The 57157-nt window shown below is 50.9% G+C and carries 54 protein-coding genes, 1 tRNA gene and 1 pseudogene (2 of these 56 cut by a window edge); 38 read left to right on the plus strand and 18 right to left on the minus strand.

Annotation, left to right across the window (positions count from 1 at the left end):
* The 3 genes from FCL42_RS00860 to FCL42_RS00870 all read left to right on the plus strand — a co-directional run.
* Positions 1 to 267, plus strand: the end of a protein-coding gene (locus FCL42_RS00860) for an NAD(P)H-dependent oxidoreductase (RefSeq protein ID WP_136861479.1). 693 nt of this gene lie to the left of the window's left edge; only the last 267 of its 960 coding nucleotides appear in the window; its start codon lies beyond the left edge, outside the window; its stop codon occupies positions 265 to 267.
* Positions 268 to 328: 61 nt separating this feature from the next.
* Entirely contained in the window at positions 329 to 778 is a 450-nt protein-coding gene (locus FCL42_RS00865; RefSeq protein ID WP_136861480.1) for an ankyrin repeat domain-containing protein, read from the plus strand.
* Positions 779 to 924: 146 nt separating this feature from the next.
* Positions 925 to 1374 (plus strand): tellurite resistance TerB family protein, encoded by a 450-nt coding sequence (locus FCL42_RS00870; RefSeq protein ID WP_136861481.1) that lies wholly within the window; start codon positions 925 to 927, stop codon positions 1372 to 1374.
* A 34-nt stretch (positions 1375 to 1408) separates the two neighbouring features.
* Here FCL42_RS00870 and FCL42_RS00875 read toward each other — a convergent pair whose 3' ends face one another.
* Together FCL42_RS00875 and FCL42_RS00880 are read right to left on the minus strand one after the other, a co-directional pair.
* Positions 1409 to 2455, minus strand: coding sequence for a M48 family metallopeptidase (locus tag FCL42_RS00875; protein WP_136861482.1), 1047 nt, complete (start codon positions 2453 to 2455; stop codon positions 1409 to 1411).
* Positions 2456 to 2463: 8 nt separating this feature from the next.
* Positions 2464 to 3516 (minus strand): YjgN family protein, encoded by a 1053-nt coding sequence (locus tag FCL42_RS00880; RefSeq protein WP_136861483.1) that lies wholly within the window; start codon positions 3514 to 3516, stop codon positions 2464 to 2466.
* Between the two features lie 217 nt (positions 3517 to 3733).
* Here FCL42_RS00880 and ppk2 point away from each other — a divergent pair, with 217 nt between their 5' ends.
* The 5 genes from ppk2 (at position 3734) to FCL42_RS00905 (ending at position 8088) form a co-directional block, all read left to right on the plus strand.
* Positions 3734 to 4519 (plus strand): polyphosphate kinase 2, encoded by a 786-nt coding sequence (gene ppk2, locus FCL42_RS00885; protein ID WP_136861484.1) that lies wholly within the window; start codon positions 3734 to 3736, stop codon positions 4517 to 4519.
* Between the two features lie 279 nt (positions 4520 to 4798).
* The gene (locus FCL42_RS00890; protein WP_136861485.1) at positions 4799 to 5260 is read left to right on the plus strand and encodes an ATP-dependent zinc protease family protein; all 462 of its coding nucleotides are present in this window, start codon (positions 4799 to 4801) and stop codon (positions 5258 to 5260) included.
* Positions 5261 to 6157, plus strand: coding sequence for a 30S ribosomal protein S6--L-glutamate ligase (gene rimK / locus FCL42_RS00895; protein ID WP_136861486.1), 897 nt, complete (start codon positions 5261 to 5263; stop codon positions 6155 to 6157).
* Positions 6147 to 7226, plus strand: a complete 1080-nt coding sequence (locus FCL42_RS00900; protein WP_136861487.1) for a succinylglutamate desuccinylase/aspartoacylase family protein — start codon at positions 6147 to 6149, stop codon at positions 7224 to 7226. Before rimK ends, FCL42_RS00900 begins: the two co-directional genes overlap by 11 nt.
* Before the next feature lie 187 nt (positions 7227 to 7413).
* The gene (locus FCL42_RS00905; RefSeq protein ID WP_136861488.1) at positions 7414 to 8088 is read left to right on the plus strand and encodes a YoaK family protein; all 675 of its coding nucleotides are present in this window, start codon (positions 7414 to 7416) and stop codon (positions 8086 to 8088) included.
* A 6-nt stretch (positions 8089 to 8094) separates the two neighbouring features.
* Here the strand turns inward: FCL42_RS00905 and FCL42_RS00910 are convergent, their stop codons facing one another.
* The 3 genes from FCL42_RS00910 to FCL42_RS00920 form a co-directional block, all read right to left on the minus strand.
* Entirely contained in the window at positions 8095 to 9747 is a 1653-nt protein-coding gene (locus FCL42_RS00910; RefSeq protein WP_136861489.1) for an asparagine synthase-related protein, read from the minus strand.
* A gap of 176 nt (positions 9748 to 9923) precedes the next feature.
* Positions 9924 to 10646 carry a nucleoside phosphorylase gene (locus tag FCL42_RS00915; protein WP_136861490.1) on the minus strand — a complete coding sequence of 241 codons (723 nt, stop codon included), beginning with the start codon at positions 10644 to 10646 and terminating at the stop codon, positions 9924 to 9926.
* A 700-nt stretch (positions 10647 to 11346) separates the two neighbouring features.
* On the minus strand, positions 11347 to 12498 hold the full coding sequence (locus FCL42_RS00920) for a chemotaxis protein (protein ID WP_136861491.1): 1152 nt from the start codon (positions 12496 to 12498) through the stop codon (positions 11347 to 11349).
* 257 nt (positions 12499 to 12755) lie between these two features.
* Here FCL42_RS00920 and FCL42_RS00925 point away from each other — a divergent pair, with 257 nt between their 5' ends.
* From FCL42_RS00925 to FCL42_RS00935, 3 genes are all read left to right on the plus strand, one after another.
* Positions 12756 to 14780, plus strand: a complete 2025-nt coding sequence (locus FCL42_RS00925; RefSeq protein WP_136861492.1) for a S9 family peptidase — start codon at positions 12756 to 12758, stop codon at positions 14778 to 14780.
* Positions 14781 to 14966: 186 nt separating this feature from the next.
* Positions 14967 to 16679, plus strand: a complete 1713-nt coding sequence (locus tag FCL42_RS00930) for a DUF3859 domain-containing protein (RefSeq protein ID WP_169308238.1) — start codon at positions 14967 to 14969, stop codon at positions 16677 to 16679.
* 462 nt (positions 16680 to 17141) lie between these two features.
* Positions 17142 to 18101, plus strand: coding sequence for a TerC family protein (locus FCL42_RS00935; protein ID WP_169308239.1), 960 nt, complete (start codon positions 17142 to 17144; stop codon positions 18099 to 18101).
* 883 nt (positions 18102 to 18984) lie between these two features.
* Here FCL42_RS00935 and FCL42_RS00940 read toward each other — a convergent pair.
* Together FCL42_RS00940 and FCL42_RS00945 are read right to left on the minus strand one after the other, a co-directional pair.
* Positions 18985 to 20790, minus strand: coding sequence for an AMP-dependent synthetase/ligase (locus FCL42_RS00940; RefSeq protein ID WP_136861494.1), 1806 nt, complete (start codon positions 20788 to 20790; stop codon positions 18985 to 18987).
* A 200-nt stretch (positions 20791 to 20990) separates the two neighbouring features.
* The gene (locus tag FCL42_RS00945) at positions 20991 to 21608 is read right to left on the minus strand and encodes a MarC family protein (protein WP_136861495.1); all 618 of its coding nucleotides are present in this window, start codon (positions 21606 to 21608) and stop codon (positions 20991 to 20993) included.
* A gap of 274 nt (positions 21609 to 21882) precedes the next feature.
* Here FCL42_RS00945 and FCL42_RS00950 point away from each other — a divergent pair, with 274 nt between their 5' ends.
* Complete coding sequence (locus FCL42_RS00950; protein WP_136861496.1) at positions 21883 to 22494, plus strand: hypothetical protein; 612 nt, start codon at positions 21883 to 21885, stop codon at positions 22492 to 22494.
* Between the two features lie 82 nt (positions 22495 to 22576).
* Here FCL42_RS00950 and FCL42_RS00955 read toward each other — a convergent pair whose 3' ends face one another.
* Positions 22577 to 22798, minus strand: a complete 222-nt coding sequence (locus tag FCL42_RS00955; RefSeq protein ID WP_136861497.1) for a DUF6289 family protein — start codon at positions 22796 to 22798, stop codon at positions 22577 to 22579.
* 549 nt (positions 22799 to 23347) lie between these two features.
* Here FCL42_RS00955 and FCL42_RS00960 point away from each other — a divergent pair.
* The gene (locus FCL42_RS00960; RefSeq protein ID WP_136861498.1) at positions 23348 to 23743 is read left to right on the plus strand and encodes a universal stress protein; all 396 of its coding nucleotides are present in this window, start codon (positions 23348 to 23350) and stop codon (positions 23741 to 23743) included.
* 149 nt (positions 23744 to 23892) lie between these two features.
* On the plus strand, positions 23893 to 24426 hold the full coding sequence (locus FCL42_RS00965; RefSeq protein ID WP_136861499.1) for a class I SAM-dependent methyltransferase: 534 nt from the start codon (positions 23893 to 23895) through the stop codon (positions 24424 to 24426).
* 67 nt (positions 24427 to 24493) lie between these two features.
* Here the strand turns inward: FCL42_RS00965 and FCL42_RS00970 are convergent, their stop codons facing one another.
* The gene (locus FCL42_RS00970) at positions 24494 to 25063 is read right to left on the minus strand and encodes a hypothetical protein (protein ID WP_136861500.1); all 570 of its coding nucleotides are present in this window, start codon (positions 25061 to 25063) and stop codon (positions 24494 to 24496) included.
* Positions 25064 to 25706: 643 nt separating this feature from the next.
* Here FCL42_RS00970 and FCL42_RS00975 point away from each other — a divergent pair.
* Complete coding sequence (locus FCL42_RS00975) at positions 25707 to 26882, plus strand: DUF3103 family protein (protein ID WP_136861501.1); 1176 nt, start codon at positions 25707 to 25709, stop codon at positions 26880 to 26882.
* Positions 26883 to 27091: 209 nt separating this feature from the next.
* On the opposite strand, the gene FCL42_RS00980 is transcribed toward FCL42_RS00975, so the two are convergent.
* The 6 genes and pseudogenes from FCL42_RS00980 to FCL42_RS01005 form a co-directional block, all read right to left on the minus strand.
* A complete protein-coding gene (locus FCL42_RS00980; protein WP_136861502.1) occupies positions 27092 to 27406 on the minus strand; it encodes a DUF3135 domain-containing protein in 315 nt (104 codons plus the stop codon).
* Between the two features lie 182 nt (positions 27407 to 27588).
* Positions 27589 to 27770 (minus strand): annotated as a pseudogene (locus tag FCL42_RS21860) (transposase); the annotation flags it as partial.
* Between the two features lie 87 nt (positions 27771 to 27857).
* The gene (locus FCL42_RS22070; protein ID WP_136861503.1) at positions 27858 to 28220 is read right to left on the minus strand and encodes a response regulator transcription factor; all 363 of its coding nucleotides are present in this window, start codon (positions 28218 to 28220) and stop codon (positions 27858 to 27860) included.
* A gap of 195 nt (positions 28221 to 28415) precedes the next feature.
* Positions 28416 to 29393 carry a transposase gene (locus FCL42_RS00995; RefSeq protein WP_136861504.1) on the minus strand — a complete coding sequence of 326 codons (978 nt, stop codon included), beginning with the start codon at positions 29391 to 29393 and terminating at the stop codon, positions 28416 to 28418.
* A 193-nt stretch (positions 29394 to 29586) separates the two neighbouring features.
* Positions 29587 to 29805, minus strand: a complete 219-nt coding sequence (locus FCL42_RS01000; protein WP_136861505.1) for a hypothetical protein — start codon at positions 29803 to 29805, stop codon at positions 29587 to 29589.
* Positions 29802 to 30815, minus strand: a complete 1014-nt coding sequence (locus FCL42_RS01005) for a hypothetical protein (protein WP_136861506.1) — start codon at positions 30813 to 30815, stop codon at positions 29802 to 29804. The genes FCL42_RS01000 and FCL42_RS01005 overlap by 4 nt, the downstream gene beginning before the upstream one ends.
* A 506-nt stretch (positions 30816 to 31321) precedes the next feature.
* On the opposite strand from FCL42_RS01005, the gene FCL42_RS01010 reads away from it, so the two are divergent.
* From FCL42_RS01010 to FCL42_RS01055, 10 genes are all read left to right on the plus strand, one after another.
* Complete coding sequence (locus tag FCL42_RS01010; protein ID WP_136861507.1) at positions 31322 to 32650, plus strand: tyrosine-type recombinase/integrase; 1329 nt, start codon at positions 31322 to 31324, stop codon at positions 32648 to 32650.
* Positions 32651 to 32678: 28 nt separating this feature from the next.
* On the plus strand, positions 32679 to 33467 hold the full coding sequence (locus tag FCL42_RS01015; RefSeq protein ID WP_136861508.1) for a hypothetical protein: 789 nt from the start codon (positions 32679 to 32681) through the stop codon (positions 33465 to 33467).
* A gap of 72 nt (positions 33468 to 33539) precedes the next feature.
* A complete protein-coding gene (locus tag FCL42_RS01020) occupies positions 33540 to 33752 on the plus strand; it encodes a helix-turn-helix domain-containing protein (RefSeq protein WP_136861509.1) in 213 nt (70 codons plus the stop codon).
* A 3-nt stretch (positions 33753 to 33755) separates the two neighbouring features.
* Positions 33756 to 34040, plus strand: coding sequence for a primase-helicase zinc-binding domain-containing protein (locus tag FCL42_RS01025; RefSeq protein ID WP_136861510.1), 285 nt, complete (start codon positions 33756 to 33758; stop codon positions 34038 to 34040).
* A 66-nt stretch (positions 34041 to 34106) separates the two neighbouring features.
* Positions 34107 to 35723: an AAA family ATPase gene (locus tag FCL42_RS01030; RefSeq protein ID WP_136861511.1), complete on the plus strand. Its 1617-nt coding sequence runs from the start codon at positions 34107 to 34109 to the stop codon at positions 35721 to 35723.
* A 205-nt stretch (positions 35724 to 35928) separates the two neighbouring features.
* Entirely contained in the window at positions 35929 to 37515 is a 1587-nt protein-coding gene (locus FCL42_RS01035; RefSeq protein WP_136861512.1) for a class I SAM-dependent DNA methyltransferase, read from the plus strand.
* Positions 37505 to 38953 (plus strand): restriction endonuclease subunit S, encoded by a 1449-nt coding sequence (locus tag FCL42_RS01040; RefSeq protein WP_136861513.1) that lies wholly within the window; start codon positions 37505 to 37507, stop codon positions 38951 to 38953. The genes FCL42_RS01035 and FCL42_RS01040 overlap by 11 nt, the downstream gene beginning before the upstream one ends.
* The gene (locus FCL42_RS01045) at positions 38946 to 40139 is read left to right on the plus strand and encodes an ankyrin repeat domain-containing protein (protein ID WP_136861514.1); all 1194 of its coding nucleotides are present in this window, start codon (positions 38946 to 38948) and stop codon (positions 40137 to 40139) included. Before FCL42_RS01040 ends, FCL42_RS01045 begins: the two co-directional genes overlap by 8 nt.
* Positions 40132 to 40719 (plus strand): hypothetical protein, encoded by a 588-nt coding sequence (locus tag FCL42_RS01050; RefSeq protein ID WP_229359742.1) that lies wholly within the window; start codon positions 40132 to 40134, stop codon positions 40717 to 40719. Before FCL42_RS01045 ends, FCL42_RS01050 begins: the two co-directional genes overlap by 8 nt.
* 88 nt (positions 40720 to 40807) lie before the next feature.
* Positions 40808 to 44047, plus strand: a complete 3240-nt coding sequence (locus FCL42_RS01055) for a type I restriction endonuclease subunit R (protein WP_136861516.1) — start codon at positions 40808 to 40810, stop codon at positions 44045 to 44047.
* 184 nt (positions 44048 to 44231) lie between these two features.
* Here FCL42_RS01055 and FCL42_RS01060 read toward each other — a convergent pair whose 3' ends face one another.
* The 3 genes from FCL42_RS01060 to FCL42_RS01070 form a co-directional block, all read right to left on the minus strand.
* On the minus strand, positions 44232 to 44462 hold the full coding sequence (locus FCL42_RS01060) for a hypothetical protein (RefSeq protein ID WP_136861517.1): 231 nt from the start codon (positions 44460 to 44462) through the stop codon (positions 44232 to 44234).
* A complete protein-coding gene (locus FCL42_RS01065) occupies positions 44459 to 44878 on the minus strand; it encodes a hypothetical protein (protein ID WP_136861518.1) in 420 nt (139 codons plus the stop codon). Before FCL42_RS01065 ends, FCL42_RS01060 begins: the two co-directional genes overlap by 4 nt.
* A gap of 159 nt (positions 44879 to 45037) precedes the next feature.
* Positions 45038 to 45113: transfer RNA gene (locus FCL42_RS01070), tRNA-Arg, on the minus strand.
* 208 nt (positions 45114 to 45321) lie between these two features.
* Between FCL42_RS01070 and FCL42_RS01075 the strand changes: the two genes are divergently transcribed.
* From FCL42_RS01075 to FCL42_RS01135, 13 genes are all read left to right on the plus strand, one after another.
* The gene (locus FCL42_RS01075) at positions 45322 to 45903 is read left to right on the plus strand and encodes a hypothetical protein (protein ID WP_136861519.1); all 582 of its coding nucleotides are present in this window, start codon (positions 45322 to 45324) and stop codon (positions 45901 to 45903) included.
* Positions 45904 to 46330: 427 nt separating this feature from the next.
* Positions 46331 to 46669 carry a hydrogenase maturation nickel metallochaperone HypA gene (gene hypA, locus FCL42_RS01080; RefSeq protein WP_136861520.1) on the plus strand — a complete coding sequence of 113 codons (339 nt, stop codon included), beginning with the start codon at positions 46331 to 46333 and terminating at the stop codon, positions 46667 to 46669.
* A gap of 14 nt (positions 46670 to 46683) precedes the next feature.
* Positions 46684 to 47259, plus strand: coding sequence for a 4Fe-4S dicluster domain-containing protein (locus FCL42_RS01085; protein WP_136861521.1), 576 nt, complete (start codon positions 46684 to 46686; stop codon positions 47257 to 47259).
* Positions 47259 to 49169, plus strand: a complete 1911-nt coding sequence (gene cooS / locus FCL42_RS01090; RefSeq protein WP_136861522.1) for an anaerobic carbon-monoxide dehydrogenase catalytic subunit — start codon at positions 47259 to 47261, stop codon at positions 49167 to 49169. Before FCL42_RS01085 ends, cooS begins: the two co-directional genes overlap by 1 nt.
* Before the next feature lie 42 nt (positions 49170 to 49211).
* Positions 49212 to 49988, plus strand: a complete 777-nt coding sequence (locus tag FCL42_RS01095) for an ATP-binding protein (protein ID WP_136861523.1) — start codon at positions 49212 to 49214, stop codon at positions 49986 to 49988.
* Positions 49981 to 50178, plus strand: coding sequence for a CooT family nickel-binding protein (locus FCL42_RS01100; protein WP_136861524.1), 198 nt, complete (start codon positions 49981 to 49983; stop codon positions 50176 to 50178). Before FCL42_RS01095 ends, FCL42_RS01100 begins: the two co-directional genes overlap by 8 nt.
* On the plus strand, positions 50175 to 50405 hold the full coding sequence (locus FCL42_RS01105; RefSeq protein ID WP_136861525.1) for a hypothetical protein: 231 nt from the start codon (positions 50175 to 50177) through the stop codon (positions 50403 to 50405). The genes FCL42_RS01100 and FCL42_RS01105 overlap by 4 nt, the downstream gene beginning before the upstream one ends.
* Positions 50406 to 50415: 10 nt before the next feature.
* The gene (gene hypB / locus FCL42_RS01110; protein ID WP_136861526.1) at positions 50416 to 51162 is read left to right on the plus strand and encodes a hydrogenase nickel incorporation protein HypB; all 747 of its coding nucleotides are present in this window, start codon (positions 50416 to 50418) and stop codon (positions 51160 to 51162) included.
* 111 nt (positions 51163 to 51273) lie between these two features.
* Positions 51274 to 55017 (plus strand): proton-conducting transporter transmembrane domain-containing protein, encoded by a 3744-nt coding sequence (locus tag FCL42_RS01115; RefSeq protein WP_136861527.1) that lies wholly within the window; start codon positions 51274 to 51276, stop codon positions 55015 to 55017.
* Positions 55014 to 55982, plus strand: a complete 969-nt coding sequence (locus FCL42_RS01120; protein WP_136861528.1) for a respiratory chain complex I subunit 1 family protein — start codon at positions 55014 to 55016, stop codon at positions 55980 to 55982. The genes FCL42_RS01115 and FCL42_RS01120 overlap by 4 nt, the downstream gene beginning before the upstream one ends.
* 2 nt (positions 55983 to 55984) lie before the next feature.
* Complete coding sequence (locus FCL42_RS01125) at positions 55985 to 56422, plus strand: NADH-quinone oxidoreductase subunit B family protein (RefSeq protein ID WP_136861529.1); 438 nt, start codon at positions 55985 to 55987, stop codon at positions 56420 to 56422.
* Entirely contained in the window at positions 56422 to 56934 is a 513-nt protein-coding gene (locus FCL42_RS01130; protein WP_136861530.1) for a 4Fe-4S ferredoxin, read from the plus strand. Before FCL42_RS01125 ends, FCL42_RS01130 begins: the two co-directional genes overlap by 1 nt.
* Positions 56931 to 57157 carry the start of an NADH-quinone oxidoreductase subunit C gene (locus FCL42_RS01135; RefSeq protein WP_136861531.1) on the plus strand. The gene runs 286 nt beyond the window's last position, so only the first 227 of its 513 coding nucleotides appear in the window; the start codon lies at positions 56931 to 56933; the stop codon falls past the right edge of the window. Before FCL42_RS01130 ends, FCL42_RS01135 begins: the two co-directional genes overlap by 4 nt.

The raw sequence follows: 57157 nt of genomic DNA on the forward strand, positions 1-57157 counted from the left end.
GGCCATGAAGGCTTTAGAGATTGGTACGCCTTTGCCCGTCGCACCTTTAAACCAGGTTGCGAACACAAGGTTGAGCAGACCTTAGTGACTGAAAAGGAGGGCGGTTATCAGGTGGACCTGCGCATCCGCTTAGACGCGGAAACCTTCCCTGAGTCAGAGCCAAAGGGCGAGACCATTAGCTTGCTGGTGAATGAAACCTGGCAGGTGACTATCGACGAGACCGGCCATGTGACCATTCACGATTATCAAGTAACGCCAGTTGCGTAAACCACAGCCCAAGGAGGCAGTCGAGCGGCTGCCTTTTATTTGCAAGATAAAGGTCCACAACATGAAACTGACACCTCGAGGTTCGCTACTCACATTGGTGCTGTCATTGCTTATCTCATTTTGGGCGTTCAGCGATGATAGCTTGCATGGCGCCGCTTATCACGGTGATGAGGCGCTGGTCATCAAGCTGCTGGCAACCAACCCGGATCCCGATGCCCGCGACAGCTTTGGCGGTACGGCGCTTCACGGTGCCATGTTTCAGGACAACCTCAATATTGTGCGTCTGCTGATTGATGCCGGCTTCGATGTGAACGCCATCGGGCCACGTAATGGCTATACGCCGCTGCACGATGCGGTATGGGCCAATAACTTGGAGGCGGCGAAGCTGTTGGTTGAAAACGGCAGTCGTGTGGATATTCGCAGCCGAGATGGTCAAACACCGCTGGATAAAGCGAGAGCAGAAGCTAAGTTTGAGATGGTGAAGTATCTGGAATCCGTTAGTGCTAAGTGAGCCACATAGAAAAGAGCGAAGCCAGCATATTGCTGGCTTCTTTGTTTTTGGAGCTTTGCTAGACAGAGGCAAATGATGAAAACTCTTAGGGAACTGGGTTCAATAATCTTTGTCCACTCTAGTAACAACCCATCTCTGTGAGGTCGATGCCGATGATAAGTCGCCTGAAATCCCTGTTCGAACACCATGATGATCATGCCAATGAGCTTAATGTCGAGCTTGCCACTACGGCACTGTTACTTGAGGTTGCACGAGCGGACTCTCACATCTCCCATCAGGAGAAAGAAGCGGTGTGGCATCTGATTAAGGGGCTACATCAGTTGTCGGATCGGGAAGCTAGGGATCTGATTGAGGAGGCATTAACCCAAACCGAAGAGGCCAACTCAGTACATAACTTTACTAACGTGGTAAAGAAAAATCTAATTCTGAATCAAAAGCTTAAATTGCTAGAAGGGCTATGGCGTGTGGCTTATGAGGACGACGTGCTAGAGCCTCATGAGGAGGCGATGATCCGTAAAGTCAGCGATCTGCTGTATCTGCGCCACAGTGAGTTTATTCAGGCAAAATTGGCGGTGACCGAATCCAAAGGTAAATAATGCCGAGCGCGTTACGCTCGGCATTGGATACTCCCTAATCGCGGGGCTGCTGATCAGCCTGTTTTGAGTTTTCAATCCGATCTAAGGTTTTCGGATGGGAGCTGAAATACTGGTAGAAGTTTTCAAACTCTCTGGCATCGCCTTCATCGATGTGAGTGATGGTTGCCAGAGCTCGCCCAAGAGCCTCTGTTTCGATGCCAAGACGTTTGAGGTAGCGAAGCGCAAACGTGTCGGCCTGCGTCTCCATCTCTCTTGAAAAGGCACTTTGCAGCAAGCTTGTGGCGGTTCCTATGATGGTCTCTCCGGCGCCTTCAATATCACCTAAAACTAGGGCGAACATGACACCAGCCGCGGTGGCTCGTGTGGCCAGTTTTAGGCTGTGTTGATGCTTTACGTGGCCAATTTCATGGAGCATTACCGCGATGATCCCCTCGGGATCATCTTTTAACTCGTTAACGAAGTCATCGGTCAACACCACGGTACCATCCGGCAACGCAAAGGCGTTCGCACCTAAGCTGAAATCACGAAACAGTAGCGTGTACTGGCTTTGATCCAAGGTGGAGTTATCGAATATGTGCTGCCACAGCTGCCGCACCTGTTGCTGTTCGCTTTCACTCAATTGGGTTGAGGAGAGAGCGGTTTTGTCCAATACGGTTAAGGTTTGCTCGCTCATCTGCACCGATACCCAATCGGGTAGGTATGGCGCGGTTAAGTCTGCTGCTTGAGGAAGGACTCGGTAGGCCAACACCCAAAGCACCAGTGGCAGCACCACCGTGGCCACGACCACGCTGAGCCAGCGAGTTTCTAAACCATGCAGTAACGATTGGCTTGCTGACTGCTTTGGCCATCGATATTTCGCATCGTCTGGAGTAAACCTGCTGCCATCAAAAAACAGCAGGTCAACTTCCAGCCCAGGTAAAACGTCTCCGTAGGAGACCTGCTCAGGGCTCGCCTGCTGTATGGTCTCTCCGGTGTCTTTATGGCGAACAACAAAGTCACCATCAGCTCGTATCTCTACTTTCGCTGGAGTGATTTCGGAGCCTAGACTGCTAACGAAGCTTCCAGATACAGAGTGCGTCATGGGCGTTCCTAGGTTAAAGAGAGATCGATATCGAAGGCGTTGGCGGCTTCGTCGGCAAAGGCCGATTGATCACCGTGGACGGTGTTTGCCAGTGTGTGCGCCTTAGGTTCGAGCTCAAGATCGATGTTGGAGTACAGGAACTTGGAGCGGCGAATCACAATCAGTGGGTAGGCTAACCCTAAGGTGCCCATCAACAGCAGGGTGTTGCTTAGGTTTAACCAAAGCAGCTGCCCTAGCTTGATTCTTGGGCGGAAGCGGAAGATCTCTGGCAACTTAATGGATTCCAGTATATGCACCAGAATCAAAGAGGCATACAGCGCTTTGCCAATGAACATTGAGAAGAACATCGCAACATAGACGGTAGCCAAAAACATCAAAGACGGTGTGTCGTCTGGATTCGTTATGCCGCCAAACCCTAGGGCGATGGAGATGCCTAAAAAGATCAAGATAATGGACGCTAATCCACTTAAAAGCACTGCGATAAAGTAGCGCTTGGCTTTTAACTCTGAGGCATCCATCTGTTGGCCGCCTAGCTGGATGTTGCTATAGATGAATTGATCCATCTTTTTTACTACCAGAGGCATGGCTAAGAATAGGGTTAAGATTGATAACATCGGGTAGACAACAAACGCCAGCAGCGCCCCGATATAGTTGCCCGTAAAGGAGAAGCGCACATTACGATAGCTGGTCATCTTAAGTGAGAACTTCAGTCCCTGAACAATCATCCATGGCGATACCGCCATGAGCACCAAGGCCGAAACCATAGCAATGATGGGATCCACTTGGACTGCTATAGAGTAAAGCAGCATTAAGACTAACGCTAAGATTCGACCTTTCAGAATCTGCATCGGTTTCGCGAGATAGCGGAAGCCCTGATTTAGGATTTTGGTGTGGCCATAGAGGTAGTTGAGATTTCTGACTTTGGCCCATGGACCATAGATGCCTAAGGTAATAATGGTGAGAAGCAGGTTTACGCTCCACAGCTTGAAGTATTCAAAGTAGCTTCCGCTGAACTCAATGGGGGTGACCTGTTTATCTTCCTGATTTAATTCGTTTTCCATGGTGATATTGAGAACTATTACTAACAAGGGGTGAAGTTAATCACATGTAAACAGAAGATGAAAGTGGCGAGTTATTTTCAGATGTGATTTTGAGAACTTTGTTGCATCTTATTGATCTATATTAAATAAAAATTGCTATTAATGGGTGTAACTTAAGCCTGCATCAGGCTTATTGGCGCACCTTGAGTTCACCATCTGGTGATAAGGAAGGGCGAACATGGACAAAAAACTCTACGAATCTGAGCTTAAAAAGTTGCAGATAGAGTTGGTGACGATGCAGCAATGGATCAAGGAGCAAGGGCTCAAGGTCGTGGTGCTGTTCGAAGGCCGAGACGCTGCCGGAAAAGGGGGCGTGATCAAGCGCATCACTGAGAAGCTAAACCCCCGTTTGTGCCGCATCGCCGCGTTGCCTGCTCCCTCCGATCGAGAGAAAACCCAGTGGTATTTTCAGCGCTATGTTGCTCAACTTCCCGCCGCCGGAGAGATGGTGCTGTTTGATCGCAGCTGGTATAACCGAGCTGGGGTCGAGCACGTCATGGAGTTTTGCACTCAAGATGAGTACGAGGAGTTTTTGCGCTCCTGTCCTGAGTTTGAGCGGATGTTGATTCGTTCGGGCATCATCTTAATCAAGTACTGGTTTTCGGTTTCCGATGACGTACAGGAAAAGCGCTTTAAAGAGCGACTCACCGATCCGCTAAAGCGTTGGAAATTTAGCCCCATGGATCTCGAGTCTCGGTCTCGATGGCAGCTGTATTCAGAAGCCAAGGACCGGATGTTTTCCCATACCGATACCCGCCAGAGCCCTTGGTTTGTGGTGGATGCGGACAACAAAAAGAAAGCGCGACTCAATTGCATTCACCACCTGCTTAAACAAATTTCCTATCAAGAAGTTGAATATCCAGAAATTTGCTTGCCAGAACTGGATAATCGCGGGTATATTCGCTCGCCCATTGATCAGCAACACTGGATTGAAGATCACTATCCCTTTGAAAAGGCTAGATAGTTTCATATTTGCGGGTATCCAGAAGGTGATTTTGGGGAGTTGATGTCGCCACTGCGAATCACAGCCTTGGTGAGGACGCCAAGCGCGGTCTAACAGCTCGTAGCCTCGACCATTCGAGAAGCACGATGAAGACCAAGAATAGGGACAACGTTGGGTGAGTTGATTCACTGCTGAGCGCGAACGCAGGCAGAAAAATCAACAGAGCCCCAAACGAGCGATGCTGTAAACCTAGCGCAAGGCTATGGTTATACCCATCTGCTTTGGCATTTTGGAGTCACCATGGATACTCAAAAAAGTTCACAAAATCAGGTCGAAGACCATCAGATTGCAGGTTGGCGCGAGTGGGTTGCCCTACCTGAGCTCGGCGTCAGTCGTATTAAAGCCAAAATGGATACTGGAGCTCGTACCTCCTGCATCCACGCCATTGCCAGTGAGCGCTTCGAGCGCGATGGCAAACCTTGGCTGCGTTTTACCGTACAACCTCAGCAAGACAGTGATGACACTCAAGTCTGTGAGGCTCCCATTATTGATGAGCGGACCGTGCGGGACTCCGGCGGTCACGAGCAGTTGCGCCCCGTGGTTTTGACCAGCCTAACGATGGGCAAGCGCACTTGGCCCGTTGAGATGACCATCACCAATCGCGAGCGTATGAAGTTTCGCATGCTAGTTGGCCGTACTGCCATGGAGAATCAACTGCTGATTTGTCCAGAAGATTCATTTTTATTGTCCTTGGAGGATTAAATGAAAATCGGAATTTTATCTCGAAATGCCAATCTCTACTCCACTCGGCGCTTAATGGAAGCCTGTCGAGAGCGGGACCATGAGCCCGAAGTGATCGACGTGCTGCGTTGTTATATGAACATCAACACCTTAAAGCCATCGATTCACTCCAAGGGTGAGATTCTAGAGGGTCACGATGCGGTGATTCCTCGTATCGGTGCTTCGGTGACCTTCTATGGCTGTGCGGTGCTGCGTCAGTTTGAAACCATGGGCGTGTATGCGGTCAACGGCTCTGATGCCATCAATCGCTCTCGAGATAAATTGCGGTCGCTGCAGCTATTGTCCGGTCGCCAAATTGGCATGCCGATTACCGGGTTTGCCAGTAAGCCTGATGACATTAAAGATCTGCTGGACATGGTTGGTGGTGCGCCAGTGGTGATCAAACTGCTGGAGGGTACACAAGGTATTGGTGTGGTGCTGGCGGAAACCCGAAAGGCCGCCGAAAGCGTGATTGAAGCGTTTTTGGGTCTGAAAGCCAACATCATGGTGCAGGAGTTTATTGAAGAGGCTGGTGGTGCCGACATTCGCTGTTTTGTGATTGGCGATCAGGTGATTGCCGCCATGAAACGCCAAGCGGCGGAAGGGGAGTTTCGCTCTAACCTTCACCGTGGCGGCAGCGCAACCTTGGTTGAGCTTACCGAAGAGGAGCGCTTAACGGCGGTTAACGCTGCCGCAGCCATGGGGCTGCATGTGGCAGGGGTGGATCTGCTGCGCTCCAAGCGAGGCCCGTTGGTGATGGAGGTGAACTCCTCCCCAGGTCTGGAAGGCATTGAAACCGCTACGGGCAAAGACGTGGCTGGGATGATTATTGATTACATCGAGCAACAAGTGAAATCTGGTGGAGATCATGACCGCTGAAAAAAGTCGGGCGACGGCCAAGGCAGTTCAGTTTGAACTGGCTGGGCAAGAGATCGCTCCTGGTGATCGTGCAACAATTGATTTGGAAGTGGCCCAGCTGTATACCCATGCGCCGCTGAGTATTCCAGTACAGGTGATTCATGGGCGTAAGCCCGGACCAGTACTGCTTATCTCTGCGGCCATTCATGGGGATGAGCTCAACGGGGTAGAGGCGGTGCGACAACTGCTGGCGTTAGTGGATGCCAAAAAGTTGCGCGGCACGTTGGTTGCCGTTCCCGTGGTTAACGTGTTTGGTTTCAACAATAAGAGCCGCTATTTGCCGGATCGCCGTGACCTTAATCGCTGCTTCCCCGGCTCTGAGCGCGGCTCCATTGCGGGACGTTTAGCGCATCAGTTCTTCACCCAGGTGGTGCAGCGCTGCAGCCATATTATCGACCTACATACCGGTGCGGTGCACCGGACTAACCTGCCACAGCTGCGGGTGAATATGCAGGATCCAGAAAGTGCGTCAATGGCCCAAGCCTTTGATGTGCCAGTGGTGGTTAACGCGGTGACTCGAGACGGCTCATTGCGAGCTGTGGCTCAGGAAAGTGGCATTCCGGTAATCACCTATGAGGGGGGGGAAGCGCTGCGCTATGACCCAGGCGCCATCAAGATGGCGGTTCAGGGATGCCTGCGGGTGATGCGTCACCTTGGCATGCTGCGCTCCCAGCGAAAAGTGACCAAACCCATGGTCATTGCTCGCAGCACCTCCTGGGTTCGCGCCGAGCAAAACGGCACTTTCAGAAGCCTTGTTGGCCTAGGGGAGTGGGTTAGCAAAGGTCAGGCACTGGCGAAAATCAGTGCGCCGCTGGGCACGGTGGAGGGGCAAATCTACGCACCGAAAGATGGCATTGTCATTGGTCATCAAACTTTGCCGCTGGCTAATGAAGGCGATGCCCTGTTTCATCTGGCCTATTTTAAAGAGGACAGTGCGGACGAGGCTCAGCAGCAGGTTGATGATTTCTTGGAAGACGTCAGTGAGATGCAGCTCGTCGAAGACGTGGAGTTTCCCCCTCAATCGGAGTAAGTAACTCTGGATTGAGACCAACCTGATTGAGCAGGTCATCGTGACAAGGTATCTCGTCAGGTTGGTAGAGTTTGTGCGGCCGGTGATTTCAATCCCCGGCCGTTTTTGTATCACGAAAACTGTTCACTGGATCCCGTTTTCAGTGTGAGCTCACCCCCTATAATTCGCGCCTGCTTGGGAGAAGATTGTGATTTCTAGATTACCTAAATGGGTTGAGTTTGGTGCTTTCCTGCTGGCGCAGCTAGCAGGAGTGGTGAATGCTATTGGATTACTGGGGTTCTCCCACCAAGCGGTGTCGCACATCTCGGGAACGGTGACGTTACTCGGTGCCAGTTTGGGCACGCTCAATGGCCAAGCGATGCACATGGCTTTGGTGGTATTGAGCTTTCTGCTTGGCGCCATGCTCAGCGGGCTGTTTATTGAAAGCACCGCGTTAAAGCTGGGGCGCCGTTATGGGGTGGCGTTGTGTTTGGAAGCAGGGCTGTTGTTTTTGAGCTACCTAGCGCTGAAAAACGGTGATCTTAGCGGCCAGTACTTTGCGTCGGCAGCCTGTGGCCTGCAAAATGCCATGATCTCCACCTTCAGTGGAGCGGTCGTACGAACCACCCACATGACCGGCATCGTCACCGACTTAGGCATTATGATCGGCGCTCGCCTTCGGGGAGAGCACTTCGATTTCCGCAAGGCCAAGCTGTTCCTTTTTATTTTGTTTGGGTTTCTCTCCGGCGGCGTTATCGGGGCCAAACTCTACGTCGAGCATGGTTTGTCGACTCTGCTGCTGCCCATCGGTTACGCCTTGGCGCTAGCCTGCGCTTATTGGAGCTATCTGTACTGGGTGTCGCGTTCAAAATCGACTCCTTAGTCCTATTTACCGCCAGCGCTGGTACTGTGCCACGAATTTTAGATGGGCACTGGCATCACGAATGCCAAGCTGATCCGCCAGTAAGCGGGCGGCGATGGCGGCGCGTTTTAGGGGCGGTTTGCCATTAAGACAGCTTTGCCACCCTTGATGTTGCAGGGCGCGACGAGTGCCTTTGGGCAGCGCTAACTGCCACTGATGCTGCAAATTGGCTGGCTTGGGGAGCGGGCAGGGCAGGTGTTCTGGGTAGGTCTGCCACGGAGTTGTTAGCATTTGGGGATAGTGGCGCTGAGTCCATTCCATGTAGATGCCGTGTCGAGTCGCCGCTTCCATCGGCATCGACATCATCGCGTCGAGTACGCCCTTGGAGTAGAACGGCAGATAGAAATCCAGTTGAAATTGATCCATCTCCTCAAAAGGAATGGCCACGTGCTGATGCTGATCGTTCTCCCACAAAAATAGCTGCCACGCTTTGCTCATCGGTAGTGTTGAGTATTTTGCCAGCGCCGCCATCAGCCGCTCTTTAAAACGCAGCTGTTGGTTGCTGCCATCGTCAATCAGCGCGGCGGGAACTATCGCCTGTTGCTGGGCAATGTAGGCATCGATAACCTGTTCCGTATCGCCAGTTTTGATGGCGTCCAGCAGTGGTGCTGAGGTGTAGATCTGACCGACGCAAACGCTGCCGCCATTGCCTGACCACACCAACTGTGGCCGCTCCACGTCGTGGTAGTTGGCAAAGTTCTCAGAGTTCCAGTGTTGGCCAAGACGCTGCTCACAGGTTTTGGCTTGGGTATCGTCGACGGCAATGACTTCAAGCGAAATTCCCTGTGAATCCGCAAATTGCTGAGCGCACCAGAGATCTTGGGTCAGGCTGCGTGAAAAGTTAAGGCTTTGAATCTGTTTGCCCTGCCTACGCAGTTCGCTGGCGATGAGCCGCGAGTCAAGGCCGCCACTGAGAGTGGAGACAAAGTGGTGATCATCGGCACAGTATCGCGCTACCGCCTGTTTAAAGGCACTGTCCAGTTGCTCAATGCCCGCATCCAGATTTTCCCCCGGTTTCGAGGCCAGATGGTGCCATGAATGATGTCGGCTGAAACGCTGGCTCTGTCCGGTCAATGTAAGTACTTCGCCGGGTAGGCTGGCGCGCAGCCGCTGATATGGAGTGTGCTCACCCAGGGTATAACCCAGTAAGGCGTATTCTAACTGGGCGTCAACGTTGCGTTTGGTCAGTGGCGCATACTCGACTAGGGGCTTCATGCGGTTGGCGAACAGGGTGCCGCCGGCGAATTCTGTAGTGTAGAACGGCCGAATGGCCAGCGGATCGGCGCAAAGGGTCAGCTGCTTCGAGCGGGTATTGTAGTGGGTCAGCAGGTAGCTGCCTTGAGCGTCTTCCAGTGCCTGTACATTTAGCTGAGCTTGGTTAAGCTGCTTGAGATCTTGGCTGCGATTTTGCGACAGCAGCGGGTGGCCGAAGCAGAGCAAAATACTCTCTGGTGTTTGGTGCCAGTCATTGGACTGCCAACTGCCATGACTGTGATTGAGCAAAAAGCAGTGCTCATCCTGATAATGGTCGGCGTTGGGGTACTTTTTTAGCAGCAGCTGCACCAGGCTGTGGTGAGGGGCTTGCCATTTTTCGGTGTAAAAACCAATTTGAAAGCTCATGGTTGCCTCGATAATCAAAGGGAATATCAAGTCACAGCAAAAAGCGTGCACAAACTTATCTTATTATTTTTAATTGATTTTTTTGCTTCTAGTGGCGGTGGGTTGCAAATTGCAATCTGCGATTACGATTTTAGGAGAGTCTCTCCCTGACTGAATATCAGGGAGAATTACTTAATCTAAGAGGTCAATCCATGAAGTGCACAACGGATCGCCATCTTCTCACCTCGCATCAATGCGTCGTCAGAACACACATAATCGTTGATTCCCTCCTGTACGTCATTTCCGTAAAGCACCACATTGTTTAGGACTGCACCAACTTTCAACCCTTTAATGCGACCTAGGGTCATCAGGGCGGCAGTTTCCATATCGGCTCCTAATACTCCCATGTGGTGCCAGCGCTTGCAGACCTCCATCTCATCGTCTCGGTAGAAGCTGTCGTGAGACCGGACGATACCTGAGTGAAAAGTGACGTTGTGCTCCGTTAGGTAGGTTTCCATCGCACAGGTTAGGTGTCTATCAGCAATGGCTGGGTAGGCCAGAGGCGCATGGCTACTGGAGCCGCCGTCATCTCGTACAGCCCCATCTACCAGGATGAGTTCTCCCAGTGCTATCTTCGGTTGCAGTGCTCCGGCTGAGCCGATGCGGATAAACTGAGTCGCGCCGCATTGTCGAAGTTCTTCAAGGGCGATGATTGCTGAAGGGGCGCCAATTCCGGTGCTGCAAACGGTGATGGTTTTACCTGCAAAGCTACCGGACATGGAGCGAAATTCTCGATTGTCTGCCAGTAGAGTTGCGTTTTCTAAATGGGCGGAGATTCGGTCTACTCGGGCAGGCTCACCACAGAGAACAACCAACTCACTGACTTGGTCTGAAGATAAGAGAATATGAGGTTGCTGCATTGGGATACTCCATATCAAAGGCCGCCTCTCTTGCAGTTAAAGAGGTTAAATTTGAGGGCAGTATACGGGGAAGGAGTTAGGCGTTTCCGCGAGCAGATTCTAAGATATGAAGTGAGAGTTTTCGCCGTTGTGATTAAAGGGGCGGCTTGTCTTCATTGATTTAGTTTTCACATGCAAAAGCCACTGGCCCCTGACGTGCGTCAGGGAATAAGTTGGAGGGTACTCAGGTAGCTGGCTGCCCCAACTTTACCACTTCACTCTCCAACGCTTTGCCGGCGAATGCCGGTAGCCCGTGTCTTTGGTTTTGAGTGCAGCTCTAAATGCTCAATAAAGGCCACTGGGCCCTGACGTGCGTCAGAGAATAAGTTGGAGGGTACGCAGGTAGCTGGCTTCCCCAACTTTACCACTTCACTCTCTAACGCTTTGCCGGCGAATGCCGGTAGCCTGTGTCTTTGGTTTTGAGTGCAGCCTCACACGCCCCCGAAAGGCCACTGGGCCCTGACGTGCGTCAGGGAATAAGTTGGAGGGTACGCAGGTAGCTGGCTGCCCCAACTTTACCACTTCACTCTCCAACGCTTTGCCGGCGAATGCCGGTAGCCAGTGTCTTTGGTTTTGAGTGCAGTTTCATACGCCCTGAAAGGTCACTGGGCCCTGACGTGCGTCAGGGAACATAATCCAAGAGCCACTCTCCAAGATTGATTCAATCGCGGTTATTTTTTGTCTGCATGCGTTTTCCCAACCAAACGCCAAGACCGAGTGGGGCAAAAAACACCACCAGCAAAAACAGTACGATGTAGAGGATTAGCCCCTGCAGAACCTGAGTTAGCTGCTCGAACGCTTGGTCGACGGTACGCGCGACCAAGGCATCGGCATCTTTAACTAGCGCTTGGCGTTCACGCTCTACTAACTGCGCTAGTGCCAAGCGCTCCCGTTCAACCAGCAGCTCCAACGCTTGGCGCTCTACCGACAACTGGGCCATATTGCGTTCGGCGCTGGCATCCAGCTGCTCCAGCAAAGGGGTCAACTCTTGGCGCATATCCACCGCTAACTGCGACATCATCTGTGGGCTTTGCGCCATCAAGGTTTGGAATTTCGCAGAGGTGTCACTGATCTGTTTCAGCGTTTGGTTCACCTCGCTGGAGTTGATGTTGGAGTTCAGGGCAAACAGTTCCGCTTTCCAACCGAGAAGTTTGGGGGTTTGTGAGGCCAGCATCGCCATGCGCTCCGACATGTCGGTCATCACTTCGGGGACGCTACCAAAGGTTTTGATCGCTTCCTGCTCACTGATGTTGCGATAGGCCAGCCAACCACTGAATGCGGACACTCGAGCAAAGCTCAAATCGAATAACGGGTGCTCGTTGGCATATTGAACCATGAAAGTCTGGTTGGCGCTAAATTCAGACTCTGACAACAAACCACGCATTCGGCGCTCATAATCCGCGAGCAGATCCTGGCTGGTTTGCGCCACCAACTCACTGTGATCCCCAAACAGGTTGCGCCCATAACCGGACTCAAAATAGGCCGCCATCTGGGCGGTGAAGGCCCAGGTATCTACCATCGCCGCCACCGGCGATACCTGAAAGATGGTTTGCGTAAGCACTTGCTCGGCATTAATTTTCCACAGCAGTGCTTGGGATTTCAGGGATACGTCATCGCTGGCCAGCACCACATCGGCACTGTGTTCCACCCCAGCATAGAAGGTATTGGCATACTCTCGTGTGAATAGGCGCATGCTCAACTGCTCGGCGGGCAGGGGTTCGATGCCGCTTTCCAATTTGACTTCCAACAGTGAGCAGCCAGCCAGCATAAGGGCAACGCTGCACATCAACAGACTATGGCGTAACCAACCCATAGGTTCTCCAACAAAGACATGAAAAAGCGGCCGAATTCTAAACCATTTATTCCGTACTGAAGCTTAATAAACCGTGACTATTTTCACGAAATGAGTAAGCGGTTGGCAGCTCCTTTTCCTGCGTAAACCTAATGGTAACCGCGAGTCAACACCTCGGCAAAAGCGACTCTCTAGTGTATGGCATTTGTTCACCTTGCCCAGATATACTGCCGAAGCAGTTTATGCAGGAAAACCAATAATAAAATGGAGTAACACTCGTGAAGAAGGTAGGTATCACCCTGCTTTGCGCCCTGATGCCGGTGGCATCGGCGGTGGCAGAAGCCAGTAAACCACTCTCGGTTGATGTGCTGTGGCAACTCAACCGTATCGGCAGCCCCACAATCTCTCCTGAGGGAGAGCAGATCATCGCCCCCGTGACCAAATACAACGTCGAGACCGACAAGGGCTCAACCCAGTTGTGGTTATTCGATGAGGATGGCAAGACTCAGCGCCCGTTAACCGCAGAAGGGCTACGGGTCAGCGAGCCGGTGTTCTCTCCAGACGGGAAGACACTGGCGTTCATCAGTAAGCGCAATGACGACGATGCCGGTCAAATCTATCTGCTGCCAATGGATGCGCCGGGCGAAGCGCAGCGATTGACTCAAGTGCCCACGGGAGTCCATGGCATCAAATGGGTGGGTGACCACATCTACTTCATCAGCCGCATCTTCCCTGAGCAAAACTGGGAGCAGATGGGTGAGCAATTGAAAGCCGACAAAGACAGTAAAGTGTCGGCTCGCCAGTGGAATGCGCTGCCGTACTCACACTTTGATCACTGGCTTGATGAAGACCGCCAAGCGCACGTTTTCCGAATTCCAGCCAAAGGTGGCGAAATTGAAGCTATCACCCAACCTCTGAAGATGGAGTTACCGCGCAACACTCAAAGTGCCAGCAGCTATGACATCGACCCAGCGGGCGATTGGATCGCCTTTACTGCGAATGGCTGGGAAGATCAGGTCAATCCAAATATCGATATCTTCCTTGCAGAGATCGGCAGTGATAAGAGTATTAACCTGACGCCAAACAATGAAGCGCCAGATTTCAATCCGATGTTCAGTCCAGATGGTGACACGTTGGCCTACACTCGTCAGCGCATCGCCGGGTTCTATGCCGATACCGCTAACTTGGTACTGGTTGATATGGACGACCGCGATGAGAAAGAGATCACCACCGACTGGGATCGCTCTGTGTCCAGTCTGACTTGGACCCCTGACAGCAAGGGCTTTTATGCCGCCATCGACGATGCTGCTACTCGCCGTATCTACCACATCAGCACCAAGGGTAAAGTTAAGCCGGTGACCAAGGCGACTAACTTTGGCAAACCTGACATCAGTAACGATGGCACTTTGGTGGCATCAAACGACAGCTTCCTGTATCCGGCTCGTCTGGTGAAGATCAATCCTCGTAACGGCAAAACCACCCGTTTGGACAGCTTTAATGACGACATCCTAAGTGATGTGGACATGGGTACCTATGAGTCGGTGACCTACAAAGGTTATAACGGCGACGACATTCAGATGTGGGTTCACTACCCGCCGGGTTTCGATAAGAGCAAGAAGTACCCGCTGATGATGTTGATCCACGGTGGTCCTCATAATGCCATCAGTGATGGCTTCCACTACCGCTGGAATGCTCAAACCTTTGCCTCTTGGGGCTATGTGACCGCATGGCCAAACTTTCACGGCTCCAGCAGTTTTGGTCAGGAGTTTGCGGATTCCATCAACCCAGACTGGAAAAACAAGTCTTTGGAAGATGTGCAAAAAGCCGCAGATTGGTTTGAAGCACAGCCTTGGATCGATAGTGACCGCATGGTTGCCGGTGGTGCCAGCTATGGCGGCTACCTGACCTCCATCATCCTTGGGCAAGAGCATCCCTTTAAAGCTCTGCTGATCCACGCAGCGGTGTACAACATGTACTCGCAAATGGCGGCAGACTTTGCAGTTCACTCCACCCGTTTTGGCAATTACTGGGAAAAGCCGGAGATCTACAAGTCAATTTCTCCTCACTATTTTGCTGGTAATTTCAACACCCCAACTCTGGTGATTCACGGCCAGAAAGACTATCGCGTGCCGGTCGGTCAAGGGTTTGAACTGTTCCGCACTTTGCAAAGCCGAGGCGTCGAATCACGGATGATCTACTTCCCAGATGAGAATCACTGGATCATGAAGCCAAACAACTCCATCTATTGGTACAACCAAGTGGAAGATTGGATGACCAAGTTCGCTGAGCCCGGCGGCAAGTAACTCATTTTGAGCCATAAAAAGCGCCCCTGATTAGGGGCGCTTTTTTGTGCTGGGTTGGGTGAGAAACAAGCAAAACTTCGATGAAGTTGGCGCTTTTAGTCACAAATGGAACTAAATGCTGGCCATGCCCAATAAGGTTGGTTATAACGACATCGATTTTTATTCATTAAATACAATAAGATGCATATGAAAACCACCTTGCGAAACTTCGCGATTGCCAGCTTGTTGCCGACACTACTTCAAGGCTGTGCCCTCTTAAGCGGTGGCCCTAGCCCCAGTGATGCCATCAGTAATACCAACCTTATTGATCCTCAGTTTGCTCAGTGCTTGTCTGACAATGGTTTTGAAACTTGGGGTGAAATTGTCGAGCTTGATTGTCGTAGCTATGGCATTCAACAGCTGGATGAGATCCGCTGGATGCCAAATCTGGAAGAGTTGCTGGTTGGCACTAACCGTCTAAAGCAGATAGACACCAGTCACAACCCAAAACTCCGTTGGCTACTGGTTTCACGTAACCAATTGACTCGCCTCGATGTCTCTAACAACAAAAAGATTGAACGGCTCAATCTCGATGATAACGATCTTGGTCAGATCGTACTTGGCGACGCTGTCGAACTTAATGCCCTGTATGCGTATAAAAACCCCGTAACCAACGTTGATATTGAGGGTAAACCGAAACTCAAAGATCTTGGGTTGAGCGGGCATCAACTGAAAAAGTTGGATCTCAGTGCCAGCCCGTTACTGCGTTCGTTGAACCTCACCCGAGGCACACTGGAGCAGCTTGATATCAGTCAAAACCCAGCATTGGTTGATCTGCGTGTTGCCAAAAACCAGCTGAAGCAGCTGCTCGTGGCGAACCACCCCAAGCTGACTTACATCAATGCTGAGCTCAATCAATTGACCGATGTTGATGTTAGTAAGTCCGAGAATTTGACCCAGCTGTATCTGGGACAAAACCAACTGCGCCACTTTGAATTAGGTGAGGCGACGCAAATTGAAAAGCTTAGGTTGAACCACAACCTGTTGAAGAGCTTAGATCTGTCTACGCTGACTCAACCTAAGTCGCTGGTGCTGTTTCAGAATCCTTTGGAGGAGCTAACGCTGCCGGAAGGCATTGATCGCCGAATCGTGGATGCCAACAATACTCCATGGGGAGCCAGTCATCCTGTGGTGCTCTCCCAGGAGCCGATTGTGGAGCTAGTGGCTGCGGGTAGCATCCTTGAGCGCAAGGGGCGTCAGTACGCTTCTGGCTTTCGTAATGTATTGGCCGATAAGAACGATTTTATCGGCATTCAGTACAGCGTAGCTTGGCCTGAGGGCATCGACGTTAATAAGATGCCGAAGCAGTTGCCGATCATGGTGCGGGTTACCCACCCTGAATTGACGGCGCCGTCGGGTCAAAAGTTCAGTCAGAGCCAATGGCAAGACAACATGTACATCAATGATGGCAATTTGGCCATGTGGCAGTTCACCGAAGATTGGGAGATGGTCTCTGGCCGTTGGCAGTTTGAAGTGATCTATAAAGATAAGGTGGTCGCTAAAGACGCAATGTTGGTGCAGTTTGCTTTCGATGAAGAGAAGGCTAAAGCTCAAGTAGCCGCAAAAGTGCTCGAGAAAGTCTTCAGCATCGATAAGGTACTATGCAAGAACCCCGAATTCAGGCAGTGCATGGATCTGAGTGAAGGCATGGACATCAATGGCTGCATGGTTGCAGTGGGTAATCATAAAGCGAATTGCCGTAACCGAGCGGCGACGGAGCTCAGTTATGAACAGGCTCAAGACTCAGAAGTTCTGCGCGGCATCATGTTTGATTACCTTAACTGCTTAATTGAAGAGCAGGGTGCCATCGATAATTTGCCAGAAGAGCAAGCCGCTAACTGCCAAATTTTGGGAAAATAGTGCTAAAACTATAACGGCGATGCACGATAATTTGGATAACGTTAAGGCCAAGCAGCGTGCTTGGCCTTTGTTTTCATGGGCTTAAAAATTATTTTCGTAGCAATGAAAAAAACGGTTTCCCGATGAGCAAAGTTGGATCTATACTCCGCCCCAACAAGGGGAGTAACTATTGCTGAATTACCGTCTAGGCTGGCATCAGCAACCTGTCATCGTCATTCCCAGTCTAAGTAGACTCGGTGGCAGGGCAACGGCATTGTCGTTGTCAGTGAGACCTTGCCGAAAGGCGAGGCGTCCCTGTAAAGAATCTGTGGCCCATTGCCTTTCGGTAATGGGCTTTTTTGTGCCACTCTATAAACACCATGCTCTTTGGTAAATATTACTGAAATATCGCATGTTTTGGCGCAATGGCCCCACTGTTTAGTACTTATTCTGATGTGCGCATCAGTCCGTTTGGAGACTCTAATGATTGAACAATGGTGGCTTTGGGTTGTGTTTGCAGCTCTGGTCTTAGGTATTTTATGGATCGACATCCGCTTTGTGGGTGGCGGCAAAAGCCATAAAGTGTCAGTAAAAGAGGCGGGCATCTGGACGGTCGTTTGGGTGGCCGTGGCGATGTTGTTCAATGCCGGTTTGTGGTTTTATTTTAACCACATAGGTGGCGCTGAGCTGGCACACCAGAAGACGGTGGAATTTTTTACCGGTTACCTGCTGGAGAAAGCACTCGCAGTCGATAACGTGTTTGTATGGTTGATGATCTTCAGCTATTTCGCCATCCCAAATGAGCTGCAACGTCGCGTGCTTTTGTATGGGGTTTTGGGTGCCATTGTGCTGCGCACTATTATGGTGTTTGGTGGCGTTTACCTGATTAACCAGTTCCACTGGATTTTGTACATCTTTGGCGCTTTCCTGGTGATTACCGGTTTGAAGATGCTGTTGGTGAAAGAGTCGGACGGCGATCTCAGCGACAACCCGTTAGTGCGTTTTACCCGTCGCCACATGAAGGTGAGCAATGAACTGGACGGTGAGCGATTCTTTACTGTTAAAGATGGAGTCCGTTACGCAACGCCGCTGTTTTTGGTGCTGGTGTTGGTGGAGTTCAGTGATGTTATCTTCGCCGTGGACAGCATTCCGGCAATCTTTGCCGTGACTACGGATCCGTTTATTGTGCTGACCTCGAACATCTTCGCCATTATGGGCTTACGGGCGATGTATTTTCTGTTAGCTGGTGTAGCCGAGCGCTTCAGTTTATTGAAGTACGGCTTGGCCGTCATCCTGATGTTCATCGGCACCAAGATGTTGATCATGGAGTGGTACAAGATCCCGACTCTAGTGGCATTAGGTGTGGTGGCCAGTATTTTGACCATCTCAATCATCGCCAGTTGGGTTCGTACTCAAGATAAAACCAGCACCTCTGAGGCTTGATGCTTCATTGTTGTGAAAGCCGGTGGCCGATGCCACCGGCGAGCGGGAGCTCAAGCGCTCTGCTTTCTCGGCAATATGTTCCCTGAAGCACGTCAGCCACCTAGCTGCGCACCCTCCAACTTATTCCCTGACGCACGTCAGGGCCCAGTGACCTTTTTGGGGCGTAAAAAGCTGCACTCAAATTCAAAGACGCTGGCTACCGGCGTGCGCCGGCAAAGCGTTGAAGAGTGAGGCATATAGAGCTTAGTCAGTCAGTTACTGCTTACCCTGCAATATGTTCCCTGACGAACGTCAGGGCCCAGAGTCCTTTTTCAGGCGTAAAAAGCTGCAATCAGGCCTAAAGACACTGGCTACCGGCGTGCGTCCGAAAAACGTTGGAGAGTGAGGCATATAGAGCTTAGTCGGTCAGTTACTGCTTACCCTGAAACATGTTCCCTGACGAACGTCACCCATCTACCTGCGTACCCTCCAACTTATTCCCTGACGCACGTCAGGGCCCAGTGACCTTTTTCAGGCGTATGAAGCCGCAATCAAAACTAAAGGCACTGGCTACCGGCGTGCGCCGGCAAACGAGAATTCAATCTTGGTGGTGGATTCTGCCTCCCTGACGCACGTCAGGGCCCAGTGACCTTTCGGGACATATGAAACTGCACTAAAAATCCAAAGACACTGGCTACCGGCGTTCGCCGGCAACGCGTTGGAAAGTGCGGTGAATAGCCTTTGGTCAGCCATCTACCTGCGTACCCTCCAACTTATTCCCTGACGCACGTCAGGGCCCAGTGGCCTTTCGGGGGGCAACAATACTTGCGGCTTGCCTATTATCTTCACGTAAAAAAACGGCCAGCGTAGGCTGACCGTCAATACGATTGGTTTGCTCAACAGCTTAGTGTCGACGTTGGTACATCTCGTCGATTTTGCTCTTAAACACTTCGCTGATGACTTTACGGCGAAGCTTCAGGGTTGGGGTAAGCTCGCCATGGTCCATGCTAAATGGGCGTGGCATTAAGGTAATCTGCTTAACCTGCTCGAAGCGAGCAAGCTCGGCTTGGTTCTCTTTCACTCGAGCCTGCATCATCTCCAGCACTTCAGGTAGGGCAACCAATTCCGCGTCACTGTTAAAGCTCAGGTTTTGCTCTTTGGCCCACTCACCCAATTGCGCGAAATCGGCTACAACCAACGCGGAAACGAAGTTGCGACCATCGGCGATGATGGCAGCTTGCTCAATGAAAGGATCCAGCGCTAACTGACCTTCGACGCGTTGCGGCGCAATGTACTTGCCGTTTGAGGTCTTCATCAGCTCTTTAATGCGATCGGTAATGTGCAGGTGACCATCGTCGTCGATGTAGCCCGCATCACCGGTCTTGTACCAGCCATCTTCAAAAGCTTGGTTGGTGTCGGCGGGGCGGTTGTAGTAACCAGCCATCACGGTATCGCCTTTTACCAGAATTTCGTCGTCGGCACCGATACGAACTTGAATGCCTGGCAGGGGCAGGCCAACCCCACTGGTGCGGCGACTGTCGACTCGATTGCAGGTCACGGTGGCGGTAGTTTCCGTCGCACCATAACCGTTGAGTAGAGGGATGCCGATGTGCTGGAAGAAGCCGTTTACTTGGTCATCCAGACGAGCACCGCCCGCAGAAACAAACTTCAGATTGCCCCCTAAGGCATCACGCATTTTGCTCAGTACCAGCTTGTCAGCCACGGAGAACATCAGTTTGGAGATCTCAGCGCGAGTGCGTCCAATAATGTCAGCCTGATATTGGCGGCGACCTTGACGCAGCGACCAAGCGAATAGGGCGCGCTTGGTTAGGGAAGCCTTAGTCACTTTGCTGATGATGGTGCTGTGAATCTTTTCAAACAGGCGAGGTACGGCGCACATCACCTCAGGCTTAAGCTCAACCAGTGCTTTTTGAACCAATGTTGGGTCGTTGAGGTAGGCCACGCGGCCACCTTGACTCAACACGTACAGGCTCCACGCGCGCTCATAGATGTGGGATAGCGGCAGGAAGCTCAGTGACAAGATGTTTTCATCGATGGGCACCGCCTGACGATGCTGGTCAATGAGGGAGGCGATATTGCGATGAACCAGCATGACCCCTTTGGGCTCGCCGGTGGTGCCAGAGGTGTAGATCAGGGTAAATAGATCGTCCAACTGAATCTGTTGCTGGCGCTTTTCCAGTTCGGCCTGATGGGGCGCAGCATCGGTTTGCTTGAGGTCATCAATGCTTAACTGAGTCAGGGTGCTCTCTTTCTGCTGGATGCCCGAGTCCATCAAGACCACCGTAGTCAGGCTAGGGCATTCACCCACTAAATCCAGCGCAATGTCGTATTGGGACTGCTCGCCGACAAACAACACTTTAACTTGGGCATCGTTAACGATGTATCGAGCCTGCTCTAAGGTGCTGGTGCCATAGATGGGAACCAGTACCGCGCGCGTTTTGATGCAGGCGATGTCGGTCATCAGCCAGTTCAGGCTGTTGCCAGCAAAGATACCGATGCGATCTTGCTCTGCCGTGTCCAGGTTCAACAATGCGGCCCCTAGGGCATCACTTTGCTGATTCAATTGCTGCCAGCCTAACGAGCACCATTTACCGCCGGTTTGGTATTTGACCGCTTCACGGTCGCCGTATCTGTTTGCGGCCTGTGATAGCTGACGAGCAACGAGGTAGGTTTGAAGATCCTGGGGCATTAGCAAAGTCCAAGTTTTGCGAAAGAGTGATGGCTCTAAGGCTAGTGCTTTAACTCAACTTTCACTATGGGGGCTATCAAGGAAACCTCGCCTAGATCACACTTCTGGTCGGTGGTCGTACCTGTTGTGATGGTTTTAAGTTGGTGATTTGTAAATAAAGTCCGTCATCAGTTGGCTTGAGAAAACGCACTTCTCGACAGTTATTTAAATCCTGATACCGCTTGTTCAACCCCTTCAATGAACATCTGGGTGCCGATGACCGCCAATATTAGCCCCATCAACCGGGTGATGATCTGAATTAGGTTGTCTCCCAGTTTATTGGTGATCTTCTCTCCCAAGCAGAAGCAGACAAAGGTAATTACGCAAAGCAGCAGGAAGGTCACAATAGTGGAGAGAATTGGGAAGCTGCCGTCGCTGGCGGAGAACGACATTGCTGTGGCTATGGTTCCTGGACCCGCAAGAATCGGCACAGCCAGTGGTGAAACCGCTAAATTTGAAAGGCTTTTTCCCTCTTCGCCACTGTGCAGAGAAGAGCTGTTTCCCTGCAACATGTGGTAGCCGATAATGAACACCAAAATGCCGCCAGTAATTCGAAGCGCCGGTAAGGTGATGCCGAAAAAGTGGAAAATGGTTTTTCCCAGCAGGGAAAACACAACAATGATGATAAAGGTGATGAGTAACGATTTTCGTGCCAGCGCGACTTTCTCTTGCTGTTTGGCTTCAGCAGTTAAGCCCACAAATACCGCTGTGTTGGCGATGGGGTTCATGATGGCGAAAAAGCCGAAAAACACACTGATGAGTTGATTGAAGTAGTCCACGTATTCCTTGCCTTATTCTGTTGTTGTGCCATCAAAGCCTAGGCTAACTGATTCAATTTGTGTCATTAAAATCGATGAGTGTGGTTTGGAAAGCGTTGGTCACGGCCAAGGCGCGAGGTTTTGGTCAAGGCCATGTTTTTAGGCGGTGTGCATTTTCCATGTTTGGATGGCACACTTAGCTGATGTGCTACAAGGATGTAGCTGTAATCTATACCGTTATTCTCCTGTTGGCGGGGAATAGGTGAAGTTTGTCACAGCAAGCAAGGATGCCCCAATGAGTAAAAAACCTTGGCTAACGTCAGAAAAAGTTAATTTCATTATCGCCCTAAGTGCGATTGTTATCTCCATTGCCTCGTTTTACGCCACCTTCTTACAAGCTCAAGCAGCAGAGAAACAGGTGAAGGCGATGACTTTGCCACTTATGACCCTCACCCATGGGAATTACGACTCCAGCCTTCATAAGAATGTGATCAGTTTTACCGTGAGTAACTCCGGCATGGGGGCGGCGGTGGTGCACTGGAGCGATCTTATCTATCAAGGTGAGCGTCATAACCACCACGTGAGTTTTCTCAAAGCCTGTTGCAGTAAAGAGTATCAAGCCCACATAAAACAGGTGGAGCAGATGAAGCAAAGTGGCAATGCCCCTGTCGAGGGCGGCACCTTATCAAGTCCAATACGAAACATGGTGATTCCACCTCAGTCTAGCGAGTTTGTCTTTAAGATGTTTCAAGCGCCCTACAACAGGTCACTGTGGGATAAGCTCAATAGCGAACGCTGGCAGGTGGGGTTTGAGATCTGCTATTGCACCCTGTTGGGGGATTGCTTTATCTCCAATGAGAAAGCGGCTTCTAAACCCGTGGTGTCTTGTGCAGTGAAGCCTAGTTAAAAAAACGCCAGTGTCTTGTGTAGGGGCGACAAGGCACTGGCAATAGGGCTTACTGCTTCTGGTTTCTACAAAGATATCGGGCTTAATTACAAGGGTACTTCGCCACTACGCGGCTGTAGCTGGTTATCTGACCGGTAACGAAGGTACTGCCGTTACAGCGCTTAACGGATTCACCCACAATGGTGCTGCGAGACGCGTCTGAATAGTAGATGGTTTCTACAATGTAGTTGGCCGCAAAGGCGTAGCTGGAGATTGCGGTCAAAGCCACGGCAGCGGCCACAGTGAGTTTTTTAGTGATGGTCATCGTTTCTGTCCTTAGAACTGAGTTTCTGCCTCAGCAGCAGGCATGAAATTGGGAAAATACCCTTTGCTGAGTATCCGTTTTTGCTTTTAATCTAGTGCGTTACGGCATGATCAGTACTTAAGGCCAATCAACGCGGCATGTGCAAATCACTGCGTTATCTTAAACCGCTCAGCAGTCAGAACAACTGGCCATTGGCTGAATGCCATGACGGAGATCGGCGGTCTAATCGCGTCGTTTTTGCAGCTATCGGCAATCATCTACTTGCTGAGGTGGTGATTCTAGGTAAGCTTGCCTCGGTATGGAGTTCTGCTTTGGCTCAATAAGCCGCGCCAATATTCCCTTATTTGTTATTTGAATTAGCCGCTGTTATTTGCCCTAAATTGGTCGCTGAGGTGCCGTCATACAACCCTGTGTGTTGGCCATTTACGGCGTATTCTATTGTTGCCTCAAACGGTTAATTATTTGCATCCATTTGCTTTCGAAACCCCTGATAGTTAACTATATTTATAGGAATAATATTCAGTTTGTCGTAATTACAGGGATAGCATTATGTATAACACCATCTTATGTGCCATCGAGGCGCAAGACGAAGGCAAAATTGTGCTTGAGAAAGCCTGTGCGCTGGCAACACACAGCCAGGCAAAGCTACTGGTGGTAAGCATTGTTCCCTACGTGCTGCTACCAAAGGACTATCAAGCCCAGTTGGAGCAGGAGATCATTCCTAAAATGGAAGCGATGACTTCGGAGATGGGGGTCGATCGTAAAGATGTGATCATTAAATTTGGTAAGCCTTATCAAGAGGTTTGCGAGATTGCCGAAGCCAAAGAGGCGGATCTCATTGTGGTGGGCAGTCACTCCACCAAAGGCCTGAATAAGCTACTGGGCTCTACCGCAAGTGCCATCGCTAACCACGCCAAGGTAGATGTGCATCTGGTGAAAATTTAATCTTCATTTCGGCTCATACCATTAATTAGCGGCAGCAAATTTGGCCGCCGTTGGAGCATCTATGGAAATTAGAACAATGAGTTGCAAACGCGATACCATGGCTAGGTTTAGAGGTTGCGTGGCCGCCATTGGATAAAGAACGAAAGCAGATGCACCAACAAAAAAGCCCCAGCGAACTGCTTGTTCGTCATTTTCCCCTGTTTGAACAGCTGCCTGCTGGGCAAGTTTTGGATCTGGCTTGTGGCTATGGTCGTAATGGCTTGGCATTGGCTAAGCGTGGGCTCGCGGTCTGCTTTGCCGATCGAAATGCCGAGGCACTCAGCAGCGTATCTGAGCAAACGACTCAGCAGCAGCTGATGGGAGAGTGCTGGCAGCAGGATTTCGAAGGCAGCGACAATCCGTTGGCTGAGCGCAAATTTGCCGCCATCTTGGTATTCAATTATCTGCACCGCCCGCTGTTGCCGCAGTTGGTGGAGGCGCTGCTTCCTGGTGGCGTGCTTATCTATGAGACCTTCCTGACCCAGCAAGCTCAGCTGGGGCGTCCCAGTAACCCTGACTTTCTTTTAAAGCCCGGTGAGCTTGCTGACACCTTTCATCAGTTAGAACCGATTCATTACAGTGAAGGGCTGCGACAAAACCCAGAACGATATACCGCTCAATTGGTTGCCCGTAAGCGGCAGTAATATAAACGCTTCCAGATTGTCGCCATTGATGGATGGCGGCGCTAAGGGGCGTAAGCGTTAGGCTGGCTCAGTGAAGATAGCGATTTAGATAGGCAAAGGTCTCAGGGGTCATCAGAATTCGCCATTGTCCATCGAACTGCTTAAATCGATGCTCCACTACGCGAGAGAAGTTTTGCGCCGCAAACTGGTAGTGCATCTGGTACTGCACGCTAACCACATCCCCTTGCTGACTTTCCCGCAAATAGGTGCTGCTGGCGGCGGTGATCTGCTGCATTTCGGCTGGGTATCGAGCCACTAGGTTATTGCTGAAATTAATATAACTGGATTTTGCCGTTAACTTGGCCGCTTGCTGTGGTGAATTGACCCCAAGTAGGGGCAGCAACTCCGCTTCTGCTAGGCGTTTGTTGGGGCCGTTTAGGGTTGCGTCGATTGTCTGTTTAAACTTCGCCAATTCATCAGGGTGCAGTAGCTCTACCACCAACTCAAAATCGTGTTTGTCTACCGCTTCTAGATAGCAGTCAACCAAGGCATCAAAGTCACTGGCGTTAGCCTGAAAGCTCAGCAGTGATGCGATAAAAAGGGCAACGTATTTCAGAGTAGGGCTCCTAAAGCGGCGGCGAATATTCAGGTAATTCACTCGCCATTGTCTCAATCAGCCTTTTAAAGCTGCGACTTTCTAGGCTGGCAGTGGGTTGAGTTAAGGTATTTTTTTCAACCATCGCAGGTGGTTACGATGTCACGGTTCGCCATTTCACCCCAGTTGCCAGTAAAAGTAAATGCGGCGCCATCACCCTTGGCCTATCGATTTAAACTTTGCTGTTTTAGGCGCTTGGCCTATTCGTGGTTGCGGCGGATTGCGCACTGTGCTGCAAGTGATAGTTAGGAACAGCGTTGGTGCCTGAGTTCTCGCCGGAATGAAGACAGAGCAATGGCCTAATAGAACAGGTTTTTGCAAAAACGCCAATTAGAGTTTAAGTTCTAATTTAAGGTTGTCGCCTTAACTAACTGTAACTCATGGTTTTTGGCGAAACACTGGCATGGAGTCAGCGCGTTATTGCAAACCACGAATAACCGCTCTGGCTGGTGAAACACCCAAAGACATGGGGTAGCGTTGCGATGGCTTAACAGGGATTGTCAGCGAGCGCAGTTTGAGCTTAGACCTCGGTTACATCGCTTCGCTTGGTGATTACTTCGCTTTTTCAATCGTAAAGAGCACTGCGTATTCATGCCGTCTGTACCCAGCTTTGGTGTGAATGGCAGTAACCCATAAGGAGCATACTGTGAGAAAGACAATCATCTTACCCATCATCGGCATGTTGTTGTTGGCTGGCTGTCAATCTGAAGGCGATACCGGGCAACAGATCAGCTCCGCCAAAAGAGAGATGGCTCAAGAGCTCAGCAAAAACTACTTCGGCTTAGAGCCGATATTGCGCCAAGCCATTAACGAGCAGCAAAACGCGATTTCGGTGAACGAGCTCATCGAGCGTGCTCCTAACTCCGACTTCAGCCACTATTTAACTGAGGCCGATCAGAAAATTCGTACCCTAAAAGGCATTGAGCAACAGGCTGATTATCTGCTTGAGGTGCGTTTGGCTAATGACGCTATGACTCAAATGTGGCTTCAGGGCGAGGTTGCCCCTTTGATCGCCTTTGAACCCAGTGGCTCTGAAACCACCTGGACCTCCATTGAGGCGTTTGACCTAGACGGCAATCTGCATCAACTGGACGTTAACGAGCTGCCCAACGTGCCTGTTCTGGTTGTGGATCAAAACAGTGCCATTGAGCTTAAGGCCGGTCTTGAAGTGATGCGCCTGGAGATGAACCGCCTAGAGCAGCCCACCATGGTGCAGCCCTACATGCCAGAGCTACCGGCGCGAGCTCAGGCCATTGCCGCTGAGTTTAGTGTGGCGGCGGATAAGGCTGAACCCCTTCACACCATGGTGATGAAGCGGATCATCTTAGAAGATGACCATGAGCCTTGGATCTCTGGTAAAGCGGAGATCTACGCCATCATCACCGGTGTTGACCCTAGCCGTGAGGAGCCTGTGGTTGACTTGGTAGAGATGCCTTACCTGGATTACGCTGGCAAAGAGTATCTGCCAAATCAGATTGTGGTGTACTGGTCTCGCTATCGCTGGGGCGCCGTTGATATGGTGCTGATGGAGCAGGATGATGGCACCAATTACAAAGACTTGGCGCAGTTGTTGGTGAGTGCTGCCACCAAAGCGCTGGAGGCGTTTCCGGATCTGGACGTGCCTCCCTATCTGTCGGTGATTGCCAGTATTACCAATCAGGTGTTGGAGGCCATTCCAGATAGCCTTCTGACCAACGACGATGACCTGGTTGATATCTTCTACACCCTGCAGCAGGGAGAAGCTTATATCGACCATCCCGCAGCTCGGGTTAATGCGGTTGCCACCTTTGAGCCGCTGATCATCGAGCCGGTTCAGCAGTAGTGGACAGCCCGCTATAGCCAGTCGGCTGGAGTCGATAGAACAAGGGCCAACTCAATGAGTTGGCCCTTAGTTGTAGGTAGTAGGCTGAGTAATAGCGGAAACAGCTAGATGTACATCAAGTCTAAATTTTAGGTTTTTAAAGTTGAGGAGCAATGCGCAGAGCATCAGTTTTGCACCTTAAATAACATGGTTATCTACGAGTACTAAGGTTATTTACCGCTGGAGTCATCGTCAAAAAATATGACTTTAGCATCGGTGATTTGATTGGGTCGATTCAAGTAAGTATCTAATAGCAATAGCTTTTCATGCATCATTTTTGATATTTCCATCATGGACTGGTAGGGGTTGGATGCTTGTTTAGCCGATTGATTAATTCGGTGTTGTAAACTACGAAGATTATTATGGTTTTCTGAAGTTGCCTGTCCTATGGCGCTGCTGATAATCTCTTGCCGAATGTGCTCGAATTCTATTGGGTTGTCTTTAGCTAAAAGCATGAGCTCATCGAAATTTGGCCTATTAGTCATATTTTCTCCAAGTTATTTTATTTAATTTAGCATTAAAAATAGGCTGGCTATAACTCATGCTGTCTTTGATGCTGGTAAGGTTATATATATTCTTTGATGTGATAAAGGGGATGGCTTGTAGTATTTTTCTGAAACCAAGTGATTAGATTATTTTTAATTAGACTTGGGTCACACATTTGTTTGCTTATCACTGCAAAGGCCAACACCTCTCCCATAAGCACTTGAGATAATGCTATTAAGCAATTTCTACTCATTCTCGTCGATGCTCATAGGATTGACCTGTATAGGGGTCTTTGCCACAGAGAAAGGCTCTGCGAACGCATCGACTCACGCAGTGATAATACCTAGTGTCTTCCAAGCTGATTTGCTGCTTCCTGGCCTTGGTATCGCTTCGTCCTTCGAGCTTTGAGAACTAAGCATGCCCATACGCGTAACATATAGGAGAAATTATTTAGAGCACACCCAATCTGTGTGCTTTATCTATTAGTTGACTTCTGTTGGAGCAACTCATGACTTCCTTAAGCTTATCAATATGATAGCTGACTCCTCTTTCTGTAAGGAACAGCTCTTTGGCAATTGCATCGATACGCTTACCAGAAGCCATCAAATTCAATACCATAATAGACTTTTCGGAGAGTAGACCAAAATTGATAATAGGATTCAATTTTGAGGAATATCTGGATACAAAATACTGATTATGAAGCTCCAATAGACTTGCCAATTTCTCACTCTGAATTTCGATTTTTTGAGACTGATTCTTTGAAAACAGACAAAAGACCCCGTACCAATGAATGTGAGTACTATCTACGGACATCCATATTTGCAAAGGCTATCGTATTCTCTAATCTAATTGATCTGGCGCAGGGTAAGTCTTTAAATTAATGCAGCTAAGAGACGGTAAAACATCACTTCTGTGTAAAGGCTGAGAGATAATTAAGATTTTGAGGAATTAGCAATATCTCGTAGCACTTAAGTACTGCGAGTTTTAGAAGATAATTGCAAATGAAGACTAGGCAAGGAGCCGCTTTGCTTGTGGCGCGCCTCGGATTCGACTTAAGTTATCAGCTTGTCTGCAGTTACGCATGCTCTGCTCGCGCCCTGCGAGATGACAAAACTGATACTCAAATCCTTGAGTGAGCTCCATCCAGCTTTCGATATCGATTGAAAGCCGGGTCAGAATGTCTTCGGTTCCTTTGGTAATGTGGCCTGTCTTGCCTTCGTGAATGGCTCTTCCTGAAAACTCTATCAGTTCTAGATAATCATTTAGATGACAAGGTAGTGCGGTGTACTCGATATCATAGCTATCAAAGGCTTTTAGGCGTTCTGGCTGCTTTCCTTGAAGCGCTGCGCGAATGCGCATTTGAATGCTGGTGAAATCTGACGACTCTGGCGTTTTGGCAATGTCCGCACGGATTGGATTAAGGTCAACGTAGGCCATGCACGATAGTAGAGCTTGTTCATCCAACAGAGCTTGAGACTTAAAACGCCCTTCCCAGAAGCGGCCAGTGCACTTGTCTTCTTTATTGGCTTGGCGTGCGATGTATTCATTTAATGCTCGCATAAACCAACTGATGTCAGTGAATCGTTGCCGATACTCTGCGATAAGCTTCTCCACTTGGTGAAGCTCCCAACTCTCCATTGATTCACGCTCTTGGTCATCAACGTATTTGCGAGTCAGATTGGTGCCACCAAACAGTTGATGCCAACGCTCAATCACTTCCAGTTCTGACCAGCTTTTCGCAGCATCGGTGTTTACATAAAGCACGACATGCGTGTGATTACTCATCACTGCAAAGGCCAATACCTCTACCGCAAACACCTGAGTTAACGACAGTAAACGGTTTTGAACCCATTCTCGCCGATGCTCATAGGATTGACCTGTATAGGGGTCTTTACTACAGAGGTAGGCTCTGCGAACGCATCGACTCACGCAGTGATAGTACCTTGTGTCTTCCAAGCTGACTTGCTGCTTTCTCGCTTTTGGCATCGCTTAATTCTCCAAACACTCAGAACTAAGCCTAGACCATCAGCTTTATACCCTCACTAACATGGGTGTCCGTAGATCCGTTGGGTGTCCGTAGATCCGATCTGGATGTTCGGACATTGTCAATGCGAAGTATATATCCATCAACACTATTGCAATTTTATCACTGAACATTGTACTTAACATTAAAAATGTTCTATGGTTCATTTTCTTTATCAGAATTATCTTTGTCCGTATGATCATCAATCATATTGCCGTTCTCTACAAAGTAATCTTGAATATGTCTTTTGCTTTCAACTTCTTTTAGTTTTGATGCAATTCTAATAATCTCCTCTTCATCTACTTTGATGTTAGCTACTGCTTCAGTGATCCGTTTCAGCAAAGCTTTGTTCATATCTGTGACGTTGTCTTTCATGCTGCGCCTCTAGATTTTGCTGTATGGAATTCAAATTTCCAATCATATATTGAGAAAAGCGTTAGCTCCAATTCAATACGACTGCATAAATTTGTTAGGATTTCATCAATTGCATCTTCTAATACTTCATCATGTGGCCTGCAAAGCCTTTTGCCATAAGTAACTATAGAGATTACAAATTCATCAGAGTAGTCTGGGTTAGTAATTACTGCTGGATAGCAGAACACACTGCCATCTCCGGTTCTTTTATCTCTATCTGATAGGTAGTATAGTCCTTTTTTAGAGGATTCCTCTTTGCTTGCGTGGAAGATCGACTCTCCTCGATGAAGGCTTTCAGAGGCTGTTGAGCGATTATCAATTAGCGTTGATGCTTTGGTGTGCTTCCAAGAATTATTGGTATTGAATATATAATGCCAATTTTCAGTTTTTGGGTCTTTTCTCATTATTGTTGTACAAACCCCTGATTTCTTAACATCGAAAACATTGTATAGAAGGTTATCTATTTCACCGAGTATTATATTTATTTGATCTCGAGGTTTTGTTATCGATTTGAAGGTGTCTCCATTTTTTGAAATGGTTGTTGCACTCTGCTTAAATCTTTTTAGTTTTTCAGAAACTATTTTTGCAGTTATCATGGTGAAAAATTCTGAGAATGAAGTTTTCTTCTTTTCTGACTCTTCCTCAAAATAATCAGACATGGAACGGAAGAATATAACTATTGCTGCGCCGATCATAAGGAGCGAGAATATTAACTCATGGGTTTCTTTATGATTTTTTATTAAATCCCAATCGTCTCCCCATACATCAAGACATAGAAAATAGAAACCACAAAGTCCCGGAATGAAGTTTGAAAAAAACTTATTGCTTGATAACTGTGCTAATGGATTGCTATAAAAAATCAAACGAATTATGGATCGAGCTTTAAACCTAAGATTGTTCCAAAAGTATAAAATAAGTGGAACGATAAGTATGGGGGATGTAAAAATAAGAAAATCAATGTAATCCGTCACAATCTGAGCTCTAAACTTTGTTTTTTGAGTGTTTTTTACACTGCTAATGTTACTGTAGTGTAAGCTCCTTGTGAAGTCATAGTTTGTGTGGTTATTGTTTTCTTTAAAACTGGTAGCTTGGTCCTGCCTTATGTGCTTTCTGATAGTGATGCATATGACTAAGGCTTTTTGAGTTAGAGGCTATCTCTATTAGAGCTGCTAACATCGCTATTCCTAAAGCGAGAATTACTTCAGACGATGATTTCTAAGGGCGGGACAGAAGCGGGACAGATTTTGGCGAATTGCCTAATGGATTGTTCTAGTTGAACAAAATTGATGATTTGGCCTCCCCAGAAGGACTCTAACCATAAGGTTTACGCTCATTCACCACGCTTCACCTTCTTTTGTAAGTTATTGAAATGCAAAATCATGCACTGATTTTGACCTTTATTGAAGTTTACGTTGTTTTGTTAAATTTCGCCTATAAAGTTAGATATGAGTTAGATCTGGCTAAAGGTGAGTAGGTCATGGCGATTCCAGTAATTGATTTTACCAAGACCAAAATTGACCGGCTAAATGGAAGGGGCGGGGCAATTGAGGTCAAGTTCAAAGAGCCGAAAGAGTTGCGTTTACGAGTCTCTGCGGATGGTGTGAAGTCGTTCCGAGTAGTTAAACGCCTTCCTGGAGGTGGCAAGCTGGTAGACATTACGGTTGGCCGTTACGGTGAATTGCCGCTAGCCCAGATTAAAGCCACAGCTTTAGAGCTGATTGCGATGATCGCTAAAGGGGTCGATCCTCGGGTGGCGAAAGCACAACAGCGCCAACAGAACCTCAAAAGCCAGAGGACTTTTCAGGCACTCTGGGATCTCTATATCCAAAATTTCGAGCGACTGGTTCAAGAGGGAGAGCGGTCAGGTAAATCACTCGCCGATGCTCACTCGATGTACCGGTGCCACATTGAAGGATCAATCGCTAACCAGTCTCTGGACTCTTTAACTAAAGCAGTCGTCAAACAATATTTCTCAGATCTTAGAGAGGCGGGAAGCTATGCCATTCATAACAAGGTATTAAAGCTGGTTAGCGCTGCATTTGAATACGCTATTAAGCAAGGAGAGCTAAGCGAAAACCCAGTAAAAGGCATTTCGAAGATGGAAGAGGTTGTTCGGGAGCGTTTTCTCAATCAAGAAGAGGTGCTTCGCCTTTTGACTGCTCTAGAACAAGAGAAACAGATCTATCAAGATCTCATTATGTTGTTCTTACTCACAGGGCAGCGTAAATCGAATGTTCTAAGTATGCGTTGGCACGATGTTCATTTGGACGATCGTTTATGGGTTATTCCTGCTCGCCAAGCCAAGGGGAAGAAAACAATAGGGGTTCCGTTAGTGGAAGAGGCTGTCACTATTTTGAAGCGACGGAGCATCGAAAATACAGCCAACAATGAATTCGTATTTCCATCTAGCCATAGCAAGAGCGGGCATTTGTCTGAGAAAGGCGGTAAGGGATCATATTGGTATCGGGTTAAACAGAATGCGGGATTGAATTACGCCGACAAGAATCTAAGAGTCCGAGTTCATGATCTACGTCGTACCTTAGCTTCTCATTCAGTTATTGCTGGGTCAGGGATTCAAGCCGTTTCCAAGGTACTCGGTCACAGTGATATTCAAATGACAGCAAGGACTTATGCCCACCTTCAATTGGAGCAAGTTCGGGACTCAGTACAAAGTGGTGTTAATTCAATGCTGGATAAAGTGAAGAGCAAAGATGACGTCGACTTTACTGTTTTAGTGGAGGGGTTAAACGAATCGGAGCAGAGCCGACTGCTGATAGCGCTGATGAAAAAGCAATCAAATAATTAGTCAGTCTGATGCCGACAAGGAGAGTAAAGTGTCAGAAAAATCCCGCTTAGATAAGATTAATGAATTGCGCAAGCGGTTTGGGTTAGAGAAAGTCGTTGAGCGTGATCTATTAACTCAACAGATAAAGCCTCAGCCAGTCGAGGTGATAGAAATTCCGTTTAATCCCAAAATCATGGAACGAGAGGAGCAACATTCGCCAGAGATCAAGCAGGCGATGCTAGAGGACATTCTAAAACGTTGGGATGCCAAACAGCCATTACAGTTTGGGCACCTCGAATTCATGATTAGAGGCGTTCGTCGTGAGGCATTAGGGCTTGAACCTTGGCCGGTCGCAAAGGGTCGTAAGGAACGAAGCAATATGGATCGGGCGGTATATCGCTCGGTAAAAGCAATTGCAATTGAGACAGTGATGGACTCTCTGGTTCACCAAGAAGCCAAGTCCAAGGAGTGGGTTGAAGACGGCAAATACCCTGGAAATACCAATAAGCACCTCATTTCTGAGGAACTGCGCCAGTACCTTAAAGGGACGATCGAAAGTTATCCTACCGCCGCAGAGAAAAAAGCTCTGAGTGGCATCAACAAAAAGTTAGCGGGTCTTTTCCAAGTATCAGAAAAAACCATCCGAAATTGGCAACGAGATCTGGAATTAGGTGAAGAAGGGTATGTCAATTCACTTGAGCGAGGTGAGCCATCATCTTACCTGTTGGCTGAGGAAAACAAATTGATTGCAGATCTCGACTCTAAAGGCATTGATACCCTCGATGACCTCGCCAAATACCTTGCCGCCAAAGAGTGGAAAAAAATACCGCACCTTTAATTTCCCCAGCTGGAACTGACTTTCTTGGATAGTACTCCTCGTCGATAAAACACCGTCAAGGAGTACGAAATAATGCTTAATTCAATGAATGAAGATCCGCTGCTGAACTCAGCCGATGCAGCGGCCTACCTAGACGTAAAAACGAACACGCTAGCGATCTGGCGTAGCACCGGTCGTTATCAAATTCCCTACTGCAAAATTGGCCGCAATGTTCGTTACCGCAAGTCTGATCTTGATGCCTTTCTGGCCGGTAGTTCTCGCACATTTGTTGAGCAGGAGGCATAGGGAATGCGCCTTCAAAAGATTAAAGCGGCGGCCAATGGCAATTGGTGTTCTATTTATGCCCATCTCGCTATTGATGTACCCAAGCGAGGTAAGCAAGGCCCTTGCCCTCTCTGTGGTGGAGTAGACCGCTTTCATTATGATGATCTGGAAGGTCGTGGCACTTGGCACTGCCGCAAGTGTGATGGCCAGCAGGCGGGCGATGGCTTTAGCCTAGTCGCTAGCTACTATGGTGTCTCTTTTAACGGGTCGCTCGAACTGGTCGCTAGAGCAATAGGTATGGAGGAATAGCAGGTGGAACGGGAACAAGCAGCCTCAATACAACTCCTGTCAAGTCTCGCCAGTAAGGCTACCTTAATGACTGGCCATCAATACCTGCAGAACAAGGGGCTTGGAGAGATGCAATGGCCGACAATCTCTCAGGAGTACAGCATAGGTGGCTGTCACTTTGAACAGGGCGACCTCATCGTTGTGCTTACTCATTCAGAAACAGGGAAGCCAATTACCGCACAGCTTATTAACAAAGCTGGGGATAAGCGCTTTCTTCCTAAGCTTCCAACCAAGGGCGGCGTTCTTTGGCTTGGTAAGAGTACCACCGAGTCGCCGCAACAGGTATTGGTGTGCGAAGGGTTGGCTACGGGGCTCTCTCTATATAATCAGCATAAGAAACCGGTAATCGTGGCATTCAGTGTGCACAATCTTGGAGCAGCAACTAAAGCGGCGAAGGCATGTTTTCCTGACGCTAAGCTGATTATTGGGGCTGACAATGACGGTGCAAAGCAGAGTAATATTGGCGTCGAGGTTGCAAAAACGGTCGCCGCTGATTTGGGTGCTTGGGTTGCCGTGCCTCCGGAGCATGGGGACTGGAATGATTACTATGTTAAGCATGGCGTGGAGAAGATGACCGAATCTTTCGTTGGCGCAATGCATCAGCCTCCAGCGCTGCCCAAACATAATCTCGATTCTGTGCTGCCCAAAGTGGGAAGCAAGCCATTCCCATTCACCTTCGGTTCTCAAGGGTACGACGTAGTTAGCCCCTACCTTATTAAGAACCTGCTGCCTGCAAACAGCATGGGGGTAGTGTATGGCCCTTCAGGGCACTTTAAGAGCTTCCTCGTCCTTTCTATGGCATGTGCGCTAGCCAGTGGCACTAGCTTCGACGGTCGTCAGGTGAATCAATCTTCGGTTCTCTATGTAGCAGGGGAGGGAGGAACTGGCGTACCCCGTCGCATTAAAGGTTGGGAAGTAGTGCACAATCAAGGTCAGCCTGTTCAAAACCTCGCCGTAATTTCGCAGCCTATTTACCTTGCTGATGCAGCGCAGTTGCAGGCGTTAATAGATACCATTGCAGAGATCCCGTTTTCTAAGCCGTTAGGGCTCATTATCATCGATACCTTGGCACGCTGCTTTGCTGGTGCGGATGAAAACAAAGCCTCAGACATGAACCTGTTTATCGCTAAACTTGATGAGCTGCGCCGCCGTACAGGAGCGACAGTATTAGTCGTTCATCACAGTGGCAAAGATGCAGACAAAGGCGCACGAGGCAGTTCAGCGCTCAGAGCCGCCGCTGACTTTGAGTACTCTGTCAAACGCCTAGAGGAAGACGACTTAGCGGCGGAGCTAAACTGCACCAAGATGAAAGACGACAGTGATTCAGCCAATAACGCCTATCAGCTCAAGGTTAAGCAGCTGTTTCGTGATAGCGATGGTGATCCGGTCACCACTTTGGTTTGTCAATTGGAGTCCTTTGAGCCAGCTCCGGTGCTAAAAGAAAGCAAGTTAGGCAAAAATTCAGTATTACTTTGGCAGGCAGTGCGCAGCCGCTATGAAAAACAGGAGTCCACCTGTCGAGCGGTGCTTAGGGATGACATGAAGAAAATGGGGTTGAATACCTCCAACTTTGGTCGCTGGGCCAATGAATTGGTGGAAAAAAAAATTATCAAGATTGAAGACGATAATTTCATTCCCATCTAGCGTCTAACCAAACCCGCTGGCAAATCACATCAGCCTGTCAGCGGGCACCCCCTCCTCGTCATCACCGCTCCCCTAGGTACTCAGCTGACGAGACGAGTATTAAGCACGGATTGGCGGTGCAATTTAGTGCGCATCTCTCAAAAGTTCATAAGTCGCTGTGGTACAGTACGGGGCAATTTCATGCCCAAATTATTCGAGACAGACCATGGCCAAAAAAGCCGCCACTAAAGCCAGCGCCAAAGGCTTTGAAGAGACCCTATGGGAAAGCGCCAACAAACTGCGTGGCAGCGTTGAGTCCGCCGAGTACAAACACGTTGTTCTAAGCCTGATTTTCCTAAAGTTCATCAGCGACAAATTTGCCAAGCGCAAGCAGCAGATCATCTCCGAATATGGAGCAGACTTCGTCGACATGGTCGACTTCTACACCATGGAGAACGTGTTCTACCTGCCTGAAGAGGCTCGCTGGAGCTTTGTACTGGAGCAGGCCAAACAAAGTGGCCTAGCGCTGGTGATCGACACCGCCATGAGCACCGTCGAGAAGAACAACAAGGCACTGGTAGGGGCGCTGCCAGACAACTACTTCTCACGCCTCGATCTAGATGCCAGCAAACTAGCCTCGCTTATCGACACCATCAACAACATCGACCTGATTGCTCAGCAAGGGCAGGCCAACGAATGTCACCTGTCGGAACAGGACGTGGTAGGTCGAGTGTATGAGTACTTCCTTGGTAAGTTTGCCGCCAGTGAAGGCCAGCGAGGCGGTGAATTCTACACCCCCAAGTGCGTGGTTAGCCTGATCGCCGAGATGCTTGAGCCGTACAAGGGCAAGATTTACGACCCGTGTTGCGGCAGTGGTGGCATGTTTGTGCAATCGCTCAAATTCATCGAAGCGCACCAAGGTAACCAGAAAGACGTTTCCATCTACGGCCAAGAATACGCAGGCACTACCCGTAAGCTGGCCAAGATGAACCTCGCCATTCGTGGTATGGCCGCTAACTTGGGTGATGTGGCCGGAGACACCTTCTTTAAAGACCAGCATCCAGATCTTAAAGCCGATTACATCATGGCCAACCCGCCGTTTAACCAAAGTAAATGGCGACAAGATGCCGAGCTAACCAACGATCCCCGCTGGGCAGACTATGACGTGCCGCCAGTTGGGAACGCCAACTACGGCTGGATCATGCACATGATCAGCAAGCTCAGCCAACAGGGCACTGCTGGTTTTGTATTGGCTAACGGTTCCATGAGTTCCAATACCAACTCTGAGGGCACCATTCGTCAGCAGATTATCGAAGACGATTTGGTGGAATGTATGATCGCCCTGCCAGGACAGTTGTTCTACACCACCCAGATCCCCGTATGCCTGTGGTTCCTAACCAAAGACAAATCCGCCAATGCCGATAAAGGCTATCGCAAGCGCACCGGCGAGACCCTGTTCATTGATGCCCGCAACATGGGCAGCATGATCTCTCGCAAGCAGAAAGAGTTGACCAGCGATGACATTGCTGAGATTGCTCGAACCTACCATGCATGGCGTGGTGAAGCCAAAGACGGGGAGTACCTAGACCAAGCGGGTTACTGCAAGTCAGCCAGCTTCGACGACATCAAGAAAAACGACTTTGTACTCACCCCAGGGCGCTACGTCGGTGCGGCAGAGATCGAAGATGACGGCATCCTGTTCGAGACCAAGATGGCCGAGCTAACCACCAAGCTCAGCGAGCAGTTTGCCGAGTCCGCCAAGCTGGAAGCGCAGATCAAAGCCAATCTGAAGGGGTTGGGTTATGAGTTTTAATTGGCCCAAAGCACGACTTGGCGATTTTTGCATTAAAGTTGGAAGCGGAGCGACACCTAAGGGAGGCAGTAGCGTCTATCTCGAAGCTGGGGAAATTTGCCTAATCCGAAGCCAGAACATTTATAATGAAGGTTTCAAGAGTAATGGGTTGGTTTATATCGACAAGGAATCGGCGCAAAAACTAAAGAATGTCGTTGTAGAAAAAGACGATGTTTTGATTAACATTACTGGTGATTCTGTTGCCCGTGTCTGCTTAGCACCGACACACTATTTGCCTGCTAGGGTAAATCAGCATGTTGCAATTGTCCGACCTGACCCTGAGGAGTTCGACCCAGGTTTTCTTCGCCTCCAATTAGCGTCGCCTCAGATGCAAGCTGTTCTGCTAGGACTAGCGAGTGCGGGAGCGACGAGAAATGCCTTAACTAAGGGTATGCTTGAATCATTGGAACTTGATAAACCGCCAATCGAGACCCAACGAGCGATTGGTTCGTTTTTTGGAAAAATTGAGTCTAAGTCGGAGCTCAACAATAAAGCCAACCAGACCCTAGAGCAGATGGCGCAGGCGCTGTTCAAAAGCTGGTTTGTGGATTTTGATCCGGTTATCGATAACGCACTGGCGGCAGGTAACTCAATCCCAGAACCGCTGCAACAACGAGCCGAAGCTCGCACCGCATTGTTCTCACAAGACTGTGCCTCAGAAACCAGCCCGCCAAACGCTGCTCCACCAACTCGCCTGCCCGCTGCAACCCGCGCCCTGTTCCCCGACAGCTTTGAAGAACACCCAGAGCTTGGGTGGATACCGGCGGGATGGGAGTGCCGCACTCTTGGAGACGACTTAAACATTAAACATGGTTTTGCATTCAAGGGGGAGTACTTTTCTACTGAAAAAACTCCAGATATTCTTGTGACCCCAGGCAATTTTAAAATTGGCGGCGGGATAAAGTTGGACAAATTGAAATACTACTCCGGGCCTGTTTCTGAAGATTATGTTCTAGAAAGTGGCGATTTGGTTGTGACAATGACCGATTTGAGTAAGGAGGCTGACACTCTTGGCTACCCTGCTTTGATCCCAGATGCGGAAGACGTTCGTTTCTTACACAATCAGCGTATTGGCAAAATACAGGTAAAAGACAATCACCAGATACTAAATTACTTGTATCAATACATGCGTAGTCATTCCTATCGAAGTGAAGTGTTAAGTTCATTTACTGGTTCAACGGTAAAGCACACAGCTCCCAAGAAGCTAATGGCTATCCATAGAGCATACAGCCTTCATGTAGCTAAAAAATTCAGTTTAATGGTGCAACCTATACTTGATATGCACAACTACAACTTGGCCGAGAATGAGCGATTGATGCAACTCCGCAACACCCTACTGCCCAAGCTGCTCTCCGGTGAACTGACGCTGCCAGAAGCAACGGGAAATAGCCATGCCTAATGCCATTATTGACGCAGTCGCTAATGGTGACTTAGCTGCGGTATCTACCATTTTGACGGAGTCTCCTTCGGCAGCCAATCAGCAGGATGCTCAAGGCAATAGTGCCTTTATGCTGGCTTTGGAGCGTGGATTCAAGAACGTTGCTCAGGCACTGCTCGCCTCCGCAGACTTTGATGTTAATGCCGGAGCGCTAACTCCATTGCAACTGTGTATTGAGTTGGGCTACATCGAGTTAGCGATAGAGTTGCTGAATAAGGGAGCCAACCCCAATATTGCTACTCGAACTTCCAGCAGCGCCTTGTTGACTGCATTAGACAATGAGTATTTCGAGCTTGCTGAGAAGATGGTCGCTGCTGGTGCTGAAGTGAACATTCGTAACGCTAAAGGATGGACTCCTCTGATATGGGCGGCTATCAGTGGCAGACGAGCAATCGTTGAATTTCTATTGAATCACGGCGCAGATATTCACCTCTGTAACAATGATGGCTGGAATGCGATTACTGGAGCTTACTTTAAAAAACACACTGACGTTGTGACCACCCTAAGAGAAAAGGGGGCGGTTTTCGGCAGCAAGTATGCCAATGCGGCTCTGATAACCGCATACGCAGATGGCAACTTACGGTTGGTTGAGCATCTACTAGACCTTGGCGCCAGTGGTGATATTTGTGATGAACAGCAACAGCCCCTAGTGGCTAAAGCTTTAAAGGCTGGAGATGTCGAACTTACACTGAAGTTGCTGGATTGCGGTGCGAATCCAAATGCCAAGTTGTCTAATGGGGTACCGCTTCTTGTCTATGCAGCCCAAATGGGAAACAAAGCAATGGTGGAAAAGCTGCTTCTAAAGGGAGTGGCGACAAACCACTTAACTAAGGGGGGCCGCTCTGCCATTTGGGAGGCTACTCATGACAAACGTAGTGCTTTAGTTCGATTACTATTGGAGCATGGAGCGGATGCTAACGCTTGTTTCAATCGCATGCCAGTTTTGTCTCAGGCCGTGGTAAATGGTGACACAGAGTCTGTTAGGCTTCTTCTGGATTTCGGTGCTAATCCGTTGGAAAATTTTCAAAAGAGCCAGAAAGAGTGGAGCAATCTGGATTATTCGAGCCTTTCGGCTAACGGTGAGCGTGATAATTATAAAGAGATTGTCAAATTGTTGAAGTCGAAAGAGCGACAACATCGTGAATAGCACCGTCTTTGATGCTGTTCGTCGTGGCTACAGTGAGCTGGAGCACACCAGCAACTCTGAGATCCTCGATTACTTTGATGGCGTTACTGATGACGCCATTCAAGGTCATGTCAGCAATATCAAAGGCATATTGTTTGAGCAAACGTATGTCGAGCAACTGGCTGAGCATGGAGTTCAGGCGCAGTTATTTGAGGCGACCAATCATCCCGTCAGTGACATCGCATTGATGAGCGGCGGTGATATTGCCGCCGAGATGCAACTCAAGGCCACAGACAGCGTGAGTTATATCAATGAAACCTTGGCAGACAATCCAGATATAGCGGTGGTAACCACTAGTGAAGTTGCGGCTCAAGTTGATCCTAACTTATTAGAGGCAGGTTTAGTAATCGATTCAGGAATTAGCAATCAAGATCTGAATACGGAAGTGTCTTCAGCGATATTTGGAGAAACCTCTTCGGAGATTGGTTTAGATGCCACAAGTGAGGTTGGTGCAGAGCTTCTGTCTGACGCCATAATTCCGATAAGCCCGATAGGTCTTGGAGTGAGTGCGATCGGAGCTTTGTTTGGGATCTTTATCTAGAAAAAGTAAATTATAACAAATGCTTGTTAATACAGATGGCTCGATAACTTAATGTAGAGTCGTCCGTTTAGATTAGCTAGGGAAATTAATGAAGTTCACCGAAGCCAAATTAGAAGCCGCCATCATCCAGTTATTGGGTGAGCAGCATTACCCCCATGTTGTTGGAGAGGCGGTAAGTCGCAAGCCAGAACAGGTGCTTATCAAGGCTGACTTAGAAGCGTTCTTGATGCGTCGTTATGGCGACCAAGGGCTGACTCAGGCTGAGGTAGAGCGGATTACCCGTCAGTTGGAATCGCTTCCGGTCAGCGATCTCTACGACAGCAACAAACAGTTCTGCCAGTGGTTGGCGGATGGCTTTGTGCTAAAGCGTGACGATCCCAATCATAAGGATCTGCTGATTGAGTTAATTGACTATTCCGGCCTAGAAGCCCTTGGCCAATCTATGGATAAGGCCGCTCTGGCCGCAGAGGCGCATCCGGCCTACCGAGCAGATGCGAACCTTTACAAGATCGTCAATCAACTTGAGATTCACGGTAAAGAGACCTCTCGCATCCCTGACGGCATTGTCTATGTTAACGGGCTGCCGCTGGTGGTGTTCGAGTTTAAAAGTGCCATTCGTGAAGATGCCACCATTCATGATGCCTATAAGCAGCTGACCACTCGTTACCAGCGTGATATTCCCCAGCTGTTTGTCTTCAATGCATTTTGCGTCATCAGTGATGGCGTCAACAACAAGATGGGCAGTGGGTTTGCCGCCTATGAGTTCTTCTATGGCTGGCGCAAGGTAACCGGTGATGAGTCGGTCGAGAAACACGGCATCGACTCTTTGCACACCATGTTACAAGGGCTGTTTGACCAACAGCGGCTGCGGCTGGTGATTCGAGACTTCATCTATTTTCCCGATACCAGCAAGCACGAAATGAAGGTGGTGTGTCGCTACCCTCAGTTCTACGCCGTGAACAAGCTGTACCACAGCATCAAAGCCGCACAAAAAAGCCTCGACCCAGAAACCGGTGAAAATCACGGTGGTGACGGTAAAGGGGGCACCTACTTCGGGGCAACAGGCTGTGGCAAAAGCTTCACCATGCAGTTTCTTACCCGCCGCCTAATGAAGAGCCGTGACTTTGCTAGCCCGACCATCATCTTGATCACCGATCGCACCGACTTAGACGATCAGCTCTCTCAGCAGATGACCAATGCTAAGCAGTATGTCGGCGATAACACCATTGAAACGGTCACCAGCCGTGACGATCTTCGGGCTAAGTTAAAAGGCCGCCAAAGTGGTGGCGTGTTCCTAACCACCATCCATAAGTTCACCGAAGATACCCAGCTATTAACCGAGCGCAGCAACGTAATTTGCATCTCCGACGAAGCCCACCGGAGCCAGGTGAACCTCGACCAAAAGGTGGTGGTGACCGAAAAGGGGGTTCGTAAGACTTACGGCTTTGCCTACTACTTGCATCAATCGCTGCCTAACGCCACCTTTGTTGGCTTTACCGGCACCCCCATCGACGCCACCCTCGACGTTTTTGGTCGAGTGGTGGACAGCTACACCATGACCGAGTCGGTTAATGATGAGATTACCGTGCGCATCGTCTATGAGGGGCGAGCTGCCAAGGTGCTGCTGGACGACGCTAAGCTGCAAGAGATCGACAAGTACTATCAGGACTGCGCCGAACAAGGGGCTAATGAGCACCAGATTGAGCAGAGCAAAAAGGCGATGGCCTCCATGGGCTCGATATTGGGTGATCCCGATCGCATCAGTGCCATTGCCAAAGACTTTGTGGAACATTATGAGCAGCGGCTGGCTGAGGGCTCAACCATTAAAGGTAAGGCCATGTTTGTGTCCAGCAGTCGTGAGGTTGCTTGGCTTTTGTATCAGGAGCTTAAAACCCTGCGCCCAGACTGGTTTGTGGTAAAAGCCTGTGAAGAGGGACAAAGCCTCACTAAAGAAGAGCAGGACTCAGTTAAGCCGATGGAGCGGGTCAAAATGGTGATGACTCGTGGAAAAGACGATGAGAAGGCGCTCTACGAACTGCTGGGCAGCAAGGAGTACCGCAAAGAGCTAGACCGCCAGTTTAAGAACGACAAATCCAACTTTAAAATCGCCATTGTTGTCGACATGTGGCTGACCGGATTTGATGTGCCGTTTCTCGATACCATCTACATCGACAAGCCCGTTCAGCGTCACAACCTGATCCAGACCATCTCTCGGGTTAACCGCAAGTTCGAAGGTAAGGACAAGGGTTTAGTGGTGGATTACATCGGCATCAAGCGGCAGATGAATCAAGCGCTGGCGCAGTTCTCGAAGGCGGATGAATCCAACTTTGAAGACATTCAAGCGTCGGTGGTAATCGTAAAAGATCATTTGGATCTGCTCGGCCAATTGATGCATAAGTTTGATGCCAAAGATTATTTTCACGGCGATCCCGTTGCCCAGTTGAACTGCCTTAATCGGGCGGCGGAATTTGTGCTGTCGGTGAGTAAGCTTGAGAAGCGATTTACGGCCTTGGTAAAGCGCCTGAAAGCTGCGTATGACGTCTGCTGTGGCAGTGACCAGCTATCCCAGCAACAGCGTGACAGGATTCATTTCTACTTAGCGATCCGAGCCATTGTGGTCAAGTTAACCAAGGGTGAAGCGCCGGATCTGGCTCAGATGAACGCCAGAGTTCGCAATATGATCGACGAAGCAATTCGGGCTGACGGTGTTGAAGAGCTATTCAATCTGGGTGAGACGGATGCCGACAAGATCGACATTTTTGATGATGACTATCTGGCCAAACTGGACAAACTTAAGCTGCCAAATACCAAAATCGAGCTGCTGAAAAAGATGCTGGCTAAAGCGCTGGACGGGTTCCAAAAGACCAACCAGATTAAAGCCATTGAGTTTGCAAAGCGTTTCCGATCTTTGGTGGATATCTACAACGAACGCAAAGAAGAAGATGCCTTTAGCGTTGAGGTGCATAAAGAGGCCGTTGATAGTCTGCTGGCCTTGATGGCTGACATTAAGGTTGAGATGGGATCTTTTGCGGATCTCGGTATCACTGTGGAAGAGAAGGCGTTCTATGACATTCTCAAGCATGTTGCCACCAAGTACCAGTTCCCCTATGAGGATGACCGACTATTAGAGCTGGCCGCCAAAGTGAAAGCGGTGGTGGATGACAAATCGAGCTACCCCGATTGGAATAATCGAGAGGACATTAAGTCAGAGTTGAAAGTCGACTTGATCATGTTGCTGTCGAAGAACGGATACCCACCGGTAACCTTTAATGAGGTCTATCAGGATGTGTTCGAGCAGGCCGAGAACTTTAAAGCCCACCGAGTATGAGTATCGGCTCGTCACGTCAATTCTGCTACTAAGGGAAACCGTTGACGACGAGCACCGTAAATTGGCCGTATTTTGCCATGGTGAAATTCCAAAATTTGCTGAACGGACATATACAAAGTGGGGGTAGGGGGTTGCGGTTTGCAGCCTCCCCCTCCCCCCCTGTGCTCGCAGGTGTGCTGCTATTTCACGATTTCACCTGACTTCTTTTGGCAAGCCACCACTTCCTTTCGAGGTTTTCAAAAAAGTCATCGTCAATATCAGGCTGTTTAGGTAGTCCATAATTATTCGGATCAGGAATAGGGCTTTCTGGAATCTGGATTGAATTGAACGCCTGCCGGAATGCGGTATCGAAATCTGACAGGCTCCCGTTGGCTAAGCGTTCGGCTCGCTTAATACGTGTTTCTAAACGTCTCACAACTCATCCTCCAGCTTCTGTTCAAGCTGCTTCAGGCGTACTTCCAGCTCAGCCATCTCTTTGATTCGCTGGACTGTGCCAACGCCTTCTAGGAGAGAGCGGCCAACATCTGCGGGCAACTGACCATTGGCAATGGCATTCATGATGGACTCAGCGCCCTTGAGCGGGTCTGTAGCGTCATAGTCGAACGGGGTTGGGGCGTAGGTCGATTTTGGTGCTGGGGCGATGTAGCGGCTGATTAGTGCGATCGAGGCAGTATCGCCAGCAACGGCATTGGCCATCAGTGCTTGGTAAACCTGAGTAATGTCATCATCGGTAAACATGCGAGCCAGTTGGCGACCTCGGTCTTTGTAGCCTCGTTTTGCTTTGGCCGACGTGTTCCCCTTCAAGAACTGACCATTGTTGTCTCTATCCATACTCCCCCCAAACACCCTAATACTGTCAATTTTACATTAGTGATCTCTAATGTTCGAGTTTGAAGAAAAGTTATTTTTTAATGAAAAGTTAGATATGAGTTAGATTTAGTGGGGCGGCCTTGAACAAGTTATTGATTTATAATAACTGTATTGATTTGATGGCCTCCCCAGAAGGACTCGAACCCTCATCGGCCGCTTAGGAGGCGGCTGCTCTATCCTGTTGAGCTATAGGGAGGCAATGACAAGCATTTTAGCCAGCTTTAATTATAAGTATCAATGACTAAATCGTTAACTGCTGGCAAAACATCCAGTCGAATTTTAGTCGTTACCTTCGCGGTGGCTGCCATTTACCCATAAGGATGTTAGGTTAACTTTTGGTCAGCCAAGCGGGGGGGGTACTCAGTTTGGCTGCAACGGGAAGCAAGCAGACAAGGATCGGTTATATGAAGGGAGCGTTGTTGGCGCAGTCTGGCGCCATCATGGGGTCATTACTGCTGCTGGCTGGGTGTGCCAGCACTTCGGATGTGCCAAGCCAGGTGGATCGCATCAGCTTTGATAAAGGCACGGTGTTGGTGCACTTTCTTGATGAGCACAACAAGGTCGCCCAATCGGCAATGCGGGCTGGAGATAACGCTCGGGTGAGCTATCGGCCCCAAGGCAGTTGCCAACCTGAAATTGCGGTAACTCAGAGCGGTAATCAATGGCAGTTTCAGCATGTTAAGGGCTGCTTTGGTGAGGGCGACAATCAGGGCACGGTGTTTGATGTGTGGCTGGATGCCTCAGAAGACTATCTGTTGTCCTTAGAAGCAGGGCAGATGACGGTATACGGCATCAAGGGGCAGCCGCAGCTGGCTAAGGTTCATGTGAGCGTGGATGTGGGCGGAATCCATGGCGGTGGCAGTGAGGTTGAGCGTACGGCGCTACTGGGTGCCAATGGGGTGATAACCAACTCCGATGGGGCGCCCGGTTCATCACTGTGGCTGCATGTGGATCTGGGCGGCATCGATTTGGTGAACAAGCTTTAAATACCAGAGAGCCTAGTGCGGTGTTCGGGTTACTGCAGCGCCGATTAGGCTCTTCTTTGTGTTTATGTTCTTCAGGCCTTGATGCCTCCTTTTATGCTTGTTGTCACTTTTGTTGGCAGCGGTTCCGGCTTTGATCTCTTATCGACCTCTTGGTCAACAGTCCCGAATTGCTCCGCTCACGTTTGTGGTTTAACTTCCTCTCTTTAGTCGTTCATTTCTTATATTCAGGTCGCTTAGGGCAGTGAATTACTGCGCTAGCTTCTCGCCCTAACCTGACCCCTTTATCCCGTCGATACCCCAGCGCTTGGTTTTTGAGCGAGTTCTCACTTTTTCTGTTCTCAAATCCATCTGTCACTCAGCTGACAGTAATTCACCGACCCCTGATGTTTCATAAATGTGAACCCAACATGGCTTAGGAGAAACGGTAATGCATGAAGCAGCTTTGACCCAAGGGTTGGTGAAAATTCTGCTTAAGCGAACCGCTGAGCTTGGGGTCAATTCGGTCAGCCGAGTGACCTTAAAAGTGGGTCGATTAAAGGCGGTGGAACCCCACTCTTTGCGTTTCTGTTTCGAGATGTTTGTCAAAGATACGGTATTGGAGGGGGTGGAACTGGTGATTGACACCGTAGAGGCCCGCGCCACCTGCCTCGAGTGCTCTGAGTCGTTTGAGGTGCAGCAGTTCTGTTTTCGCTGCCCCGAGTGTGACGCCACGTCACTGAAACTGACTCAGGGTGAGGAGCTGTTCATTGAAAGCTTTGAGATCTGAAGAAGGCGAAAGCTATGAGAGAAACGGAAAACGTCATCATCTATGCCGACGCAGAGCGCTGTCTGGGTTGCCATAGTTGTGAGCTAGCCTGCGCGGTGGCCCACGGTGGCGGGAGTTTGATGGAGGCGGTGCGCGATGGCAAACCGCTCCATTCCCGCACCAAGGTGGTCGTCAGCGATGATGTGATGATGCCCATGCAGTGTCGTCAATGTGAGAACGCCCCCTGCACCATGGTGTGTCCTACCGGCGCTTGCCGTCAGCAGGATGGCCAAGTGCAGATCACCGAAGAGAGCTGCGTCGGCTGTAAGCTCTGTGTCATGGTCTGTCCCTTTGGGGCCATTACCGTCAGACGTGATGGTCACCGCCAAGTCGACGGCAGCAACAATCAAGGGGTGGCGCTCAAATGCGACCTATGTCGAGACTGGCGCGCTGAAACGGGCAAAAGCGATCCTGCCTGTGTCGAAGCCTGCCCAACCAAGGCGATCAGTCTGGTTGAGATGAAAGCCTACCGAATGGCGCTGATTCAAGCCCGAGCCAAAGAGCTCGCCCAATCCCAGAAACACATGTCTCTGACACTGAGGAAATCCTGATGGAAATTAAAGTGAAATCCGTAGATCCGGCGGTGGCCGCCCTTTGTCCAGTGGCTGAGCGAGAAGGGGTCGCCACTGTCTTTGACCGGAATCAGGCGCAGCAACCTCAGTGTGGTTTTGGCTCACTGGGATTGTGTTGTCGTGTTTGTTGGAAAGGGCCTTGCCGCATCGACCCTTTTGGTGATGGCCCAAGTGAAGGCATCTGTGGTGCCAACCGAGACACCATCGCCGCCCGTAACGTTACTCGCATGATGGCGGCGGGTGCCGCTGGCCACTCAGAGCACGGTCGTCATATTGCACTGGCGATGCAGAAAGTGGGTAAAGGCGAACTGCCCGCGTATTCCATTCGTGACCCGAAAAAGCTGCAGGCGATCGCCACTCGTTTGGGCATTGAAACCCAAGGGCAGGACACTCTTTCTCTGGCGTATCAGGTGGCCACCCTGACGCTGGGGGATTATCAGAATCAGGATCACGACGTGGCCTGTCGCTGGATTGAAGCCAGTTTGCCAGCCAAGCGACTGGATAAGCTCAAGTCGCTGCACGCCTTGCCCCATAACATCGATGCCACCGTGGCGCAGATCATGGCTCGGACCCACATCGGCTGTGATGCCGACCCAACCAACCTATTCCTAGGTGGGGTCAAGGGGGCGCTGGCTGACTTCAACGGCATGACCTTGGCTACCGAACTCTCTGATGCCATGTTTGGCACCCCAGCTCCTGTGGTGACCGAAGCCAATATCGGCGTGATCAAGGCCGATGCGATCAACATTGCGGTGAACGGCCACAACCCACTGCTCAGTGAAGTGATCTGTGAAATGGCTGATGAACTCAATCAGGATGCCATTGCCGCCGGAGCCCCACTGGGAATCAACATCGTTGGCATCTGCTGTACCGGTAACGAAGTGATGATGCGCCACGGGGTTCCGTTGGCCACCAACTACCTGAGCCAAGAGATGGCGATTCTGACGGGAGCCTTGGATGCGATGGTGCTGGACGTGCAGTGCATCATGCCATCTCTGCCGCAGATCGGTGACTGTTTCCATACCGAGGTGATCACCACCATGGGCGACAACAAGATTCAGGGCGCACGCCATGTTTCCTTCAAAGAGGAACATGCCAGAGAGAACGCCGCCCAGATCATTCGCCTAGCCATCGACGCCTATCGTCGCCGCGATCCAAATCGAATCAACATCCCTGACATCAAGCGCACCGCCGTGGTGGGCTTCTCCGCCGAAGCGGTGGTGGATGCGCTGGCCAAGGTCAATAGTGAAGACCCACTGCAGCCGCTGCTGGACAACATCACCAACGGCAACATTCAAGGCATCGCGCTGTTTGCTGGCTGCAACAACACCCAGAGCGTTCAAGACAACAGCTACCAAACCATCGCTAAGAAACTGGCGGCAAACAATGTATTGCTGCTGGCAACTGGGTGTGGCGCAGGAGCCTTTGCCAAAGGCGGCTTGATGAATCAGCAAGCCACCGAAGCTTACGCTGGCGATGGCCTTAAAGCGGTGCTGACCGCCGTGGGCGAGGCCGCGGGGCTTAATGGGCCGCTGCCGCTGGTGCTGCACATGGGGTCTTGTGTGGACAACAGCCGCGCGGTCACCTTGGCGACGGCATTGGCCGAGCGATTGAATTTGGATCTGACGGATCTGCCTCTGGTGGCTTCAGCGCCGGAAGCGATGTCGGAGAAAGCCGTTGCAATCGCGTCTTGGTCGGTGGCACTGGGACTGCCTACGCACCTTGGCACCATGCCACAGGTGACCGGTTCTCAGGTGGTGACCGACCTGATGACCAAAGACGCCGAGCAGCTGTTTGGTGGCTACTTCTTAGTGGAAACCGATCCCGAGGTCGCTGGCGACAAATTGGTGGAGGTGATCCGCCGCAAACGTGCCGCTTTGGGCCTGTAACCGCAAATAGGGGGAGGCTTGCCTCCCCTGGAGAGACTCGCGATGAAGATTGCCATAACAGGAAAAGGTGGGGTGGGGAAAACCACGCTTGCCGGATTGCTGGCCCGAGGCTTGGCCAGTCAGGGGCTCACCGTGCTGGCGGTGGATGCGGATCCCGACGCCAATCTGGCGGGCGCCATCGGCATCAGCGCTGAACGCGCCGAAGAGATAGCGCCATTTTCCCAGATGAAACAGTTGGCCCGAGAGCGAACCGGTGCCAGTGGAGACGGCTTTTTTAAGCTCAATCCAACGGTGGCGGATCTGCCGCAGCAGTTCGCCCTAGAACACCAAGGGGTCAAGCTGCTGAAGATGGGCGGCGTGGAGCAGGCTGGCGGTGGCTGCGTCTGCCCAGAACACACCTTGCTGCGTGCCCTGATGCGCCACCTATTGGTGAAAAGCGATGAGTGCGTGGTGATGGACATGGAAGCGGGCATTGAGCACCTAGGACGGGGAACCGCGGAAGCCGTAGACATGCTGGTGGTGGTGGTGGAGCCCGGCCAGCGCAGCCTGCAAACCGCCATGCAGGCGGAAACTCTAGCTAAAGAGTTGGGAATTAAGCGGGTGGCCTTTGTTGCCAGTAAGGTTCAAGGGCAGGACGACTTGGAATTTGTGCAGCAGGGGCTGGGCACCAGCCGCCGCCTATTGGGGCACCTTAGCTGGAGTGAAGCGCTGCGCGGTGCCGATCGCCGTGGCGACTCCCCCTTCGATTGTCAGGGCGAATTCATTGCCGAAGCCGCCGCCATCCAAACTCAACTGCAGCAGGAGCTACGCCATGTGTAACTTTACCGCTCGAATTAAACATGCAGACGGCTGGGAGGAGGTCTCTCAGGTGAGCCGAGTGGAGGTGATTCCGCCGGGGCTGAGCCTCGAAACTCTGTTTGATAAACCCAGAACCCTCAAAGGGTATCGAATCACTCTGCTGGACATGATGCAGGGGCAAATTCACCTAGAGCCCGAGGAGGCATCATGAAACCGGCACAGCAACAACTGATTGAACGAATCCGCACTCTGCTGCCCCACTGGGAGGAGCACAATCAGGCCCACATCTTGGAGATGGAGCGGTGGCGGGAACAGCTGATTCAGCATGAACTGGCTGAATTGGCGGACTCTCTGCTTGAGGTGGTTGAGCAGATGCGTGGCACCAGTGATGCCCTCAATCAGGCCCTTTCCCAGGTGCCTGAGCAATCACAGCAGTGAGGAGGATGCCATGTGTAACAACTGCGGCTGCAACCTGACCCCGGGCAATCGACATCTGGTGGAGCCCGGCGGCCACCTGCATCAACCGGGAGATGCGGTAGAGCTTCTGACCGGCTTGCTGGATGAGAACGATCATCAGGCCAATCACAATCGTGACCACCTCGCTCGGCACAACATTTTGGCCATCAATCTGATGTCGTCACCTGGCAGCGGCAAAACGCGCCTGCTGGAGCACACCCTAGAGCGATTGAACGCACAAGGCGTTCGAGCCGGGGTGATTGAAGGGGATCTTGAGACGGAAAACGACGCACAGCGGATCGCCGCAAAGGGCGTGCCTGTGGTGCAGATCACTACGGGAATGGCCTGTCACCTGGACGCGCACATGGTTCACGACGCCCTGCATCAATTGCCCCTTGAGGAGCTTGACCTGCTGTTCATTGAGAACGTTGGCAATTTGGTTTGTCCCGCCGGTTTTGATCTGGGCCAGCACCTGAATCTGGTGCTGCTGTCGGTGACCGAAGGTGAGGATAAGCCCGCCAAATATCCGGTGATGTTTCGCGCCGCGGATCGAGTGCTGATTACCAAGCTCGACCTGTTGGCCCATTTTGACGACTTCAGTTTGGCAGGCGCGAATCGCTATCTGAATACCTTGGGACTTGAGGACAAGTCGATGGCGTTGTCGGCCAAAAATGGCGAGGGCATGGAGGCGTGGATGGCGTGGCTTGAGCAGAAGTTGTCTGACCAAGGCGTCAGCTAACGGCGGCATCGATTCAGAATTTTTGTGACTGAGCTTCCCTGTCTGGAGAGAGGGCTGGGGAAGCGAATTTCAGGCCCTGAGCCTGACAACGGCAACAATACGAGGAACTCCATGGAACCGTTTTCCATTTTGGCTTGGCTGGGTGCCGGCCTGCTGCTGCTCGGGGAGCTATGGGCTCTGCGCAGTCGAGCTCGTTTAGGCCGACTGCTGCTGTTTGCAACCCTAGCGGAGCTGGGGTATTTGATGATGGGTCTGGGATTGGGTGAGCCTCTGGCTCAGACCGGTGCTTGGTTTCATCTGTGTTTGCAGGCGGTGATGCGCCTGTCGGTGATCGTCGCCGCTTGGCGATTGATAGCGGCCGCCGGTAGCGACCGCCTTGATAAGGTGGCCCACGTGGCCCCAAATATGCCCTTAAGCCGACTGATGTTTGGCTTTGGCCTGTTCTCCGTTATGGGGCTGTCGCCGTTTAAAGGGGCGTTTAGTAAGTTCATCATTTTGTATGTGGCGGTTGATCAGGGGCATTGGCTGCTGGCGGCAGTGGCCACTGTGGCTGGGATCATCGCGGCGTTCTATACCCTCAGCGTAACCCACAAAATCTGCTTCGGTGCCTCGGCCAATCGCCCGATGATGGCGGAGCTTAAAGACAATCGATTCAGTGTGTGGCTGATGCTCTTCGCGGCGCTGACCACGGTCGCCTTGAGCATCGATCCTGAGCCGTTACTGCACTGGGTTGGAGCGGTGAATGGCCTCACCGATGGTCATGGCATGCCGAAATTTGAGTCGCCGTGGCAGCCGATCGTGTTGCTGCCCTACTTGAGCGGTTTCGCTGTGTTCTTGATTGGGCTGTTCAGCACCAAACTGCGAGACATCGCCGTTCAGGCGGTAGCCGCTGGCGCTCTGGTAATGGCGTGGCAGCTGCCGATGACCGATGCCATCTCCTGGCTGTTCGCGGTGATCATTGCGCTGGTGATGCTGGTGGTGTGTGTCTATTCCGTGGCCTACATGAGCAAGGATACGCGAGCCAACAGTTACTATTTCTTCCTGCTGCTGATGTTGGGCTCGCTGTTGGGCGTGGTGACCGCCACCGATCTGGGGAATTTCTACCTCTATTGGGAGCTGATGACCTGGACCTCCTACTTGTTGGTGATCCACCCACGCACCGTTAAGGCGCTAAAAGCGGGTCGAAAGTACTTTTTGATGTGTGCCAGCGGCGCTTATGTGATGCACTTTGGCATCCTGCTGCTCCATGCCAATTTGGGCAGTTTTGAGTTCAGTGTGCTGGCTCAATCCGCTGGGCAATTGCCTGTCACCGAATCATTAATGATTCTGCTCTGTTTCCTTGTTGGTTTAGGGGTTAAGGCTGGGCTTTGGCCTGCCCACGGCTGGCTGCCCGATGCGCACCCGGTCGCGCCATCGTCTATTTCAGCGCCGATGTCGGCGATTCTGACCAAGGTTGGCCTGTATGGCATCTTGAAGATGGTGTTCGTGGTGTTTGGGGCGGCGGCAATTTCACGGTTGTCGGACTCGGTTTCCATCACCTTAGTGGTGACGGTGCTGGGCGCCATTACCTTGCTCTATGGGGAGATTGCTGCCCTTAAAGAGTCGGATCTGAAACGGATGCTGGCGTTCTCGACTTTGGCTCAGGTGGGGGAGATCACCGCCGTACTGGGGCTGGGGAGTTATCTGGCGCTGACTGGTGGGCTGGCGCACCTACTTAACCACGCCATCTTCAAAAGCCTGCTGTTCCTCTGCGCTGGCTCCATTATCTATCGCTATGGCAGCAAAACGTTGACTGACCTAGCGGGGGCGGGCCGTCGAATGCCCATCACTGGCGTTTGTTTGGCCATCGGTTTGCTGGCGATCATGGGGCTGCCGCCATTCAGTGGTTTTTTCTCCAAATTCTTAATGATCTATGCGGCGGCCGAGCAGGGAAGCCTAATGCTGGCGGTGCTGATCCTCGTGGGTAGCCTCATCGGTGCAGTGTACTACCTTCGCATTTTCCGGGTGCTGTTTTTCACCTCAAGTGAACGCCAAGAGGAGGAAGCGCCGACGTTCATGGTGCTGCCGCAAGTGTTGCTGGCGACACTGGTGCTGTTGGCAGGATTGTTCCCCTCCTATGTGCTTGGGTTGGTCGAGCCTGTGGTTACCCAGTTGGCGCCTCAAGGTGGTCAGTTGCCAGATTTGGTTATTGACTGGTCGTGGGCGGCATTGGTGGCCTGTGTGGGCGCGCCCTTGGTGTACCTGATTGGTAAGCGGCAGCCAAACTTTGCGGGGCCGTTGTCGATGGCGGTAATGGCGCTTTCGTTCTGGCTGGTGATTGAGCAGAGTCAGCATTTTGAGCCGCTGTCATGGTGGTTCGCCATCTTGGTCGCGGGTGTTGGCCTGTTGAGCTTGCTCTATTCCAAAGGCTACATGGCTCATGGGCATAGCTTGCCGAGATTTTTGATGTTTTTCCTACTGATGATGGGGGGATTGATTGGCATCTGCTCCAGCCAAGACCTGTTCAACTTCTTCCTATTTTGGGAGGTGATGAGCAGTTGGACTCTCTACTTCGCCATCATCCATGAGGAGAGTGAACAAGCCTTAGATGAAGGGTTTAAATACCTAATGTTTAACTTGTTTGGTGCCAGTTGTTTGTTCCTTGGTGTGGTGATGTTGGCGGCGCCTTCCGGTGAACTGGCGTTAGCGGGGCTGGGAGATCGACTGCTGCTAATGCCTACAGCGTGGAGCACCACGGCGGTAGTGCTGGTATTGGCGGGGCTGTTGATGAAGGCGGCGCAGATGCCTGTACGCATCGATGTGCAGATGCACCCGCCGACGGCTCCGACTCCGGTGAGCGGTTACATTTCGGCGGTGCTACTAAAAAGTGGTCCGTTTGGCATGTTGAAGGTGTTTGCTGCCATCGGTTTGACCACCTTAACGGCGCACTTCAGTGAGCTGCAGGGCTTGCCTTGGCCTGCCTTTGTGGTGGGCGTGATCGCGGCGCTGACGCTACTGGGCGCTGGGGCGATGGCGATGATTCAAACCGGCATCAAGCGGCTGCTTATCTACAGTACGGTCAGTCAGTTGGCTTATGTATTGCTGGGGTTGTCCTTGTTGACCCCTCTGGGGATCAGCGCTGGTCTGCTGCACTTTGTAAACCACATGCTGCTTAAAAACCTGCTGTTCATGGGGGCGGGCGTGATATTGGCGCAGGCGCATCTGCACAGCCTGGACGACCTTGGTGGCTTGGGTAAGCGCATGCCATTGACCTTTGGCCTGTTCCTGTTTGCTGGGTTGTCGCTGTCGGGAATTCCTCCCCTCAACGGGTTTGCATCTAAGTGGATGATCTATCAGGCCAGCTTGGAGTCCGGTCACTACCTGTTCGCGTTGGCAACCTTAATGTCCAGCCTGTTTACCTTGGCGGCGGTGCTGAAATTTACCCACGTGGCGTTCCTAGGTCGACCTTCCGAGAAAGTAGCCCATTTGACCGATGCTCCGGCCTCCATGGCGTGGCCCATGGTGCTTACCGCGCTGGCGTGTGTGGTGTTGGGACTGTTCCCTGGACTGGCACTGGTGCCCATTGCGGCCATTGTCACTTCCATGGGGCTGGTGGCACCTGAGATCAGCGTATTTGGCCCCATGCCCGGTGGTTGGTCGCCGCTGGCACTGACCTTAGCCCTGCTATTGCCTGCGGGGGCCTGTTGGGGATTTTATCGCCTCAGTGCGCCTCAACGAGTGTCCATCCACACCCACAGCTGTGGCGTAGACGATCTGACGGACGCCGACAGTCACATGGGGGCAGCGGCGCTGTACGAGTCGCCGAAAGCGCTGCTGGCGATGTTGGCCGCGCCATTTAAACGGAGAGAGTCATGATTGAATTTGAACTGTTGCACCTGCCGTTCTTGGTGATGGTTGTGGCACTGAGTGGTCTGGGGTTAGGGCTGCTGGCCAAAGGGGCTGATCGCATTGTGTTGGCTCGTCTGCAGCGGCGCATTGGGCCGCCACTCTTACAGCCGTTTTTTGATGTTGCAAAGTTGATGACTAAGCACTCTATGGTGCCTAAAGGCGCTTTTGCTGGGCTGTTTCTCTATCTGCCCGCCGCTGGGGTGTGTGCCATGGCGGTGGCATTGGCTTTGGTGCCGGTACCCGGCTGGTATCAGCCGCAGGTACAGCTTGGGGACATGTTGGTCTTGCTCTATCTGTTGGCGGTGCCTGCGGTGGTGATCATGCTCAGTGGCTCCGCATCCGGTTCCACCTTCGGTGCCATCGGCTTCTCGCGAGAGATGACCATGATGCTGGCCTATGAGGGGCCACTGCTGCTGGTGTTACTCAGCGTGGCGATCCACGTCGGCGTAGCTCAGGGCGGCCTTATCTGCTTAAGCCTTACGGAGATTGTTGCTTGGCAGCAGGCCAACGGCAGCTTCATCACCAATCCGTGGCTGTGGCCAGCGCTGTTGGCCTTTTTAAGTGTGATTCCCGCTAATCTTGGGGTGCCGCCGTTCGATGTGCCTGAGGCGGAATCGGAGCTGCTTGAGGGCCCGCTGCTGGAGTATTCCGGGCCCGCTTTGGCGATGTTTAAGCTGATGTCCACCTTGAAAACCGTGGTGGTGTTCAGTTTGGCGGTGGTGCTGTTCTGGCCGGGCTCCGTAATGGGCGTTGCCGGGTTGGCAGTGCACCTTATCAAGTGTCTGGTGTTGTTCTTAACGGCCAAGACGCTGCTGCGAGCTTCGGTGGGACGCATGCGCATCGATCAAGCGTTCCTGTTCTATTTCAAATGGCCTGAGCTGCTCGGTGTACTGAGCCTGGCTTTGGTGTTGTTCGGTGCTGCAAGGGGGTAACCATGGCGCTATTTTCCAACTTGGCGGCTCGGTCGCCCTGGCTCTATCGAATCAATGCTGGCTCGTGTAATGGCTGTGACGTTGAACTGGCCACCACGGCGTGCATTCCTCGGTATGACGTTGAGCGCCTTGGCTGCCAGTACTGCGGCAGCCCCAAGCACGCCGACATCGTTTTGATCACCGGGCCGTTGACCGCCAGAGTCAAAGACAAGGTGCTGCGGGTGTATCAGGAGATCCCTGATCCTAAGGTCACCGTGGCCGTTGGCATCTGCCCCATCAGTGGCGGGGTGTTTCGTGATAGCTATGCCATTGAGGGCCCCATTGACCGCTACTTCGACGTGGACGTGAACATTCCCGGCTGCCCGCCTCGACCTCAGGCGATCTTAGAAGGGGTGGCCATGGCCATTGAGATCTGGAAACAGCGGTTGCAGGAGGCCTAATGAAGATACTGAAACTGCTGTGGCAGAACCTTAAAAAAGGCCCATCAACGGATCCCTTCCCATTTGGTGACACCTTTACCCCGAAGGGGCTACGAGGTCGTATTCGTTTCGATGCCAGCCAGTGCAGCGCCTGCCGCATGTGCGAGCACGTGTGCGCTGGCGGTGCCATCCGTTTTGAGCAGACCGACCAAGGCACGACCTTTACCGTGTGGCACAACAGCTGCACCTTTTGTGGTCTGTGCGAACACTACTGCATGCCCGGTGCCATTCGTCTGACTGAGGATTGGCATTTGGCTCACCATCAATCAGATAAATACCACATGGTTGAGCACGATCTGATCCCTCACTTGGCCTGTGAGGGCTGCGGTGAAACCATCACTCAGGCAACCAGTAATTTGTTGGGCAAAGCCTACTGCGGCAGCAATGACGACATCCGCACCCTAGCTCGACTTTGCTCAGATTGTCGCCGCGCCCGATCCGCCAAACAGCTCACCAAAGGAGAGATGCTATGAACCCGATGTTTCAACGCTTTACCGACAGCCTTGGGATGGGGGTGCAGCAGCCGGACTCTTGGCGTCAATCTACCGATGCCAAGGGCGTTACCGTGGCCTGGGCTAAGTTGACGAAGTCGGAGCAGTTGCTGCCATTCGCCAAGCAGATTGATGAGCTGGGTGGTCGACTGAGCACCATTACCGCTTATCAGGTTTCTCCTAACTTTGAGATCGCCTACCACTT

It is taken from the genome of Ferrimonas aestuarii (assembly GCF_005116665.1).
Lineage (GTDB): Bacteria > Pseudomonadota > Gammaproteobacteria > Enterobacterales > Shewanellaceae > Ferrimonas > Ferrimonas aestuarii.

What these genes read in the sequence shown, in the direction of transcription:
- FCL42_RS00865 (WP_136861480.1), top strand. Translation starts at nt 329, where the DNA reads ATGAAACTGACACCTCGAGGTTCGCTACTCACATTGGTGCTGTCATTG.
- FCL42_RS00870 (WP_136861481.1), top strand. Translation starts at nt 925, where the DNA reads ATGCCGATGATAAGTCGCCTGAAATCCCTGTTCGAACACCATGATGAT.
- FCL42_RS00875 (WP_136861482.1), bottom strand. Translation starts at nt 2,455, where the DNA reads ATGACGCACTCTGTATCTGGAAGCTTCGTTAGCAGTCTAGGCTCCGAA.
- FCL42_RS00880 (WP_136861483.1), bottom strand. Translation starts at nt 3,516, where the DNA reads ATGGAAAACGAATTAAATCAGGAAGATAAACAGGTCACCCCCATTGAG.
- ppk2 (WP_136861484.1), top strand. Translation starts at nt 3,734, where the DNA reads ATGGACAAAAAACTCTACGAATCTGAGCTTAAAAAGTTGCAGATAGAG.
- FCL42_RS00890 (WP_136861485.1), top strand. Translation starts at nt 4,799, where the DNA reads ATGGATACTCAAAAAAGTTCACAAAATCAGGTCGAAGACCATCAGATT.
- rimK (WP_136861486.1), top strand. Translation starts at nt 5,261, where the DNA reads ATGAAAATCGGAATTTTATCTCGAAATGCCAATCTCTACTCCACTCGG.
- FCL42_RS00900 (WP_136861487.1), top strand. Translation starts at nt 6,147, where the DNA reads ATGACCGCTGAAAAAAGTCGGGCGACGGCCAAGGCAGTTCAGTTTGAA.
- FCL42_RS00910 (WP_136861489.1), bottom strand. Translation starts at nt 9,747, where the DNA reads ATGAGCTTTCAAATTGGTTTTTACACCGAAAAATGGCAAGCCCCTCAC.
- FCL42_RS00915 (WP_136861490.1), bottom strand. Translation starts at nt 10,646, where the DNA reads ATGCAGCAACCTCATATTCTCTTATCTTCAGACCAAGTCAGTGAGTTG.
- FCL42_RS00920 (WP_136861491.1), bottom strand. Translation starts at nt 12,498, where the DNA reads ATGGGTTGGTTACGCCATAGTCTGTTGATGTGCAGCGTTGCCCTTATG.
- FCL42_RS00930 (WP_169308238.1), top strand. Translation starts at nt 14,967, where the DNA reads ATGAAAACCACCTTGCGAAACTTCGCGATTGCCAGCTTGTTGCCGACA.
- FCL42_RS00935 (WP_169308239.1), top strand. Translation starts at nt 17,142, where the DNA reads ATGATTGAACAATGGTGGCTTTGGGTTGTGTTTGCAGCTCTGGTCTTA.
- FCL42_RS00940 (WP_136861494.1), bottom strand. Translation starts at nt 20,790, where the DNA reads ATGCCCCAGGATCTTCAAACCTACCTCGTTGCTCGTCAGCTATCACAG.
- FCL42_RS00950 (WP_136861496.1), top strand. Translation starts at nt 21,883, where the DNA reads ATGAGTAAAAAACCTTGGCTAACGTCAGAAAAAGTTAATTTCATTATC.
- FCL42_RS00955 (WP_136861497.1), bottom strand. Translation starts at nt 22,798, where the DNA reads ATGACCATCACTAAAAAACTCACTGTGGCCGCTGCCGTGGCTTTGACC.
- FCL42_RS00960 (WP_136861498.1), top strand. Translation starts at nt 23,348, where the DNA reads ATGTATAACACCATCTTATGTGCCATCGAGGCGCAAGACGAAGGCAAA.
- FCL42_RS00965 (WP_136861499.1), top strand. Translation starts at nt 23,893, where the DNA reads ATGCACCAACAAAAAAGCCCCAGCGAACTGCTTGTTCGTCATTTTCCC.
- FCL42_RS00980 (WP_136861502.1), bottom strand. Translation starts at nt 27,406, where the DNA reads ATGACTAATAGGCCAAATTTCGATGAGCTCATGCTTTTAGCTAAAGAC.
- FCL42_RS22070 (WP_136861503.1), bottom strand. Translation starts at nt 28,220, where the DNA reads ATGTCCGTAGATAGTACTCACATTCATTGGTACGGGGTCTTTTGTCTG.
- FCL42_RS00995 (WP_136861504.1), bottom strand. Translation starts at nt 29,393, where the DNA reads ATGCCAAAAGCGAGAAAGCAGCAAGTCAGCTTGGAAGACACAAGGTAC.
- FCL42_RS01000 (WP_136861505.1), bottom strand. Translation starts at nt 29,805, where the DNA reads ATGAAAGACAACGTCACAGATATGAACAAAGCTTTGCTGAAACGGATC.
- FCL42_RS01010 (WP_136861507.1), top strand. Translation starts at nt 31,322, where the DNA reads ATGGCGATTCCAGTAATTGATTTTACCAAGACCAAAATTGACCGGCTA.
- FCL42_RS01020 (WP_136861509.1), top strand. Translation starts at nt 33,540, where the DNA reads ATGCTTAATTCAATGAATGAAGATCCGCTGCTGAACTCAGCCGATGCA.
- FCL42_RS01025 (WP_136861510.1), top strand. Translation starts at nt 33,756, where the DNA reads ATGCGCCTTCAAAAGATTAAAGCGGCGGCCAATGGCAATTGGTGTTCT.
- FCL42_RS01030 (WP_136861511.1), top strand. Translation starts at nt 34,107, where the DNA reads ATGACTGGCCATCAATACCTGCAGAACAAGGGGCTTGGAGAGATGCAA.
- FCL42_RS01035 (WP_136861512.1), top strand. Translation starts at nt 35,929, where the DNA reads ATGGCCAAAAAAGCCGCCACTAAAGCCAGCGCCAAAGGCTTTGAAGAG.
- FCL42_RS01040 (WP_136861513.1), top strand. Translation starts at nt 37,505, where the DNA reads ATGAGTTTTAATTGGCCCAAAGCACGACTTGGCGATTTTTGCATTAAA.
- FCL42_RS01045 (WP_136861514.1), top strand. Translation starts at nt 38,946, where the DNA reads ATGCCTAATGCCATTATTGACGCAGTCGCTAATGGTGACTTAGCTGCG.
- FCL42_RS01055 (WP_136861516.1), top strand. Translation starts at nt 40,808, where the DNA reads ATGAAGTTCACCGAAGCCAAATTAGAAGCCGCCATCATCCAGTTATTG.
- FCL42_RS01065 (WP_136861518.1), bottom strand. Translation starts at nt 44,878, where the DNA reads ATGGATAGAGACAACAATGGTCAGTTCTTGAAGGGGAACACGTCGGCC.
- FCL42_RS01075 (WP_136861519.1), top strand. Translation starts at nt 45,322, where the DNA reads ATGAAGGGAGCGTTGTTGGCGCAGTCTGGCGCCATCATGGGGTCATTA.
- hypA (WP_136861520.1), top strand. Translation starts at nt 46,331, where the DNA reads ATGCATGAAGCAGCTTTGACCCAAGGGTTGGTGAAAATTCTGCTTAAG.
- FCL42_RS01085 (WP_136861521.1), top strand. Translation starts at nt 46,684, where the DNA reads ATGAGAGAAACGGAAAACGTCATCATCTATGCCGACGCAGAGCGCTGT.
- cooS (WP_136861522.1), top strand. Translation starts at nt 47,259, where the DNA reads ATGGAAATTAAAGTGAAATCCGTAGATCCGGCGGTGGCCGCCCTTTGT.
- FCL42_RS01095 (WP_136861523.1), top strand. Translation starts at nt 49,212, where the DNA reads ATGAAGATTGCCATAACAGGAAAAGGTGGGGTGGGGAAAACCACGCTT.
- FCL42_RS01100 (WP_136861524.1), top strand. Translation starts at nt 49,981, where the DNA reads ATGTGTAACTTTACCGCTCGAATTAAACATGCAGACGGCTGGGAGGAG.
- FCL42_RS01105 (WP_136861525.1), top strand. Translation starts at nt 50,175, where the DNA reads ATGAAACCGGCACAGCAACAACTGATTGAACGAATCCGCACTCTGCTG.
- hypB (WP_136861526.1), top strand. Translation starts at nt 50,416, where the DNA reads ATGTGTAACAACTGCGGCTGCAACCTGACCCCGGGCAATCGACATCTG.
- FCL42_RS01115 (WP_136861527.1), top strand. Translation starts at nt 51,274, where the DNA reads ATGGAACCGTTTTCCATTTTGGCTTGGCTGGGTGCCGGCCTGCTGCTG.
- FCL42_RS01120 (WP_136861528.1), top strand. Translation starts at nt 55,014, where the DNA reads ATGATTGAATTTGAACTGTTGCACCTGCCGTTCTTGGTGATGGTTGTG.
- FCL42_RS01125 (WP_136861529.1), top strand. Translation starts at nt 55,985, where the DNA reads ATGGCGCTATTTTCCAACTTGGCGGCTCGGTCGCCCTGGCTCTATCGA.
- FCL42_RS01130 (WP_136861530.1), top strand. Translation starts at nt 56,422, where the DNA reads ATGAAGATACTGAAACTGCTGTGGCAGAACCTTAAAAAAGGCCCATCA.